The sequence below is a fragment of the Streptomyces sp. NRRL F-5727 genome, from assembly GCF_000719555.1.
In the GTDB taxonomy this organism is placed as follows: Bacteria; Actinomycetota; Actinomycetes; order Streptomycetales; family Streptomycetaceae; genus Streptomyces.
Map to the genome: position 1 here is coordinate 1 of NZ_JOGX01000048.1, position 49460 is coordinate 49460.

Here is a 49460-nt window from a genome sequence, read left to right on the forward strand (position 1 = left end):
CCCCACCACCACCGCTCCCACCACCACCGCTCCCACCACCCCGGCCCCGACCACCACCGCCCCCAGCCCGACCGGGACCGCGAGCCCGACCGCCGAGGACCCGGCCGGTGTCGTCGCCGGGCGGCTCACCTGGGGCGTCCTGGAGCGCTGGCGGGTGTACGTCGAGGAGCGCTGCGGCGGCGCCGTCACCCCGGCCGCCGGCGCGACGGCGTCCGGCTCCGCGTACGCCTTCCAGGTCGACGAGGCCGCACTCGACGCGGACGCCCGCACCCTCACCGCCTCCTTCACCGGCCGCGTCGACTTCGTCTGCGCCGCGCACGGCATCGACTGGCGGATCGGCGGCGTGAAGCTCGCCGCCGACGGCACCACGGGCACCCTCACCGCCGACGTCACCACCGCCTCCGGCACCAGGAAGGGCGTGCGCTTCGCCGCGCTCGACCTGACGGAGGCCGACTGGACCCCGAAGGACGAGGTCGTCACCCTCGCCGCGCTGCCCGCGAAGCTGACCGCCGACGGCGCCGCCCTCTTCGCCGCCCCCGGCGGTGCCTCGTACTACGACGCGGGCCTCGCCCTCGACCCCGTGACCGTCTCCCTCGCCCTCGACGAGGACGCCGCCCTCCCGTCCGCGACCGCCGGGCCGACCGCCGCCACCGGTACGGCCGGTACGACCGGCACGACCGGCACGACCGGTTCCGCGGGGACGGGCACCACGGGCGCGGGTACCGTCGGCGGTGCCGGCACGGTCGGCGGCGGCTCCGGCACCCTCGCCGCCACCGGCTCCTCGGCCCCCACCGGCCTCCTGGCCGGCGCCGCCGCGCTGATCGTCGCCGCCGGCGGTGCCGTCGTCGTCGCCACCCGCCGCCGCACGGGCACCGGCACCGGGAGCTGACCGCACGCACAGGGCCGCACCCCCGGAAACGGAGGTGCGGCCCTGTCGGCTGCCCCTGGATGGTTCAATTCCGCCATGAACACGACTGGCGAGACCGGCACCGAGATCGACGTCCTGCGGGTCTTCTGCGCGGGCGACGGCCGCCACGGCAACGCCCTCGGAGTCGTACGGGACGGGCGCACCCACCCCGACGAGTCCTCCCGGCAGGCGCTCGCGAAGGAACTCGGCTTCAGCGAGACCGTGTTCGTCGACGACCCCGAGCGCGGCGTCGTCGACATCTACACCCCCGGACTGCGGCTCCCCTTCGCCGGGCACCCGCTCGTCGGCACCGCCTGGCTGCTCGACCTGGAGGTGATCTGCCCGCCCGCCGGCGAGGTGTGGGTGCGCGGCGACGGCGAGTTCACCTGGATCGAGGCCCGCGCCGAGTGGGCGCCGCCGCGCACCCTGCGCCAGTACGCCTCCGCCGCCGAGGTCGACGCCCTCGACGTGCCGCCGCCGGGGGAGTGGATCTACGCCTGGGCGTGGGAGGAGGAGGCCGCCGGGCGGATCCGGGCGCGCGCCTTCCCCGGCCGGGGCGACGGCGTCGACGAGGACGAGGCCACCGGCGCGGCGGCCCTGCTGCTCACCGCGGAACTCGGACGGGCCCTGAACATCACGCAGGGCCGGGGGTCGCAGCTGCTCACCGCCCCCGGCCCTGACGGCATCGTGGAGTTGGGCGGACGGGTCCGCCTGGAAGGAACGCTCACGCGCTGAGCGGGAACTCGCCGCCCAGCTCGCGGAAGACGGCCGTGTTGAAGGCGAAGGCCCGCTTGCACTCGTCGACGATCCGCTGCTTCTCCAGGTCGTCCGCGTTCACCGCGTCGAGGAGCTCGCGGTAGGCCCGCTTGAACGCCGCCGGGTTGCCGATCGCGTCGAAGACGTAGAACCGGACGCCGTCGCCCTTGCGGTCGAAGCCCCAGGTCCGCTCCGCCTTGTCGCGGATGATCTGGCCGCCCGACAGGTCGCCCAGGTAGCGCGTGTAGTGGTGGGCGACGTACCCGGCGGGCCACTCGCGGGCGCACTCGGCGACCCGCGCCGCGTACGCCTCCGTCGCCGGCAGCGCCGTGGCGCCCGCGCGCCACTCCGGGCCGCGCAGATGGGTGAGGTCCGCCTCCAGGGCGGCCGTGCGGAACAGCTCGGGCTGTATGAACGGCCCGGCGACCGGGTCCTCGCGCAGCGCCTCGGCGCCCTCCTCCAGCGCGCGGTACACGAACCACAGCTGTTCGGTGTAGCGGGCGTAGGCGTCCACCCCGAGCCGTCCGCCGAGGAGGTCGCCCATGAAGGACGAGGTCTCCGCCTCCGTGTGCTGCTCGTGCGAGGCCGTGCGGATGAGGGTGGAGAAGGGCGTGTCCAAGGCGTGCCTCCGGGACCGATGGGGCGGGAACCAGTGACGATGGTGCCAACTTAGGCTTACCTAAGTCAACTGGTTCCCGACGACCTGTCGGTAAGAGGTGTACCCCCGTGGACGGCCGGGGGAACGTGAGGTCAGGGAAGCGTCAGGATGTCCGCCCCCGTCTCGGTGACCACCAGGGTGTGCTCGAACTGGGCCGTCCGCTTGCGGTCCTTCGTCACCACGGTCCAGCCGTCGTCCCACATGTCGTACTCGTGGGTGCCGAGGGTCAGCATCGGCTCGATCGTGAACGTCATGCCGGGCTGGATGACGGTGGTGTGGTGGGGCGAGTCGTAGTGCGGGACGATCAGGCCGGAGTGGAAGGACGAGTTGATGCCGTGCCCGGTGAAGTCGCGGACGACGCCGTAGCCGAAGCGCTTGGCGTACGACTCGATGACCCGGCCGATGATGTTGATCTGCCGGCCCGGCTTCACCGCCTTGATGGCGCGGTTCAGCGACTCCCGGGTGCGCTCCACGAGCAGCCGCGACTCCTCGTCGACGTCGCCGCAGAGGTAGGTGGCGTTGTTGTCGCCGTGGACACCGCCGATGTACGCCGTGACGTCCAGGTTCACGATGTCGCCGTCGCGCAGGACGGTCGAGTCCGGGATGCCGTGGCAGATGACCTCGTTGATCGAGGCGCACAGCGACTTCGGGAAGCCGCGGTAGCCCAGCGTGGACGGATAGGCGCCGTGGTCGCACATGAACTCGTGCGCGACCCGGTCGAGCTCGTCGGTGGTGACGCCCGGGGCGATGTGCTTGGCGGCCTCCTCCATCGCCTGAGCGGCGATGCGGCCGGCGATCCGCATCCGTTCGATCGTGTCGGAATCCTGCACCTCGGGCCCCGTGTACGGGGTGGGGGCGGGCTTCCCGACGTACTCGGGGCGGCGGATCGAGCCCGGGACGGAGCGGGTGGGGGAGAGCTCCCCCGGAACGAGAAGCGACTGGCCAGACATGCCAGCGAGTCTAACGACCGCGTCTGGGGCAGCATGGTCCCGAAGGAAGGAGCCGACGACCATGGCCCTGTTCAAGAAGCGCCCGACCGCCAAGCCGGGCGAGTGGTACTACTGCCTGGAACACAAGAAGGTCGAGGAAGGGCCCGAATGCCCCGCGAAGAACCGATTCGGCCCCTACGCCACCCGTGAGGAGGCGTCCCACGCCATGGAGACCGCGCGCGAGCGCAACCTGGAGTGGGAGACCGACCCCCGCTGGCACGACGCGCCCCGCCCGGACGAGAGCCGGGACTGACGGCGCGGGCGGGGCCGGGACCGGGGGGAGTCACCCGGTCCCGGCCGCCGCCGTCGCCTCCTGCTGGGCCTTGCGGCGCAGGGCGTCCTCGTCCGTGGCCGCGTCGTACCGCAGCAGTCTCGGCAGCGCCAGGCAGAGCAGGCCCACCGAGGCCACACAGGCGACGCCGCCCGCCCAGACGGCGGTACGGGTACCGGTCCAGCCGGCCATCACGCCGGCCCGCACCTGGCCGAGCTGCGGGCCCACGCTGTACGAGAGCACCTCGATGCCCGCCAGCCGGCCGCGCAGCTCCTCCGGGATCGTCTGGTTCCAGATCGTCGACCGCCCGAGCCCGCTCAGCATGTCGCCGGCGCCCGCGAACGCCAGGCACAGCAGCACCAGCCACACGTTCCCGAACCAGCCCGCGCCCGCGATCGCCAGCCCCCAGCCCGCCGCGCCGCCGGCCACCAGCAGCCCGTGCCGCCGCACCCTCGACGTCCAGCCGCTGGTCAGACCGAGCACGAGGGACCCGACGGACCCGGCCGCGTACATCAGCCCCAGGGACCAGGGGGCGTCCAGCTCGTCCGCGAGGAACGGGAAGACCGCGTTCGGGAAGGCGAAGACCATCGCCGCCAGGTCGATCGCGTACGTGCCCAGCAGCACCGGCCGCGACCAGGCGTACCGCGCGCCCTCCGCGATCGACCGCAGCGACGGCTTCTCCGCGTCGTGCGCGGGCGGCGCGGGGGAGAGGCGCCGGCACATCAGCACCGACACCGCGAACCCGGCCAGCGTCACCGCGTACGCCGTCGCGTGCCCCGCGTACGCCACCACCAGACCCGCCACCGCCGGCCCCGCGATCGCCCCCAGCTGCCAGCGCAGCGAGTTCAGCGCGGCCGCCGCGGTCTGCTGCTCGTGCGGCACGATCCGGGCCAGCAGCGAGTCGAGCGCCGGCCGCTGGAGCCCCGCGAGCGCGGACACGTCCGCGGCGACCACGTACAGCGGCCAGAGCAGCGGCTCACCGAGCAGCGAGTTCAGCAGCAACAGCAGGGCGAGCCCCCCGAGCCCGGCCTCCGTCCCGACGATCACCCGCCGCCGGTCCACCGCGTCCGCCAGCGCCCCGCCGTACAGCCCGAAGACCACCAGCGGCACCAGCTCCACCGCGCCCATCGCGCCCACGGCGAGCGGCGAGTCCGTCAGCTCCTTGATCTGCAGCGGCAGCGCCACCATCGCCATGGCACTGGCGAAGTAGGTCACGAGCCCCTGCCCCCAGAGCAGCCGGAAGTCCCGGGACGACCGCCAGGGCGAGGTGTCGGGAAGCACGGCCGCGAGCCGCGCACGCAAGGAGGAGGAAGCCACGAGCGCCCATGCTCCGCACGCCGCCACCCGGGAGCAACCGAATTCCCGGCGCGCCCGGCGCGTGGCGGGCTACCAGCGGGGCGGTGGCGGGGACGTCAGGTGGTCGGCCAGGAGGGCGAGGCGGTCCCGGAGCCGGCGGCCCCGCGGCGCCGGCAGCCGGTTCTCGCCCGCCGCCGCGCTGACCAGGTGCTGCACCGTGTCGAAGTCCACCGCCCCGGCCACCCCCTCCGCGACCGTCAGCGTCTCGTGCGCGAGCCCCCGCACCTCCGCGTCCCCGCCGTCCAGGGAGAGGACCGTCGCGCCCGCCCGCCGCGCGTCGTGCACCCGCTGCAGCAGCCCCGCCTCCGGCCGCTCCGGCGCGACGACCAGCAGCGTCGCGCCCCGGCCCGCCGCCTCCAGCCGGCCCAGGCCCACCGCCAGGTGCGCCGGGTCGCCTGGCCGCGCCCGGTGCCGCACCAGCGTCGGCACCAGCTCCGGCAGCCCCGACCAGGCCGCCTCGTCCACCAGGTGCGCCGCCAGGTGCCAGGGCTCGTACGCCTCCGTGCCGACGAGCAGCAGCCCGCCCCGCTGCGGCACCACCGACGCCCGCAGCGCCCCGGCGAACCGGCGGGCGGCCGCCGGCCACTCCGTCCCGGCGAGCACTTCCCGCAGCAACGCGACCCGTACGGCATCCATGGCGCCGCATCCTGCCCCAGCGGACGCCCGCGCGCGGCCGGTTGTCCCCGATCCACCCGAACGGGGCCCGAACCGGTGGGTAGGGTCGCCCCATGACTTCCTCGACCCCTCCCGCACCTCCCGGTCCTCCCGCCGCGCCCCGTCCCGCCAAGGACCCCTGGGACCTCCCCGACGTCTCCGGACTCGTCGTCGGCGTCCTCGGCGGCACCGGCGACCAGGGCCGCGGCCTCGCCTACCGCCTCGCCGCCGCCGGCCAGCAGGTGATCATCGGCTCCCGCGCCGCCGACCGCGCCGAGGCCGTCGCCGCGGAGATCGGCCACGGCGTCCAGGGCGCCGACAACGCCGACTGCGCCCGCCGCAGCGACGTCGTCATCGTCGCCGTGCCCTGGGAGGGCCACGCCAAGACCCTGGAGTCGCTCCGCGAGGAGCTCGCCGGCAAGCTCGTCGTCGACTGCGTCAACCCGCTCGGCTTCGACAAGAAGGGCGCCTACGCCCTCAAGCCCGAGGAGGGCTCCGCCGCCGAGCAGGCCGCCGCGCTGCTCCCCGACTCCCGGGTCGCCGCCGCCTTCCACCACCTCTCCGCCGTCCTCCTCAAGGACACCTCGATCGCCGAGATCGACACCGACGTGATGGTCCTCGGCGAGGAGCGCGCCGACGTCGAGATCGTCCAGGCGCTGGCCGGCCGCATCCCGGGCATGCGCGGCGTCTTCGCCGGCCGGCTCCGCAACGCCCACCAGGTCGAGTCGCTGGTCGCCAACCTGATCTCGGTGAACCGCCGCTACAAGGCCCACGCCGGCCTGCGCGTCACCGACGTCTGAGCCGACGTCCGAGCCGACGTCCGAGCCGGCGGCCGAGCCGGAGAACGGGCGCTTCGGGGCATGGGGGACACTGGTCGGGCAGCAACAGCCGTACCCGCCCGACAGGAGCCGACCCCCATGCCCCGTCTCGCCCTCTACGCCCTCGCGGTCTGCGCCCTGGCCGTCGCCGCGGCCGTGATCTCCTTCGTCAACGGCAGCTTCGTCGGCATCGTCTGGATCCTCCTCGCCGGCCTCTCCTCCAACATGGCCTGGTACTACGTCCGCCGCGCCAAGGCGGAGAAGGCGGCAGAGGCCGCCTAGACCGGGCAGGCCGCCGGGGTGCCCTCCCAGAAGCGGAAGAGCGCCGAGCCGCAGGCACGGTCGAGGCCGCCGACGCCCAGCGCCCGCATCAGGGCGTCGACCGTGTCGAAGAAGGCGGCGTTGACGGCCGGCACGAAGAGCAGGGCGATCACGACGAAGAAGCCGTACGGCGCGTACGGTGCGATCTGCCGCTTCACCCGGTACGACAGCCAGGGCTCCACGATCCCGTAGCCGTCCAGGCCCGGCACCGGCAGCAGGTTCAGCAGCGCCGCCGTCACCTGGAGGAACGCCAGGAAGGCCAGCGCGTACCGGAACGCGGCCGGCACCCCGTCGAGCGCGCCCAGCCAGAACGGGGCCGTGCACACCACCGCGAACAGCACGTTCGCCAGCGGCCCCGCCGCCGACACCAGGCTGTGCTTCCACCGGCCCCGGATCCGGCCCTGCTCGATGAAGACGGCCCCGCCCGGCAGACCGATCCCGCCCATGATCACGAAGAGCACCGGCAGGACCACGCTCAGGACCGCATGGGTGTACGCGAACGGGTTCAGGGTCAGATAGCCCTTGGCGCCCACCGTGACGTCCCCGCTGTGCAGGGCCGTGCGGGCGTGCGCGTACTCGTGCAGACAGAGCGAGACGATCCACGCCGAGGTGACGAAGAGGAAGACCGCCACCCCGGGCAGCGCGGCGAAGTCCGTCCACACCGCCCAGCCGGTCACGGCCATGACCGCGGACACGGCCAGGAAGACGGGACTGATCCGGCGCTCCTGGCGGCGGACGGCGGCCGAACTCATCACGGGCTCCCCCCGTACGGGACTGGGTGTGGAGCGAGAACGTACCGGTCCCGCCGCCGGTTCCCCCGCCGCCCGGCGCGCGCGGGCCCCTCACGGAGAATGGGCGTGTGCGCTACTGCCTCCTGGGACCGACCCGTGTGCTGACCGCCGACGGCGACGAGCTGCCCGTCGGCGGCCCCCGCGTCCGCGCCCTGCTCACCACGCTCGCCCTGCGGCCCGGCCGGGCGCTGCCCGTCTCCGTGCTCGTCGACGAGGTCTGGTTCGGCGACGAGCCGCCCGCCGACGCCGGCGGCGCGCTCCAGGCCCTGGTCGGGCGGCTGCGGAAGGCGCTCGGCCGGGACCGGATCCACTCCGTGGAGGGCGGCGGCTACCGGCTCGGCGCGGTCCGGGAGGACGTCGACCTGTTCCGGTTCGAGCGGCTGGCGGCCGAGGGGGCGGCGGCGCTGGCCGTCGGGGACGCCGGGCGGGCGGCCGGGCTCCTCGACGAGGCCCTGGGCCTGTGGGCCGGGCCCGCCCTCGCCGACCTGCCCGACCGGCACGCCGAGGCCGCCCGCTGGGAGGCCCTCCGGCTGGACGCCCGCCGCACCCGGCTCGCCGCGGCGCTCGCCCTCGGCCGGGCCGCCGACGCCCTGCCCGAACTCACCGCGCTCTGCGCCGGGCGGCCGCTGGACGAGCCGCTGCAGGCCCTGCGGATCCGGGCGCTGCGGGACACGGGCCGGGCCGCCGAGGCGCTGGCCGCGTACGAGGAGGTCCGCCGCACCCTCGCCGACGAGCTCGGTGCCGACCCCGGCCCCGAGCTGCGCGCCCTCCACGAACGGCTGCTCACCGCCGGCGCGCCGGCCCCCGCCCCCGCCCCCGCCCCCGGGCGCGAGGCGGCTCCCGCCCCCGTCGCCCCTGCTCCCGTCCCCGGCAACCTGCGGGCCCGGCTCACCTCCTTCGTCGGGCGCGAGGAGGAGATCGCCGCCCTGCGCCAGGACCTGGGCACCGCCCGGCTGGTGACCCTGCTCGGGCCCGGCGGCGCCGGCAAGACCCGGCTCTCCCAGGAGGCGGCCGAACGGGCCGCCGACGCCTGGCCCGACGGCGTCTGGGTCGCCGAACTCGCCCCCGTCCGCGACCCGGAGACCGTCCCCGAGGCCGTCCTCGCCGCCCTCGGCGCCCGCGAGACCGTGCTCCGCGGCGCCGGAGCCGAGGAACTGCGCACCGCGGGCGACCCCTTGTCTCGTCTGGTGGAGCACTGTGCGGGGCGGCGGATGCTGTTGCTTCTGGACAACTGTGAGCATGTGGTGGGGGCGGCGGCGCGGTTGGCGGAGTCGGTGCTGGCGCGGTGTCCGGGGGTGCGGGTGCTGGCGACGAGCCGGGAGCCGTTGGGGGTGCCGGGGGAGCGGTTGCGGCCGTTGGGGCCGTTGCCGGAGGGGACGGCGCTGCGGTTGCTGGGGGAGCGGGGTGCGGCGGTGCGGCCGGGGTTCGTGGTGGGGGAGGATCCGGTGGCGGCGCGGGAGGTGGTGCGGCGGCTGGACGGGTTGCCGTTGGCGATCGAGCTGGCGGCGGCGCGGTTGCGGGTGTTGTCGGTGGGGCAGATCGCGGCGCGGCTGGACGACCGGTTCCGGTTGCTGACGTCGGGGGCGCGGACGGTGTTGCCGCGGCAGCAGACGCTGCGGGCGGTGGTGGACTGGTCGTGGGAGTTGCTGGAGGGGCCGGAGCGGGCGGTGCTGCGGCGGCTGGCGGTGTTCACGGGCGGGTGTGATCTGGAGGCGGCGGAGGCGGTGTGCGCGGGTGCGGAGGGGGCGGAGGTCCTCGATGTGCTGGGTGCGCTGGTGGACAAGTCGCTGGTGGTGGCGGCGCCGGGGGAGTCGGGGATGCGGTTCCGGCTGCTCGAGACGGTGGCGGAGTACGCGGGGGAGCGGCTGGAGGAGGCGGGGGAGCGGGCGGCCGTCGAGCGGGCCCACCTCACGTACTACCGCGAACTCGCCCGCACCACCGACCCCGGACTCCGCGGATCGGGGCAGCTCGCCGCCATGGTCCGGTTCGACGCCGAGTACGGCAACATCCGCAGCGCGCTCGCCCGGGCCGTCGCCGCCCGCGACGAGGACGAGGCCCTCGTCCTCGTCCACTCCCTGCTCTGGTACTGGCAGCTGCGCGACCTGCGCTCCGACGCCCTCCAGGGGGTCCGGGCCGTCGCCGACCTGGGGCCCGACCCGTTCACCCCGCCGGCCGCGCCGCTCGTCCCCCTGCACGAGCCGTGCACGGCCGCCCCGCCGCCGCTCTCCGCGGAGCAGCGCTGGGAGGCCCGGCGCGGGGTGCGGCTCCTCGAGCTGATCAACATGGACCACGAGACCGCCCGCTGGATCAGCCCGGAGGGCCAGGAGCGGCTGCGCGAGATCACCGCCGTCTACCGGCCCGGGCTGCCCCAGACCTGCAGGCTGCCCGGCTCCTTCGCCGTCTTCGCCGTCCTCATCATGGGCGAGCCCGACCGGCTGCACGACCTCCTCGACGTCACCGTGGAGGCGTGCCGCCGGTACGGGTACGTCTGGGAGCTGGCCCACATCCTGAACCTGCGGGCCAACATGCGGGCCAACCGCGGCCAGTGGGCCGACCTCGCGATCGCGGACGCCGACGAGAGCCTGGCCCTCTTCGAACGGCTCGGGGACGCCTGGGGCGCCGCCGAGGCGCTCTCCGCCCGCGGCGAGGCCCACGAGCGGCAGCTCGCCTACGACGAGGCCGCCCGGGACTTCCTCGCCGCCATCGGCTACGCGGAGAAGATCGGGGCCCCGTCCCAGCAGGAGCTGCTGCGGGCCCGGTACGCCGACACCCTCATCGAGGCGGGCCGGACCGAGGAGGGCGAGGCGATCCTGCGGAAGATCCTGGACGACCACGCCACGGGCCACGAACCGCAGCTCGGCGCGCGCCTCTTCCTCGCGCTCGCGCTGGGCAGGACCGGCAGGACCGTCGAGGCCCGGGAGCTTCTGACGGGCCTCATGGAGGAGTTCAGCAGCGAGACCCTCGCCGTCTTCGAGGGGTTCACGCTCGGCAGCCTGGCGTGGATCGACGTCCTGGAGGAGCGGTACGCCGACGCCCTCGCGCGGGTCGCCCGGGCGTACGAGCGGTCGCTGGGCCCGCTGTCGATGATGGTGGTGCCGCAGATGCCCGGGGTGCACCTGGTCGTCGGGGCGTGGGCGCTGGCCGGGCTCGGCGGCGAGGCGGCCCGGACGGCGGCGCTGCTCCTCGGCGCGCGGGACGCCCTGGTGCCCGAAGGACACCGGGAGCCGGGTCTCGAGCGGGAGAACCTGGCGCGGGCGACGGAGCTGGCCCGCGCGGCGCTCGGCGCGGACGCCTTCGCGGCCGCGCACGCCGAGGGCGGCGGCCTCTCCGCTGAGGAGGCCGCCGCCCTGCTCGGTCGCGCCGCCGACGCGATCAGTGAGCGCGCCGAGTCCTGACCCCCCGTCACGGGGGCGCCGGATCAGGTCTTCTTGCGGAACTTGGCGACGGCGAGCGGTGCCGTGACGACGGTGATGAGCAGCGACCAGCCCAGCGTCATCCACACGGAGTCGGCGACCGGCCCGCCGTTGATCAGGTTCCGGGCGGCGTCGGCGAGGTTGGAGAGCGGGTTGTAGTCCGTGAAGGTCTCCAGCCAGCCGGGCATCGTCGTCGTCGGCGCGAAGATCGAGGAGCCGAACTGGAGCGGCATCAGGACGAGCATCGCCATGCCCTGGACGGCCTGCGCGGTCTTCACGGTGAGGCCGAGCAGGATGAAGATCCACATCAGCGAGGCGCCGAAGACCATCGACAGGCCGATGGCGGCGAACAGGTGGAGCACCGAGGTGTGGATCGTCAGGCCGAGCAGGAAGCTCATGCCGAGCAGGATCGCGGTGGCGATCAGCATCCGGCCGATCTCGACGACGATCTTGGCGATGAGGACCGAGGAGCGGGCGATCGGCATCGTCCGGAACCGGTCCATCACCCCCTTCTTGAAGTCGTCGTTGATGCCGACGCCGACGGCCATGGCGATGTTCATGCCCATCATCGCCATCAGGCCGGGCGCCACGTAGTTCACGTAGGCGTCGTTGTTGCCCTTGCCGGCGATGGCGCCGCCGAAGACGTACACGAAGAGCAGGATGAAGATGATCGGCATGAGCACGGCGTCGAACATCGACTCCGGGTCCTGCTTGATCTGGAGCGCGTTGCGCCGGGCCAGCGCGCCGATGTGGCGCAGGTTGGCGCGCAGGCCGATCCGGCCGTCGGCGTCGGTGCGGGCCGGCCGGGCCGCGCCGGGCGACGGGGTGCCGGAGGTGCCGGCGGACGTCTTGGTGACCGTGGTCGTGCTCATGCGGCGACCTCCTCGCTGATCGTGTCGGACGGGTCGGACCCGGTGGTCTTCTGGCCGGTGATGGCCAGGAACACCTCGTCCAGGCTGGGCAGATGGGTGCCGATGTGGGCGATGCCGAAGCCGCGCGCGCCGAGCAGCGAGACGACGGCGGTCAGCTGCTGGTCGGTGAGGATCGGCACGTACAGCGCGCCCTCGTCGGGCACCACGGTCGCGCCGGCGACGCCGTCGAGACCGGTCTCGCGGAGCGCGGCCGCCATCGCGGGCAGCTGGTCCGGGTCGACCGGGCGGACCTTGAGCGTCCGGCCGCCGACCCTCGCCTTGAGCTCGTCGACCTCGCCCCGGGCGATGACCTTGCCCCGGTCGACGACGGTCAGCTCGCTCGCGAGCTGCTCCGCCTCCTCCATGTACTGGGTGGTGAGGAGGACGGTGACGCCTTCGGAGACCATCCGCTTCACCTCGTCCCACACCTCGTTGCGGGTGCGGGGGTCGAGGCCGGTGGTCGGCTCGTCCAGGTAGAGCACGGCCGGCTGCCCGATCATCGAGGCGGCGAGGTCGAGGCGCCGCCGCATGCCGCCGGAGTAGTTCATCGCCGGGCGCTTGGCGGCCTCGGTGAGGGAGAAGCGCTCCAGCATCTCGTCGGCGCGGCGGCGGGCGTCCGTGCGGGACAGGTCGAGCAGCCGGCCGATCATGTACAGGTTCTCGAAGCCGGAGAGCTTCTCGTCGACCGAGGCGTACTGGCCGGTGAGGCCGATGGTGCGGCGCAGCTGGCGGGGCTGGCGCACCACGTCGTAGCCGGCGACGGTGGCGGTCCCGGCGTCCGGGACGAGGAGGGTGGACAGGCAGCGGACGAGGGTGGTCTTCCCGGCGCCGTTCGGGCCGAGGACGCCGAGCACGGTCCCCTCCCGCACGTCGAGGTCGACCCCGTCGAGGGCCCTGGTCTCGCCGAAGTGCTTCACGAGGCCCCGGACCTCGACGGCGTTGGTCTGTGATCGCGTCATGTCCCCCATGGAACAGGGCGTCACTGACAGCGCGCCGACAAACGGCCGACAGCCCGCCGACGGGCTGTCGGCGGGCTGTCGGTGGTGCGGGGGCCTTGCGGCGGGACGCCTAGTGGAAGGTGTGCTCCTCGGCGGGGAAGGCCCCGCCGGCCACGTCCTCGGCGAAGGCGCGGGCGGCGTCGCCGAGCGTCTCGCGGAGGTTGGCGTACTGCTTGCTGAAGCGCGGCACCTTGCCGCCGGTCAGCCCGGCCATGTCGGTCCAGACGAGGACCTGGGCGTCGGTGTCGGGGCCGGCGCCGATGCCGATGACCGGGATGTGCAGCGAGCGGGTGACCTCGGCGGCCAGCTCGGCCGGGACCAGCTCCAGGACGAGCGCGAAGGCGCCCGCGTCCTGGGCGGCCTTGGCGTCGCGCAGCAGCCGGTGCGCGCCCTCGTCGGAGCGGCCCTGCACCCGGTAGCCCATGGCGTTCACGGACTGCGGGGTGAGGCCGAGGTGGGACATGACGGGGATGCCCGCCTGGACCAGCAGCTCGGTCTGCGGCAGCGAGCGCTCGCCGCCCTCCAGCTTGACCGCCTGCACGCCGGCCTCCTTGACGAGGCGGGTCGCGCTGCGCAGGGCCTGGACGGGCCCTTCCTGGTACGAGCCGAAGGGGAGGTCGCCGACGACGAGGGCGCGCTTCGTGCCCCGGACGACGGCGGCGGACAGCAGGGTCATCTCGTCCATCGTGACGGGCACGGTGGTGTCGTAGCCGAGGTGGCAGTTGCCCATGGAGTCGCCGACGAGGATCACCGGGATGCCGGCCTCGTCGAAGACGGAGGCGGTCATGGCGTCGTAGGCGGTGAGCATGGGCCACTTCTCGCCGCGGACCTTGGTGGCGGCGATGTCGTGGACGGTGAGACGGCGCGAGCCCTTGCCCCCGTACAGCGTCTTCGTGCTGTCGGCGGGCTGTTTCGAGGCAGCCTGAAGCGTCATGGTGAACGGCTCCTTGTGTCATCTCGAGGCGCCCTGACGGCGTCCCCGGACCACGTCCATGGTGGCACTTCGCCGGGCGGGCGGGGAAGTGGGGCGGCGTGGCGCTCTTCACATGCGAACGTCTGTTCGGGTCGCATGCCTGCGAGGCCGTTCAAGGGGCGGCAAAGTCCCGGTCACGTTTTTCAATACGAGACGGACCCGTTTCGAAATTGCCTTAGAGTGGTGTGCATGCCAGAGCCGTCCGCCCCCTCCGCCCCCGCCCCGGCGCAGCCGCGCGTCCCCGAGGCCGTCCACCGCCGCCGCTGGGCCGTCCTCGGCGTGCTGATGCTGAGCCTGCTGATCGTCGTCCTCGACAACTCGATCCTGAACGTGGCGGTCAAGACGATCGCGTCCCCGGCCCCCACCGGGCTCGGCGCCACCCAGAGCGAGCTGGAGTGGGCCATCAACTCCTACACGCTCGTCTTCGCCGGCCTCCTCTTCGCCTCCGGCCTCCTCGGCGACCGGCTCGGCCGCAAGCGGTCCCTCCTCTTCGGCCTCACCGTCTTCGGGCTCGGCTCCGCCCTGGCCGCCTTCTCCGGCTCCCCGGGCGAGCTGGTCGCCTACCGGGCCGTGATGGGCCTCGGCGCCGCCTTCGTCATGCCCGCCACGCTCGCCGTCCTCATGAACGTCTTCGAGCGCGACGAGCAGCCCAAGGCCATCGGCATCTGGGCCGGCAGCGTCGGCCTCGCCATCGCGGTCGGCCCGATCACCGGCGGCGTGCTCCTGGAGCACTTCTGGTGGGGCTCGATCTTCCTCGTCAACGTGCCGGTGGTGCTCCTCGCCCTCGGCCTGATGGCCTGGCTCGTCCCCGAGTCGAAGGACCCCGCGCCCGGCCGGATCGACCTGGTCGGCGTGGGCCTCTCCGTCCTCGGCCTCGTCCTCCTCGTGTACGGGATCATCCGCGGCGGCGAGCGGGCCTCCTTCACCGAGGCGGGCGTCCTCGTCCCGGTCCTCGCCGGCCTCGCCGTCCTCACCGCCTTCGTCCTGTACGAGAAGCGCACCGACCACCCGGCCCTGGACGTCTCGTACTTCCGCAAGCCGGTCTTCTCCGCCGCCGTCGCCGCCATCGCCCTGGTCTTCTTCGCCCTGATGGGCGTGACCTTCTTCTCGGCCTTCTACCTCCAGAGCGTCCGCGGCTACAGCGCCCTCGACTCCGGCCTGCTCCTGCTGCCGCTCGCCCTCGCCCAGATGGTCTTCGCGCCCCGGGCCCGGCTCGCCGTCGAACGCTTCGGCGCGCGGGCGGTCTGCGCGACCGGCATGACCGCCGTCGCCCTCGGTCTCGGCGCCTTCGCCCTCTTCGACGCGGACACCCCGGTGTGGGTGATGGCCCTGGTCTTCCTGGTGCAGGGCGCGGGCATGGCGCACATCATGCCGCCGGTCACCGTCGCGATCATGCAGACGCTGCCCCGGGAGAAGGCGGGCTCCGGCTCCGCGATCAACAACACCTTCCGCCAGGTCGGCGGCGCGCTCGGGGTGGCCGTCCTCGGCTCCGTCCTCTCCTCGGTCTACCGCGGCGAGATCGAGGGCCACCTCGGCGCGCTGCCGCCCGCCGTGCGCACCACGGCCGGGGAGTCCCTGGAGGCGACGCTCGCGGTGGCCGAGAAGCTGGGCGCCCGGGACCTCGTCGCCCCCGCCCACCAGGCGTTCCTCGACGCCATGCACGTCACCGCCTACGCCTCCGCGGCGATCGCCGCCGTGGGCGCGGTGGTGGTCGCCGCCTTCCTCCCCGGCCGCACCCGACCCGCGACCGTCCCACCCCGGCCCACCGCCCCGGAACCCCGGGAACCGGCGGAGGCGACCCACGGCTGACCCCGCGGCCGGGCGCCCCGCGGGGCCGGGCGTCCGACCGCCGTCGGGCGAGAATGGGGGAGGCAGCTTTCCCATGACGACGAGAGGCGACACGCGTGTCCCTGGCGGACGGCCGGAATCCCGGCGAGCCGACCGAGCCCGGCGCCCCGGGCGCCGACGAGGCCCCGGAGCGCGAGCCCGGACGCGACGAGGCGGCGGACCGCCCGTCCGTGGCCCCGGGGGCGGCGGACTGCCCCGGCGGGAGTCCCCGGCGGGGGCGGCCGCGGAGCGAGGCGGTGGAGGGGGCGGTCTTCGACGCCGTCATCGGGCTGCTGGAGGGCGGGGTGCCGCTCGGGGACATCTCCATCGAGCGGATCGCCCGTACCGCCGGCGTCGGCAAGGCCACGATCTACCGCCGCTGGGCCGGCAAGGAGGACCTCCTCGTCGAGCTGATCCGCTCCGTCGAGCCCCCGGACCCCGAGCTGCCCGGGATCTCGGTCCGCGACGACCTCGTGACGCTCCTGGAGTTCATGCGGCGGCGCGGCCTCGCCAAGCGGACCTCCGCGCTGCTGCGGAACATGTTCAGTCAGATGCAGAGCCACCCCCGGCTCTGGGACCACTACCACCGCACCGCCATCGAACCCCGCCGCCGCCTCGGCATCGAGGTCCTGGAGCGCGGCGTCGCCACCGGCGAGGTGCGGGCCGACCTCGACCTGGAGCTGGTCAACGACCTCTTCGTCGGCCCGCTGCTGCTCCGTACCGTCCTGCGGCCCGACGCCGACCTCTCGCCGGACTTCCCGGCCCGCGTGGCCGACACCATCCTCGACGGGGTCCGGCCGAGAAACTGACCACACCGGGATCCGCACGAATGTGCGCGTTCTGTCACAGCCCACCCGTACCGGCCCGCAAGCGGAACCCCGTCACACGCCCGGGTCGTCCTTGGGGGAGTGCGCGGGGCCCGGCATCGCCTAGGGTCGGGACCGGGTCTCGGAGCACGGACGGCACGACGGCACGGCAAGGCGAGCGAGGGCAGCGATGGCGCGGGTGGACATGACGGGGACGGAGCACGGCGGAGCGGGAGGCGGGCGTTCCGGATCCTCCGACCGGTTCCGCGCCGCGCTCGGCCGCCTCCGCCGCGACCCCGGCATCTGGCGGCGCGGCATCCTGCTGGCCGTCTTCGCCGTCGCCCTCACCCTGCTGATGGCCCTGCACGCGCAGATCCCCAACCGGGTCGGCAACCTCGGCAGCCTCACCGAGACCTTCCTGCCCTGGCTCGGCCTCTTCGTCCCGGTCCTGCTCCTCCTCGCGCTGCTGCGCCGCTCCGCCACCGCGCTGATCGCCCTGCTGCTCCCGGCGGTCGTCTGGCTCAACCTCTTCGGCGGGCTGGTGGCCGACAAGTCGTCGGCCGGCGGCGACCTCACCGTCGCCACCCACAACGTCAACGCCGACAACCCCGACCCCGAGGGAACCGCCCGTCAGCTCGCCGACTCCGGCGCCGACGTGCTCGCCCTGGAGGAGCTGAAGGCCGACATGGTGCCGGTCTACGAGCGGGAGCTCGCGGACCGGTACCCGTACCACTCCGTCCAGGGCACCGTCGGCCTGTGGAGCCGGCTCCCGCTGCGCGACCCGCGCCCGGTCGACATCCACATGGGCTGGACCCGCGCCATGCAGGCCACCGTCGTCGCCCCCCAGGGCGAACTGCGGGTGTACGTCGCCCACCTGCCCTCCGTGCGGGTCAACCTCGACGCCGGATTCACCGCCAACCAGCGCGACCTCAGCGCCGACGCCCTCGGCGAGGCCATCGCGAGCGACCGGGCCCAGCGGATCGTCCTCCTCGGCGACCTCAACGGCACCATGAACGACCGCGCCCTCAACGCCGTCACCGCGCAGCTGCGCTCCACCCAGGGCGCGGCCGGCGACGGCTTCGGCTTCTCCTGGCCGGCCTCCTTCCCGATGGCCCGGATCGACCAGATCCTGGTCCGCGGCGTCGAGCCGGTCTCGTCGTGGGCGCTGCCGGAGACGAAGAGCGATCACCTGCCGCTCGCCGCCCGCATCACGCTCTGACCTGCGAAAGACAGGCGAAACCTTCTCTTCATCCCCCCGAAGCCGGGAAGACCCCCGACGCGTGCGAGAATTTGTTTCGTAAGAAAACAATCCCCTCGGATCCGGAAGGGTCTCCCACCCATGCCCGTGGCCCTGCTCGCCCTGGCCATCTCCGCTTTCGGCATCGGCACGACCGAGTTCGTCATGATGGGCCTGCTGCCCAACGTCGCCGGCGACCTCGGCACAACCGTGCCCACCGCGGGCCACCTCGTCTCCGCCTACGCCCTCGGCGTCGTCGTCGGCGCCCCGCTGCTCACCGCCCTCGGCTCCCGCGTCCCCCGCAAGCGGATGCTGCTCCTGCTGATGGCCCTGTTCACCGTCGGCAACCTCGCCTCCGCCCTCGCACCCGGCTACGGATGGCTGCTCGCCGGCCGGGTCCTCGCCGGCCTCCCGCACGGCGCCTTCTTCGGCGTCGGCGCGGTCGTCGCCGCCCGGCTCGTCCGCCCCGACCGGCAGGCCCGCGCCGTCGCCACCATGTTCCTCGGCCTCACCGTCGCCAACATCCTCGGCGTACCGGCCGCCACCCTCCTCGGCCAGCACCTCGGCTGGCGGGCCACCTTCCTGGTCGTCGCCGTCATCGGCCTGGCCTCGCTCGCCGCCCTCGCCCGGCTGGTCCCCGAGCTCCCCGTCGACGAACGCCAGGGCCTCGGCCGCGAGCTGCGCGCGCTGGGCCGCCCGCAGGTGCTGCTCGGCCTGCTCACCGCCGTCTTCGGCTTCGCCGGCGTCTTCGCCGTCTACTCCTACCTGGCCTCCATGACCACCGAGGTGATGGGCTTCGGCGAGTCCACCGTCACGATCGTCCTCGCCCTCTTCGGGATCGGCATGACGGCCGGCGCGCTCGCCGCCGGACCGCTCACCGACCGCGCCCCGCGCCCCACCCTCTACGGCTCGCTCGCCGCGCTCGCCGTCACCCTGGTCGCCTTCCGCTTCACCGTCCACGTGCCCTGGCTCGCCCTGGTCACCGTGGTGGTGCTCGGCGCGGTCGGCTTCATGACCACCACCCCGCTCCAGATGCTCGTCATGGAGAAGGCGAAGGACGCCCCCACCCTCGCCTCCGCCTCCAACCACTCGGCCTTCAACCTCGCCAACGCGGGCGGAGCCTGGGCCGGCGGCGCCGCCATCGCCGCCGGCTGGGGCTGGACCTCCCCGGCCCTGGTCGGCGCGGGCCTCGCCGCCGCGGGCCTGGCGATCGCCGCCGTCGCCGGCCTCCTCGACCGCCGGGAGGACCGCACGGGGAACGCGAAGGGGGCCTCGCACGTCGTCGCGCGAAGCCCCCTCGCCGGAGAGGCCCCGGTCAGGACTCCGGTGTCTCCCGCCAGCGGTTCGTGATCGGCAGCCGCCGGTCCTTGCCGAAGCCCTTCGCCGAGATCTTGGTGCCCGGCGGGTACTGGCGCCGCTTGTACTCCGCCGCGTCCACCATCCGGAGCGTCCGGGCCACCAGCTCCGCGTCGAAGCCGGCCGCCACGATCGCGTCCCGGCCCTCGTCCCCGTCCACGTACAGGGCGAGGATCCGGTCGAGCACGTCGTAGTCCGGCAGCGAGTCGGTGTCCACCTGGCCCGGGCGCAGCTCGGCGCTGGGTGGCTTCACGATCGAGTTCTCCGGGATCGGCGGGGTCTGCCCGCGCTCCTCGGCGGCCCGGTTGCGCCAGCGGGCCAGCCGGAAGACGTCCGACTTGTAGACGTCCTTGATCGGACCGTAGGCGCCGACGGAGTCGCCGTAGAGGGTCGAGTAGCCCACCGCCAGCTCGGACTTGTTGCCGGGGGCGAGGACCAGGTGGCCCTCCTGGTTGGAGATCGCCATCAGGGTGGTGCCGCGCAGCCGCGACTGGAGGTTCTCCTCGGCGAGCCCGGTGAGCTGGAGGGAGGCCATGTACGCGTCGAACATCGGCGCGATCGGGACCGTGCGGAAGTGCAGGCCGGTCCTGCGGGCCAGCTCGGCGGCGTCGCCCTTCGAGTGCTCGGAGGAGTACTTCGACGGCATCGACACCCCGTGCACCCGGTCCGCGCCGAGCGCGTCGCAGGCGATCGCGGCGACCAGGGCCGAGTCGATGCCGCCGGAGAGGCCGATCACCACCGAGCCGAAACCGTTCTTCGCGACATAGGCGCGCAGCCCGATGACGAGCGCCGAGTAGACCTCCTCGTCGTCGTCGAGCCGCTGCGCGTAACCGCCCGTCAGCTCCGCCTCGTACTCCGGGACGACCTCCCCGGCCTCCCCGGCGAGCACCGCCCGGTCGATCCGCAGCCCGTCGTCCACCACCGTGCCCGGCGCCGGGGCGTCCGGGTCGGCGGCCGGCAGGTCCAGGTCGAGGATGACGCTGCCCTCGGTGAACTGCGGGGCCCGCGCGATCACCTCGCCCGCCGCGTCCACCACGATCGAGTCCCCGTCGAAGACCAGCTCGTCCTGCCCGCCGGTCGACGCCAGGTAGGCGGTCGTGCAGCCGGCCTCCTGGGCCCGCTTGCGGACCAGCTCCAGCCGGGTGTCGTCCTTGTTCCGCTCGTACGGCGAGGCGTTCACCGACAGCAGCAGCCCGGCCCGGGCGGAGCGGGCCGCCGGCACCCGGCCGCCCTCCTGCCACAGGTCCTCGCAGATGGCGAGGGCCACGTCGACGCCGCGCACCCGCAGCACCGGCAGGGTGTCGCCCTGCACGAAGTAGCGGAACTCGTCGAAGACGCCGTAGTTCGGCAGGTGGTGCTTGGCGAAGCGGAGCACGGCCCGGCCCCGGTGTAGTACCGCCGCCGCGTTCTCCGGCGAGCCGGCCGGGCGGCCGAGCCGGGGCACCGCCCGCTCGGTGCGGTCGAGGTAGCCGACGACCACCGGCACCTCGCCGAAGCCCTCGTCGGCGAGCCGCTCGGCGAGCGCGGTCAGCGCCGCCCGGGAGGCTTCGACGAAGGACGGCCGCAGGGCCAGGTCCTCGACGGGATAGCCGGTCAGCGCCATCTCGGGGAACGCGACGAGGTGCGCGCCCTGTCCGACGGCGTGCCGGGTCCAGTGGACGATCGCCTCGGAGTTCCCGGCGATGTCCCCGACGGTCGAGTCGATCTGATTCAGCGCGAGGCGTAGTCGATGCACGTCCCCCACTCTAATCGTCAAACCGACGCTATGTCCCGGGAACCGCGCCCGGCCGCGACCGGAGAACCGTTTCACCCCGACATGCGAAGGACGTCCATCGCCATGATCATGGGCCCATGACGACCACTGACGATCCGGCGGACCCGACCCGGCCCGCCACCACCGAGGACGCGGCGGTCCTCCCGGACGACGGCACCAGGCGGCAGGGGGTCCGGGGGCGTCCCCCGGGAAGTCGGCTTCGTCGCCTCCGTCCTCGCCCTCGTCATCGGCTTCGTCCCGCCCGACCGGTTCGACGGCGAACCCCTCTGGCGCCACCTGCTGATCGTCGGCGGCGGCCTGTTCGTCCTCGGCTCCTCATCCCGGTCCTGCTCCTCAGGTACCGCAAGCCCGACTGGGTCCACCCCGACCACCGGGAACCTTCCGGCACTCCCTGACGTCTGACCCCGTATGCCCGGAAAGGTCACGCGCGCGTCCGCCGTCCTGCTGTTCCTGGGGGCGCTCGCGTACACCGCATGGGTCCTCGAAGCCGTCGTACGGACCGGTCTCGACCCGGTCCGTGCGTACGTCTCCGAACTCGCCGCCACCGACCAGCCCTTCGGCGGCCTCTTCCGCGCCGCCGACCTCGCCGCCGGCCTCCTCGTCCTCACCGGCGCCGCCCTCGGCCTCCGCGCCGCCCGCGTCCGCGCGGTGCCCGAACCCGGCGTCCCCCGCTGGGCCCGCACCGACCCCCGACCCGCCGGACGCCGCCCCTGGCTCCTCGTGGGCTGGTCCGCCCTCGCCCTCTTCGGCGCCGCCACCGCCCTCGACTCCCGCCTCCCGCTGAGCTGCGCCGCCACCGCCGACCCCGGCTGCGCCGCCCGCGAGGCCGCCGGCCTCCTCCCCGCCACCCACACGGCCCACGCCGTCAGCTCCGGCCTCGCCATGACCGGCGCCCTCGTCGCCATGACCGCCCTCACCGTCGCCGCCCGCCGGTACGGGCTCTGGCCGCCGCTGGCCCGCACCGGACCCGCCCTGCTCGCCCTCGCACTCGCCGCCACCGTCTGGACCCTCGCCGCCGTCGCCGCCTTCGAGTCCGGCCACGGCGGAGGGGCGCTCGGCGCCGCCCAGCGCCTCCAGGTGCTGCTCGTCGCCGTCTGGACCGGCGTCCTCGCCGTCTCCGTCGCAAGGGAAGCCGCAAGGGAAGCCACCGGGGAAGCCGCAAGGGAAGCCGCCGGGGAAAGGGGCTGAGCATGCCGTTCGTACGGATCGCGGGCCTCGCCCACCACGTGGCCGTCGACGGAGACGGCCCGGTCTGCGTGCTCTCCGCCGGACTCGGCCTCGGCTGGTTCGACTGGGACCCGGTCGTCCCGCTGCTCGCCCCGCACCGCACCGTCGTCCGCTTCGACCGCCCCGGCCACGGCCTCTCCCAGGGCACCACCACCCCGCCCACCCTGGCGGGCGAGGCCGGCCGGATCGCCGCCCTCCTCGACGCCCTGCGGCTGCCCGGGCCCGTCACCGTCGTCGGCCACTCGATCGCCGGCCTCCACGCCGAGGGCTTCGCCCGCCTCCACCCCGACCGCACGGCCGCCCTCGTCCTCGTCGACTCCTCCGTCGAGGAACACCCCCGCCCCGGCCGCCTCGGCTGGACCGTCCCCGCCGGGACCGCCCTCACCGCCCTCGGCCTGCCCGCCGCCCTCGGCCCCACCCTCCGCCGCCTCGCCGCCCACCCCGATCCGGCCCCGCCCGCCGAGGTCCGCCGCGTCTACCGCACCTCACGCGTCTGGCGCGGCGCCCTGCGCGAGAACGCCCGCTACGGCACCGTCGCCGCCGAACTCGACGCCCTCCGCCGCGCCCGCCCGCTGCCCCCCGGCCTCCCCGTCACCGTCCTCGCCGCCCCCGACGGCTCCGCCCGCTGGGAACGGCGCCAGCGCGCACTGGCCCGACGGCTCGGCGCCCGCTACGAGGCGGCCGAGCCGTCGGGCCATCTGGTCATGCGGGACGCCCCGGGCACGCTCGCCCGGGTCGTCCTGGAGACGGGTCAGGAACCGGCGTAGACGCTCGCGCAGAACGCCTTCAGCTGCTCGTCCGACAGCTGCTGGGCCAGATCGGCCTCGCTGATCATGCCGACCAGCCGCTTGTTCTCGATCACCGGAAGCCGCCGGATCTGGTGGCTCTGCATCTCCTCCAGGACCTCGCCCACGTCGGCGCCCGCGTCGATCCACCGCGGCGTGCCCTGCGCGAGCGATCCACAGGTCACCTTCGCCGGGTCGTGGCCCATCGCCACACAGCGGACCACGATGTCACGGTCGGTCACGATGCCGCACAGCCGTTCGTTCTCGTCGGCGACGGGGAGCGCCCCCACGTTCAGGTCGCGCATCAGCTGCGCCGCGCGGTCGAGCGTCTCGTGTTCCGGGATCCACCGGGCTCCCGCGTGCATGATGTCCTTCGCCGTGGTCATGGGGTGCGTACCTTTCGTCGAGCGTCGTTGCGCGTACGTCCCCGAGCGCCTTCATTCTGCGGGCACGCGTCGGCCCCCGCGACCGCAGCGGGTCACGGGGGCCGGGGGCGTGCCGGGCTCAGGCGGTCGCGCCGCGCTTGCGGAGCATGTCCGCCATCAGCGCGATCTCCGACTCCTGGGCGTCGACCATGCCCTGCGCGAGGTCCCGCTCGATGTCCACCGAGCACTTCTGCACACAGCCCTGCGCCATGTGCACCCCGCCCTTGTGGTGGGCGGTCATCAGGCGCAGGTAGAGGACCTCGGCCTCCTTGCCGGACGCCTCGCGCAGCGCGTCCAGCTGGGTCCTGGTCGCCATGCCGGGCATCAGCGCGCCGTCCCGGGAGGCGGCGTCGCCGGTGACCGGCATGCCCATCCAGGTCATCGGCGCCGTGCCGGACTCCACCTTCGGCAGGCCCCACACGTCGAGCCAGCCCAGCATCATCCCGCGCTGGTTGGCCTGGGTGTTGGCGATGTCGTACGCGAGCCGGCGCACCGACTCGTCCTCCGTCCGGTCCCGGACGATGAAGGACATCTCGACGGCCTGCTGGTGATGGACCGCCATGTCGCGGGCGAAGCCGGCGTCCGCCGAGGCGGAGTCCGGGGTCCGGGGCGCCTCCTCGCGCTCGGCCGAGGCGACCGTGACCGCTCCCGCGGCGAACAGCACCGAGAGGGCGACCGCCGTGACCGCCGCGTACCGGGTGCGGCGGGCGGTCACTGGCCCATCCCCGCGCCGCCCACGCCGTCGGCGCCGACGCCGCCGGTGCAGGCCGCGCCCGGCTCGGGCGTCTGCGCGCCCTGCACGTACTTGGTGAAGAAGGCGTCGACGCGCGGGTCGCTCGCGCTGTCCACGGTGACCTGCTTGCCCCAGGCGGAGAGCATGATCGCGCCGGACTGGTCGTCGACCGGGCTCATCAGCGTGTAGGGGGTGTCGGAGACCTTGTCCTTCAGCGCCTTCACGTCGGCCTCGGCGGCCTTCTTGGTGTACGTCACCCAGACGGCGCCGTGCTCCAGCGAGTGGACGGCGTTGACCTCGGGGACGGCCTTGTCGTAGACGTCGCCGTCGCAGTTCAGCCAGACCGGGTGGTGGTCGCCGCCGACCGGCGGCTTCATGTCGTACGTGACGGCCGTCTCGACGTGGTTGCGGCCGAGCTTCTTCGCGTCCCAGGTCTTCTCGCCGGCGATGGGGGCCTTGGCGGCGGCCTCCCTGGCGTCCTCCTCGTCGGCCTTCTTCATCAGCACGAAGGTGCCGAAGCCGACGAGGCTCAGCACGACGACGGCGGAGACGCCGATGGTGAGGAAGCGGTTGCGGCGCTCACGGGCCTGCTCGGCCCGGCGCATCTCCTCTATTCGGGCGCGGCGGTCGGCGTGGGCGGAACGGTTGGCGGCCATGGTGATGTCGTCCTTCTCGGAAAGGGAGAACAGGGGGGTGTCGTTCGATGGGGAGGCCGGGACCGGCCTAGGTCCGGAGAACCTGAAGGACGTGCAGGTCCGGGGCGCGTGGCCGGACCCCGGGACCCCCCGCCGCACCGTCGCCGGCGAGCGCGTCCACGCGCGGCAGCCGGTCCTCCGTGTGCAGCGGCGGATCGAGGGGCGGGGCGCTGAGCACCGCGGGGGAGAGCGAAGGGAAGAGGGAGCAGTCGCCCCGGTCGTACGGGCAGACGTACGCGGCCCGGCCGGGCCCCGGGACGGGGGTGGCGGCGGGGCCGGGGGACGCCGCGGCGGGCGCCGTGGCGGCCCGCTCGTGCCCCGGATGGCCGCCCGGCCCGCCCGGGCCGCTCCCCAGACAGACGAAGAGCGCGGCGAGGAGCGTCGCCACGGCACTCGCCAGTGCCATGGGACGCGCGTGCCGGTACGGGCGTTCGAGCCGCAGGGCTCCCATGGGCGCAGATCGTAGTGGGCGAGAGGGGTCCGTGGGCCGAACGGGGTACGACTTCCGGAGGTCCCCGGTTACCTGTGTCACACCCGGACAGGCAGTATGGGTGTGCAACGTGCGCGAAACCATGTGGTGGGATGCTCAGGTGCCCCCCGATGTACCCGAGGCGGTGGGAGCAGGCGGCCTGACCAGCGAGGATGGGTGTGGAAATGGACAAGCAGCAGGAATTCGTGCTCCGTACGCTCGAAGAGCGCGACATCCGCTTCGTGCGCCTCTGGTTCACCGACGTGCTCGGCTTCCTGAAGTCGGTCGCCGTCGCCCCCGCCGAGCTTGAGCAGGCGTTCGACGAGGGCATCGGCTTCGACGGCTCGGCGATCGAGGGGTTCGCGCGGGTCTACGAGTCCGACATGATCGCCAAGCCGGACCCGGGCACCTTCCAGATCCTGCCCTGGCGGGCCGAGGCGCCCGGCACGGCCCGGATGTTCTGCGACATCCTCATGCCGGACGGCTCCCCCTCCTTCGCCGACCCGCGCTTCGTCCTCAAGCGGGCCCTCGCCAAGGCGTCCGACCTCGGCTTCACCTTCTACACCCACCCCGAGATCGAGTTCTTCCTGCTGAAGGACAAGCCGCTCGACGGCTCCCGGCCCACCCCGGCCGACAACTCCGGCTACTTCGACCACACCCCGCAGAACGTGGGCATGGACTTCCGCCGCCAGGCCATCACCATGCTGGAGTCGATGGGCATCTCGGTCGAGTTCTCCCACCACGAGGGCGCCCCGGGCCAGCAGGAGATCGACCTCCGGTACGCGGACGCGCTCTCCACCGCCGACAACATCATGACCTTCCGCCTGGTCATGAAGCAGGTGGCGCTGGAGCAGGGCGTGCAGGCGACCTTCATGCCGAAGCCGTTCTCGGACTACCCGGGCTCGGGCATGCACACCCACCTCTCCCTCTTCGAGGGCGACCGGAACGCGTTCTACGAGTCGGGCGCCGAGTACCAGCTCTCCAAGGTGGGCCGCTCCTTCATCGCGGGCCTCCTCAGGCACGCGGGCGAGATCTCCGCCGTCACGAACCAGTGGGTCAACTCGTACAAGCGCATCTGGGGCGGCTCCTCCCGCACCGCCGGCTCGGGCGGCGAGGCCCCCTCGTACATCTGCTGGGGCCACAACAACCGCTCCGCGCTCATCCGGGTCCCCATGTACAAGCCCGGCAAGACCGGCTCCTCCCGCGTCGAGGTCCGCTCCATCGACTCCGGCGCCAACCCCTACCTGACCTACGCGGTCCTGCTCGCGGCCGGCCTCAAGGGCATCGAGGAGGGCTACGAGCTCCCCGCCGGCGCCGACGACGACGTCTGGGCGCTCTCCGACTCCGAGCGCCGCGCGATGGGCATCGAGCCCCTGCCGCAGAACCTCGGCGAGGCCATCGCCCTCATGGAGAAGTCCGAACTGGTCGCGGAGACCCTCGGCGAGCACGTCTTCGACTTCTTCCTGAGGAACAAGAAGCAGGAGTGGGAGGAGTACCGCTCCGAGGTCACCGCCTTCGAGCTGCGGAAGAACCTGCCGGTCCTCTGACCGCCGGTGCGCGCCGGAATCCCCTTGCCCCCGGGCGGGGGGATTCCCCAGACTGCCCCGCGTGAAGATCGAACCCGTCGCCACCGGGCGGCTGCTCCTGCATCCCCTGACCGTCCCCGAGGGGGAGCGGATCGCCGCCCGGGAGCCCCTGCCGGAGGACCGGTGGGCCGAGGGGTATCCGGGGGTGGGCGACCTCGCCTCCGTGAACGCGCTGCTGCGGCGGTGTGCCGAGGACGGGGACCCGGGGGCGTACCGGACGTATCAGATACGGCTGCGGGAGGGCGGGCTCGTCGTCGGCGGGATCGGCTTCCACGGGCCGCCCGGGCCGGACGGGGCCGTGATCGTGGGGTACGGGATCGTGCCGGGGGAGCGGGGGAAGGGGTACGCCTCCGAGGCGCTCGCGGCGGTGATCGGCATCGCCCGGGAGGCGGGGGCCGCCGTGCTGCGGGGCGACGCCGATCCCGCCAACGTCCTCTCCCACCGGGTGATGGAGCGGGCCGGGATGCGGCGCGTGGGGGAGGGGGACGGTCTGGTGCGGTTCCTGGTGGAGCTGGGGCGGTAGCGCCCCGCCCCTCAGCGTTCCGACAGTTCCGAGGGCGCTTCCTGGACCACCCAGCCGTTGCCGTCCGGGTCCTCGAAGGAGAGGAAGGAGTTCCAGGTGTCGCCCTTGCCCTCCTCCCAGCCGTTCGGGCCGACGTGCATCACCGGGGAGACGTCGACGCCCGTCTCGACGAGCGCGGCCCGGGCCGCCTCGATGTCGGTGACGCACAGCTGGAGGCCGTGCAGGCTGCCCGGGGCCGTCGTCTTCGTGCCGGGCATCGGCGGCATGCCGGAGAGCAGGGCGACGGAGCAGCGGGAGCCCGGCGGGGTCAGCTGGATGATCCGCATCCCGGGGGCGACCTCGTCGTCCAGGTCGACGGCGAAGCCGCACCGCTCGGCGTAGAACTCCTTGGCCCGGTCCAGGTCGGTGACGGGGACGGGGACGACTTCCAGTGTCCAGTTCATGGGACCACCGTCCCGCACCCCACCGCCCCGCGCCGCGTCGACACCCGTCGACCTGACGGAAAATCATCTTCCCTCCGCCCAAATGACCTGATCTTGCCGTTCGGAGAACGAGATAGATCGGCATCGACCGTTCCGGCGTCACGCAACCTCCCTATAGTGACCACGCGTTGGCCGCATCGGCCGTGCCGACCCCGGGTACGCCACAGGAGACAGGACTGATGACGCGCACCTCCACCGCCGGATCCGCACCCGATCCGGCCCGCCCGTCCGGGTGCCCCGCCGCCGTCCCGCTCTCCGGACCCGGCTTCCAGATCGACCCCCAGGCCGTCTACCGGGCCATGCGGCGCGACCACGGCTCGGTCGTCCCGGTCGAACTCCCGGGCGGCTTCCCCGCCTGGCTGGTCGTCGGCTACCGCGAGCTCCACCAGGTCACCAGCGACCCCGAGCTGTTCCCCCGGGACGTCTCCCTGTGGAACCAGTGGCCGCACGTCCCCGCCGACTGGCCGCTGCTCCCGATGGTCGGACAGCCGGTGCCCTCCATCTACTTCACGGCCGGCGAGGAACACCGGCGCCACGTCCGGATGGTGGTGCCGGCCCTGGAGGCCGTCGACCCCTTCGAGATCCGCGGCCACTGCGAGCAGCTGGCGGACCGGCTGATCGACGAGTTCTGCGGCCGTGGCACCGCCGACCTGGTCGCCGCCTTCTGCGAGCCCTTCCCGGTCCTCGTCCTCGCCCGGCTCGTCGGCTTCCCCGACGACGAAGGCGCCGACATCGCCCGGGTGCTGAAGGACCTCGCCGACGGCGGCCCGGAGGCGCAGGCCGCGCACCAGAAGTTCGGCGAGCACATGGCCCGGCTGGTCGCCGCCAAGCGCGCCGAGCCCGGTGACGACGTCACCAGCCGGATGCTGGCGCACCCCGAGGAGTTCACCGACGAGGAGTACATGCTCGACCTGATGGCCATCACGGCCGCGGGTCACCTCACCACCGCGGACTGGATCGGCAACTCCGTCCGGCTGATGCTCACCGAGGACGAGTTCGCCGACTCCATGGCCCGCGGCCGCCGCAGCGTCCCCGACGCCATGACCGAGGTGCTCTGGGAGGAGGGCCCCACCCAGATCCTGGCCGGCCGCTGGCCCGTCCGGGACACCCGCCTCGGCGACCGCCTGGTCAAGGCCGGCGACCTGCTGCTGCTCGGCCTCGGCGCCGCCAACACCGACCCGCTGATCCGCCAGGGCGCCCCCGGCGACGACCCCTCCCGGCGCGGCGGCAGCGGCGCCCACCTGGCCTTCAGCCACGGCGAGTACCGCTGCCCGTTCCCCGCCCAGGAGATCGCCGAGATCATCGCCAGGACCGGCATCGAGGTCCTGCTCGACCGGCTGCCCGACCTCGAACTCGCCGTCCCCGAGGAGGAACTGGTCCGCCGCCCGTCCGCCTTCCTGCGCGGCACCACCGCCCTGCCCGTCCGGTTCACCCCCGTCCCCACGACAGGAGACCTCTCGTGACCTGCCCGCACGCCGCCGCCCAGGCCGCAGCCGCCGGTGCCCCCGTCGTCATCGACCCGATGGTCCAGGACCTCGACGGCGAGACCGACCGGATCCGCGCGGCGGGACCGCTGGCCCGCATCGAGCTGCTCGGCGTGCCCGCCTGGGCCGTCACCCGCCACGCCGACGCCCGGCGCCTCCTGGTCGACACCCGGCTGGTCAAGGACCTGAACGCGTGGAGCCTGTGGACGAACGGGACCGTCACCCACGCCTGGCCGCTCATCGGCATGATCGACGCCGGCCGGTCCATGTTCACCGTCGACGGCGACGAGCACCGCCGGCTGCGCGCCAAGACCTCCCAGGCGCTCACCCCGCGCCGCCTGGAGGCGATCCGCCCCGACATCGAGAAGTTCACCGCCGAACTCCTCGACGCCCTGGAGGAGGCCGGCCGGGACGGCGCCGTCGTCGACCTCAAGGCCCTCTTCGCGCAGCCGCTGCCCATGCGGGTCGTCGGCATGCTGATGGGCGTCGACCCGCAGGCGAACGCGATGCTCACCCGGCAGTACAAGAAGTTCTTCTCGATGCTCACCCCGCAGGAGGAGCGGCTCGCCCTCCTCGCCGAGCTCGACGTCTTCTACACGGACCTCGTCCGCGCCAAGACCGCCGTGCCCACCGACGACCTGACCTCCGCGCTGATCCTCGCCGACGAGGGCGGGGAGCCGCTCACCGAGGAGGAGGTCGTCGGCAACCTCAAGGCGATGGTCGCCGCCGGCCACGAGACCACCATCGGCCTCGTCCTCAACGCCGTGCGCGCCCTCCTCGCCCACCCCGACCAGCTCCGCATGGTGCTCGCCGGCGAGGTCTCCTGGGACGCGGTGATCGAGGAGACCCTGCGCTTCGACACCCCCACCACCCACCTGCTGATGCGCTTCGCCACCGAGGACGTCCAGGTCGGCGACGCGGTGATCCCGAAGGGCGACGGCGTGGTCATCTCGTACCGGGTGATCGGCCGCGACCCCGAGCAGCACGGCCCGGACGCCGACACCTTCGACATCACCCGCCCCGCGCCCATCCGGCACATGACCTTCGGCCACGGCCCGCACATCTGCCCCGGCGCGGCGCTCTCCCGCGTCGAGGCGGGCATCGCCCTCCCCGCCCTCTTCGCCCGCTTCCCGAACCTGCGGCTCGCCGTCCCGGACGAGGAGCTCCGCAAGCTCCCCGTGATGACCCAGAACGACCTGGAGTCCTTCCCGGTCCTCCTCGACGCCTAGGGCCTGTCTGAGCCCCGCGGGGGTCAGGCGCGCGGGCTGGGCGCCGGGCCGGTCGTCCAGTGCAGCCGGCCGTCCTGGCCGAGCGCGGCCACCCCGCCCGGGCCCGCCGCCGGGGCGCCGGCCAGCGGGAAGTCGGAGAGGCGCCAGGTGCCGCCGCCCGGGACCGGGGCCACCGCGAGCCGGCCCGTACGGGACCGGACCGCGACCAGTCCGTCCGCCGCGCTGACCGGGCCGAAGCCCGCGATGCCGCCGGACGGCGGGGCGACCGGGGCCAGCCGGGCGGTGCCCGTGAAGTCCGTCGCCCGCGGCTCGCCGGTGGCGGGCACCCGGGACCACAGCCGGATGCCGTCGCCGGTCGGCGCCGGGCCCGCGCTCAGCGCGAGCGTCGTCGCCGGCAGGCCCGTCGGCAGCGGCCCGGCCACCGGGCCGCCGTCCGACGCGCCGGTCCACATCAGGACCGAGCGCGGGGTGCCCGCGAAGACGTACGTGCGTCCCCGGGCGTCGGTCGCCGCCACCGGGTCGCCGTGCAGGTCCGCCCCGCCCAGGGCCCGCCACGGACCCCAGGCGCCGCCCGGCGTCCGCTCCCGCCCCACCAGCCGGTGGTCGCCGTCGCGCAGGAAGAGCGAGACCCGCCCCGTGCCGTCCACGGTCACCGCGGGCGCGCTGATGTCCGGCGTCCGGTCGGCCTCGTCCCGCTTCCCGGGCGTGCCCAGCGACCGCCACGCCCCGAACGGGCCGCCCGGCGCGGTCTGCTCCACCGTGACGACCTCGCGCCGGTAGCCGGCCGGGCCCTCGAAGGAGGTCCGGGTCGAGAAGACCGCGATCCGCCCGTCCGGCAGCCGCACCGAACCGACCCCGCCGTCCAGACCGCCGCCCGGCAGCAGCTCCGGTCCCTTCCAGGCGCCGCCGGGCGCCCGGTGCCAGGTCGCGAGCCGCCCGTCCTGGACGCCGAAGGCCAGCAGACCGCCGTCCGCGGCCGGCTGCAGCCACCCGGTCGACGAGCCGCGCGCGTACCGCACGGTCCCCGTCCAGCCGCGCCCGCTCGGCCGGCCCGACGCCTTCAGGTCGCCGCACCCCGCCGGGCTGCCGCAGTCCTCCCCGTCCAGCCAGGCGTACGTCTTCAGGCTGCGCAGCTTCTCCTCGGCGGTCCGGCTGTCCAGCGCCCGGGGCAGGTCCGTGTTGGGGTAGCCCATGTAGCTCTGCACGCCGACCCGCGGGTGCCCGGGCCGCTCCGCGTACCGGGCCAGCGCCGCCTGCACGAACCGCGCCCCGTAGGCGTGGTCCTGGTGGTCCCGCAGCCGGCCGGTGTGCTCGTCGGTGCCCGGCGTCGGGTCCAGGGTGCGCACGAAGGTCGGCCGGAAGCGGTCGAGCAGCCCTGTCAGCGTCGCGACGACCTGCTCCTTGGAGTACGCGAAGTCCGCGGCGACCGGCGTCCCCGAGGAGAGCTGCGAGCCGAGCGCCGGGATCCGGCCGTGCCAGAGGCCCCGCAGGCTCACCGGGCGGTCTCCGGAGGTCGAGCCCGCCTCGCGCAGCTGGAGCCAGACCAGCCGCACCTCGGGCCGGGCGCGCAGGGTGTCCAGCTCGGCCGCGCCGCCGCCGGCCGTGGGGATCACGGTCCGGTCCCAGGCGCTCGTGCGGTCGCCGGTGGCCATCTCGGCGTATGCGGCGCGGATGCCGTTCTGCCGGGCCTCGGCGAAGGCCGGCTTGTCCGGCGCGGTCACGGCGGCGGCCCGCCCGGCACGGGCGTTGACACCGTTCGACTCGCCCGCCGTCAGGTACACGGTGGTCAGCGGGGCCCGGTCGGCCAGCGACTGCGCGGTGTCCGGGTTCATGAAGTACAGGTCGTCGTCCGGGTGGGAGACGAACTGCACCACGGACAGCGGCGCGGCGGTACGGGCCTCCCGGGCGGTGCCCCGGACCGGGTCGCCGACGGGCTTCCGCACCGGCGCGGCGGCCGGGGTCCGCGCCTCCGGCGGGACGGTGGCGGCGTGGGCCGGCGCCTGCTCGCCGGAGGTCGCCGTCAGCACGCCCGCGAGGGTGCCGCCGGTCAGCACGGCGACCGTGGCCGCGGTCACGACGGACCGGCGGTGACGGAAGGGGCGTATGAGGCGGGAGGGGCGGCGGACGGGCATGGCGGGGGAGTGCTTTCTACCTGGGCGACGGGGGCGCGTCGGGACGGGCGACGGCGGTTCGCGACGGCGGCGGCGACGGGACGAACGACTCACATGGGTACAGGGCCGGAGCAGCCGACAGGTTCCGAAAACGGCCCGATGTGCCCGACGTCACGTGTGATCCGTACCGGATCCGGGCAGACGAGCAGCGTTTTCAGCCACCCCCCGAACCCGCCGACTGCCCCTGCCGGCGCCACCCCCCGAACCCGCCGACCGTCCCCGCCGGGGCCACCCGCCGCAGCCCGTCGGGCACGCCCCGTCCGCCCGGTGCGGATAGGCTCGATCCGTTGGGCGTGCGGGGCTGGAGGGAGCGGCGGAGATGACGGTGCCGGGGCGCAGGAGCAGTACGTTCACACGGCTGCTGCGGCACGGGTTCACCGATCCGTCCGGGGCCGAGCGGCTGCTCGACCTGCCCGAGCTCGCCGCGCTCCGCGGCGACCCGGTCCTCCTCGACGCGCTGGGCGCCACCGCCGACCCCGACCTCGCCCTGCGCGGCCTGGTGCGGCTGGTCGAGGCCCAGCCCGAGACCGAGCGGTCCACGCTCACCACCACCCTGCTCTCCGCCAAGCCGTTCCGGGACCGGCTGCTCGGCGTCCTCGGCGCCTCCGAGGCGCTCGCCGACCACCTCGCCCGGCACCCGGGGGACTGGGAGACCCTGGTCACCTACGAGGCGGCCGACCTGCACCCCGGGGTCACCGAGTTCGAGCGCGGCCTCGCCGAGGCGACCGACCCGGTGTCGCTCCGGGTCGCCTACCGCCGCTGCCTCCTCGGGATAGCGGCCCGGGACGTCTGCGGCACCACCGACGTCGCCCAGACCGCCGCCGAGCTGGCCGACCTGGCCACCGCCACCCTGCGGGCCGCCCTCGCCATCGCCCGGGCGGCCGAACCCGCCGACGCCGCCCAGTGCCGGCTCGCCGTGATCGCCATGGGCAAGTGCGGCGGCCACGAGCTCAACTACGTCTCCGACGTGGACGTGATCTTCGTCGGGGAGCCGGTGGAGGGCGCCGACGAGGCCAAGGCGCTCCAGGCCGCCACCCGGCTCGCCTCCCACCTCATGCGGATCTGCTCCGAGACCACCGTCGAGGGCACCATCTGGCCCGTCGACGCCAACCTGCGCCCCGAGGGCCGCAACGGCCCGCTCGTCCGCACCCTCTCCTCGCACCTCGCCTACTACCAGCGCTGGGCGAAGACCTGGGAGTTCCAGGCGCTCCTCAAGGCGCGGCCGGTGGCCGGCGACCCCGAGCTGGGCAGCGCCTACGTCGACGCCGTCTCCCCGATGGTCTGGCAGGCCGCCGAGCGCGAGAACTTCGTCACCGACGTGCAGGCCATGCGCCGCCGGGTCGTCGACAACATCCCCGTCGCCCAGGTCGACCGCGAGCTGAAGCTCGGCCCCGGCGGCCTGCGGGACGTCGAGTTCGCCGTCCAGCTCCTCCAGCTGGTGCACGGCCGCAGCGACGCCACCCTGCACAGCGGCTCCACCCTGGACGCGCTCGCCGCCCTCGCCGCCGGCGGCTACGTCGGCCGCGCCGACGCGGCCCAGCTCGACGAGGCGTACCGCTTCCTGCGCGCGATGGAGCACCGCATCCAGCTGTACCGGCTGCGCCGCACCCACCTCGTCCCCGAGGGCGACGAGGACCTGCGCCGCCTCGGCCGCTCGCTCGGCCTGCGCACCGACCCCGTCGCCGAGCTGAACAAGGAGTGGCGGCGACACGCCTCCGTCGTCCGCCGGCTGCACGAGAAGATCTTCTACCGGCCGCTGCTCGACGCCGTCGCCCAGCTCGCCCCCGGCGAGATCCGGCTCAGCCCCAAGGCGGCCGGCCAGCGCCTCGAAGCCCTCGGGTACGCCGACCCCGCCGCCGCCCTGCGCCACCTGGAGGCGCTGGCCTCCGGCGTCAGCCGCAAGGCCGCCATCCAGCGGACCCTGCTCCCGGTGCTGCTCGGCTGGTTCGCCGACTCCGCCGACCCGGACGCCGGCCTCCTCGGCTTCCGGAAGGTCTCCGACGCCCTCGGCAAGACCCCCTGGTACCTGCGGCTGCTGCGCGACGAGGGCGCGGCCGCCGAGAACCTCGCCCGGGTCCTCTCGGCCGGCCGGCTCGCCCCCGACCTGCTGCTCCGCGCCCCCGAGGCGGTCGCCATACTCGGCGACCCCGAGGGGCTGAAGCCGCGCGGCCGGGACCACCTGGAGCAGGAGGTCCTCGCCGCCGTGGGCCGCGCGGACGACGCCGAGCAGGGCGTCGCCGCCGCCCGCGGGGTGCGCCGCCGCGAGCTGTTCCGCACCGCCGCCGCCGACCTCATCGACGCGTACGGCACCGAGGACAGCCCCCGCACCTCCGACCCGGGCGCCCTCGTCGACCGGGTCGGCCAGGCCGTCACCGACCTCAACGCCGCCACCCTCGCCGGCGCCCTGCGGGCCGCCGTCCGCGCCGAGTGGGGCGACGAGCTCCCCACCCGCTTCGCGGTCATCGGCATGGGCCGCTTCGGCGGCCACGAACTCGGCTACGGCTCCGACGCCGACGTCCTCTTCGTGCACGAGCCGCGCCCCGGTGTCGACGACCAGGAGGCCGCCAAGGCCGCCAACCGGGTCGTCACCGAGATGCGCCGGCTCCTCCAGCTCCCCACCACCGACCCGCCGCTGCTGATCGACGCGGACCTGCGCCCCGAGGGCAGGAGCGGCCCCATGGTCCGCACCCTCGCCTCCTATCAGGCGTACTACCGCCGCTGGTCGCTCGTCTGGGAGTCACAGGCCCTGCTCCGCGCCGCCCCCATGGCCGGCGACCCCGAGCTGGGGCAGCGGTTCATCGAGCTGGTCGACCCGCTCCGCTACCCCGCCGAGGGACTCGGCGAGGACGCGGTCCGCGAGATCCGCCGCCTCAAGGCCCGCATGGAGTCCGAGCGGCTGCCGCGCGGCGCCGACCCCACCCTCCACGCCAAGCTCGGCCGCGGCGGCCTCAGCGACGTCGAATGGACCGTCCAGCTGCTCCAGATGCGGCACGGCTGGGCCGAACCGGGCCTGCGCACCACCCCCACCCGGGCCGCGCTCTCCGCCGCCCACGCCGCCGGCCTGATCGCGACGGAGGAGGCGCAGACCCTCGACGAGGCATGGGTCCTGGCCACCCGGGTGCGCAACGCGGTCATGCTCGTCCGCGGCCGCCCGGGCGACACCTTCCCCTCCGAGCCGCGCGAACTGGCCGCCGTCGGCCGCTACTTGGGCTACGGCCCGGGCCATGTCGGCGAGATGGTCGACGACTACCGCCGGATCACCCGGCGGGCCCGCGCGGTCGTCGACGAACTCTTCTACGGCGCCTGACAGTTGGGCCGGTCCGGCGGCCGGGGCTGCCGGCTCCCGGCCGGCCCGATACGATCGCGGCATGGCCCTGCTCATGAGTGACGTGGACCGGTTCGAGAAGGCGCGGCCCCGCCTGGAGGCCATCGCCTACCGGCTGCTCGGCTCCTCGGCCGAGGCCGAGGACGCCGTCCAGGAGACCTACCTCCGCTGGCAGGCCGCCGACACCGGGCGCATCGAGGTGCCCGAGGCGTGGCTGACGAAGGTCCTCACCAACTACTGCCTCAACCAGCTCACCTCGGCCCGCGCCCGCCGCGAGACCTATGTGGGCCAGTGGCTGCCCGAACCGCTGCTCGCCGGCGACCCCATGCTCGGCCCCGCCGACACCGCCGAACAGCGCGAGTCCGTCTCGTACGCCGTCCTCGTCCTCCTGGAGCGCCTGGCGCCGGCCGAGCGCGCGGTGTACGTGCTGCGCGAGGCGTTCGGCTATCCGCACCGGGAGATCGCCGAGATCCTCGACATCAGCGAGGCGGCCAGCCAGCAGATCCTCCACCGCGCCAAGAAGCACGTCGCCGCGGGCCGGGCCCGCACCGAGATCGACGGGGCCGCCGCCCGCAGGATCGTCGAGGAGTTCCTGGCCGCCGCCACCAGCGGCCGTACCGAACCCCTCATCCAGCTGCTCACCCAGGATGCCGTCGCCGCCGGCGACGGCGGTGGCAAGGTCCCCGCCCGGGCGAGCGCCTTCGAGGGCGCGAAGGCGGTCGCGACCTTCCTGCGCGGCCTGTTCAAGCCGGCCCCGGCCAAGCGGGCCCTGGTCGGCGGCGTCCCGGACCTCTACGCCGGCACCGCCAACGGCGAGCCCGCGATCATCGTGGTCGTGGAGGGCCGGGTCGTCGGGATCTCCTGCCTGGAGGTCACCCCGGACGGCATCGTCGCCGTCCGCAGCCAGGTGAACCCGGACAAGCTGCACCGGGCCACCGAGCGCTGGGCCGCCGAGGAGCGCGGGACCCCGCTGTACAGCCTCTGACACTCCTCTCGGGGGGTGTGACGCAGGTCACATCAGGATCCTGTCAGGGAACGCGGGGCCGTCCGGTTCAAGGTGCGAAGCCACGCCGGAGAGAAACGGCGCGGACCCCGCGCAGACAGGAGCACGGTCATGCAGCACCGCATCGTCGTCCTCGGAGCCGGCTACACCGGAGCCGTCGCCGCCGGCCGCCTCGCCAGGCGGCTGCACCGCGACGACGTGAGCATCACCCTCGTCAACCCCGAGCCCGACTTCGTCGAGCGCGTCCGCCTGCACCAGCTCGCGGCCGGCCAGGACCTCACCCCCCGCCCCTTCGGCGAGCTGTTCGCCGGCACCGGCGTCGAGCTGCGGCTCGCCCGGGTCGCCGCCGTCGACGCCGACCGCAAGGCGGTCACCCTGGACACCGGCGCGGGACACGAGGAGCTCGCGTACGACTCCCTGGTCTACGCCCTCGGCAGCGGCTGGAACCACGGGGACGTCCCCGGTGTCGCCGACCACGCCCACGAGCTGGCGAGCCGCCCCGGCGCCCTCCGGCTCCGCGCCCGGCTGGCCGAGCTGGCGGCGGGCGGGACCGTGGTGGTGGTCGGCGGCGGGCTGACCGGCCTGGAGGCCGTGACCGAGATCGCCGAGAGCCGCCCCGACCTCGACGTGGCCCTGGTCGCGCGGGGCGCCCTCGGCGACTGGCTCTCCGAGAAGGGCCGCGCCCACCTGCGGAAGGTCACGGCCGGGCTGGGCATCACCGTCCACGAGCACCAGGCGGTCGCCGAGGTGGCCGCCGACCGGCTGACCACCGCCGACGGCACGGTCGTCCCGGCCGACGTCACCGTCTGGACCACCGGCTTCGCCGTCCACCCCCTCGCCGAGGGCACCGGCCTGGAGCTGGCCGCCGACGGCCGGATCGTCGTCGACGCCACCATGCGCTCGGTCTCCCACCCCGACGTCTACGCGATCGGCGACGCGGCGACGGCCGTCGGCCCGGGCGGCAAGCCGCTCCGGATGTCCTGCGCCTCCGGCGTCCCCATGGCCTGGCAGGCCGCCGACGCCCTCGCCGCCCGGCTCGCCGGCGTCACGGTGCCCGAGGTCTCCATCCGCTACTTCCAGCAGTGCGTCTCGCTGGGCCGCGGGGAGGGCCTGATCCAGTTCGTCACCGCGGACGACGGGACCAAGGAGAAGGCCCTCACCGGCCGCCTCGCCGCCCGCTACAAGGAGATCATCTGCAAGGGCGCCGCCTGGGGCGTCGCCCACCCGACCCTCGGCCTGCCCACCCGCCGCCGGCGTGTGGTCCGGCAGGAGACCGCGGCCCCGGTCCGCGAAGAGGCCGTCGCCTGAACGGATCGGCGGAAGCCGTCCCTCCATGAATCACGGGCCCGTAGGGTCGGGCCCGGACGACGATGTCCGGACGGATGGACGGATGGACGGAGTGCAGGGGATGAGGATCGCAGTACTGGGCACGGGCGAGGTCGGCCGGAGACTCGCCACCGCCTTCGCCGGGCTCGGCCACCAGGTCGGGCTCGGCTCCCGCACGGCCGACAACGCCGAGGCCGTGAAGTGGGCCGAGGAGCATCCCGGCGCGGCCCACGGCACCTTCGCCGACGTCACCGAGGACGCCGAGGTGGTCGTCAACGCCACCGGCGGACTCGTCTCGCTCGCCGCCCTGACGGCGGCCGGCGCCGACGGGCTGCGCGGCAAGGTGGTGGTCGACGTCTCCAACCCGCTCGACTTCTCCGAGGGCTTCCCGCCGAAGGTCGTGACCTTCGACGGCCTCAGCCTCGCCGAGCGGATCCAGGCCGAGTTCCCCGGGGCCCGTGTCGTGAAGACGCTCAACACCATGACCAACACGGTGATGGTCGAGCCCGGCCGGGTCCCCGGCGACCACGTGGTCTTCGTCGGCGGCGACGACGAGGCCGCCAAGGCCGTCGTCACCGGACTGCTGGGCGGGCTCGGCTGGCCGGCCGCCCGGATCGTCGACCTCGGCGACCTGACCAGCGCCCGCGCCACCGAGCAGCTGATGCCGCTCTGGCTGCGCCTCTACGGTGCGCTGGGCACCGGCGACTTCAACTTCGCCGTCTGCGTCAGCGGCCGGAGCTGACCCGCTCCTCGCGGTCGGCCGTCCCGGGCGCGTCCGTCGCCTTCCCGGGCGCGTCCGTCCCCTTCGCGGGGGCGGACGCCGCCGGTTCGGCCACCGTCAGCGGCTCGACCTGCTTCGACAGGCGGTGCGGCCAGGTGCCGTACCAGCAGTAGGCGACGAGGAAGCCGAAGCCGAGGCAGATCATGCCGCCCACGGCGTCCAGCCAGAAGTGGTTGGCGGTCGCGACGATCACGACCAGGGTGGCCGCCGGGTAGAGCAGCCCGAGGATCCTGGCCCACGGCGCCCTGGCCAGGAAGAAGATGGTCAGCCCGCACCAGAGCGACCAGCCGATGTGCATCGACGGCATCGCCGCGTACTGGTTCGACATGTGCTTGAGGTCGCCCGAGGCCATCGAGCCCCAGGTGTGGTGCACCAGCACGGTGTCGATGAAGTCCTTGCTCTCCATCAGCCGGGGCGGCGCGAGCGGGTACAGGTAGTAGCCGACCAGGGCCACGGCGGTGGTGGCGAAGAGGACCGTGCGGAACGCGGCGTAACGGCCCGGCTGCCATCGGTACAGCCACACGAGCACACCGATGGTGACGATGAAGTGCAGCGTCGCGTAGTAGTAGTTCATCGTCACGATGAGCCATGTCACCGAGTTCACGGCGTGGTTGACCGCGTGCTCGAAGGCGAGGCCGAGGGACTCCTCGGTCCGCCAGATCCAGTCCGCGTTCCGCAGCGCCTCGGCCTTCTGCTCCGGCACCGCGTTGCGGATCAGCGAGTACACCCAGTAGCTGACGGCGATCAGCAGCAGTTCGAACCAGATGCGGGGCCGCCGGGGGCTGCGCGCACGCAGCCACGCCCACCGGCCGTCGGCCACGATGGGTGACGACGGGGTCGTCCGGTCGTCCAAACTCTTCACGGTCGTTTCACCCATAGGCAGAGAGTTTGCCAGATCCACGCCCCCCGACCGATCATCCCTCGGTCGGGTGTACGGCGCACCCTCTCCGTCTGAAGGACGAGATACCCGGGTACTACGGAGCGGACGGCGCCGAGGCCGTGGAGCCGCGGACCACCAGCTCCGGCATGAAGACGAACTCCGAGTGCGGGGCCGGGGTGCCGCCGACCTCCTCCAGGAGGGCGCGGACCGCCGCCTGCCCCATCGCCTGCACGGGCTGCCGGATGGTGGTGAGCGGCGGATCGGTGAAGGCTATGAGGGGCGAGTCGTCGAAGCCGACGACGGAGACGTCCCTGGGCACGTCGAGGCCCTGCTGCCGGGCCGCCCGGATCGCGCCGAGCGCCATCATGTCCGAGGCGCAGACGATCGCCGTGCAGCCCCGGGAGATCAGGGCGGACGCCGCCGCCTGGCCGCCCTCCAGGGTGTAGAGGGAGTGCTGGATCAGCTCCTCGGACTCCTCCGGGGTGAGACCGAGGCGGTCCCGCATCCCCTTCTGGAAGCCCTCGATCTTGCGGAGCACCGGCACGAACCGCTTCGGTCCGACGGCCAGCCCGATCCGGGTGTGGCCGAGGGCGGCGAGGTGGGTGACCGCCAGCTGCATCGCGGCCCGGTCGTCGGGGGAGACGAAGGGCGCCTGCACCTTGGGGGAGAAGCCGTTGATGAGGACGTAGGGGACGCCCTTGCCGCGCAGCTGGTCGTAGCGGGAGGTGTCCGCCGTGGTGTCGGCGTGCAGACCGGAGACGAAGATGATGCCGGAGACCCCGCGCTCCACCAGCATGTCGGTGAGCTCGTCCTCGGTGGACCCGCCGGGGGTCTGGGTGGCGAGCACCGGGGTGTAGCCCTGGCGGGTCAGGGCCTGCCCGATGACCTGCGCGAGCGCCGGGAAGATGGGGTTGTCCAGTTCGGGGGTGATCAGCCCGACCAGGCCGGCGCTGCGCTGGCGCAGCCGTACCGGTCGCTCGTAGCCGAGCACGTCGAGGGCGGCAAGGACGGATTCACGGGTGGCCGTGGCCACACCGGGCTTGCCGTTGAGCACGCGGCTGACTGTGGCTTCACTGACCCCCGCCTGGGCTGCGATGTCGGCGAGCCGCGCGGTCATGACAGTGGACTGTACCGGTCACAGCGCGTATTGCCCACCGGTCCGGCGGTGGCCACCGGATGCAAGGCCGCTCGCAAGGTCTTGCAGTTCTTGCGGTGCGATACGCGGGGTGGTTGAGGCGGAACAGACCGTTCCGATCCTGGCGGAAGGTTCCCTCACGCGGCAGATATCGGACGAAGGGGCGGAAGGAGCCCCTCCGGGCCGCTGTCAAGCGGCCCGACGGCAACCTTCGGGACACGTGGATGTAACGATCCCCGTTCCTTGCAGAAATTTCACGCAAGGTCTTTCGGCTCGTTTTCATCCCTGTTACGTTCCTGGCAACCCGGAGCGCCGCGAGGGAGCGGTCGCAATGAGGAAGGTTCCAGCCCCTCGTCTCCCCGGGATCATGTTGAAGGAGTTCACATGCGGCGTGGCATAGCGGCCACCGCGCTGGTCGCGGCCCTGGGCGTCACCCTGGCGGCGTGCGGCGGGAGCGACAGCGGTTCCACCGGCGGCTCGAAGAGCTCGGGCGAGCTCTCCGGCACCGTGACCTGGTGGGACACCTCCACGGTCGGCTCCGAGGACAAGGTCTTCAAGAAGCTCGCCGAGGGTTTCACCAAGAAGCACCCGAAGGTCACGGTCAAGTACGTGAACGTGCCCTTCGGTGAGGCGCAGAACAAGTTCAAGAACGCCGCGCAGTCCGGCTCCGGTGCCCCCGACGTGATCCGCTCCGAGGTCGCCTGGACCCCCGAGTTCGCCGACCTCGGCTACCTCGCCCCGCTGGACGGCACCCCCGCGCTGAAGAACCAGGACGACTTCCTGGCCCAGGCCGCCGCCTCCACCAAGTACAACGGCAAGACCTACGCCGTCCCGCAGGTCATCGACTCCATGGGGCTCTTCTACAACAAGAAGATCTTCAAGGAGGCGGGCGTCGAGGCTCCGAAGAACATCGCCGAGCTGAAGACCGTCGCCGCCAAGATCAAGGAGAAGACCGGCAAGACCGGCCTGTACCTCCGCGGCGACGACGCGTACTGGTTCCTCTCGTTCCTGTACGGCGAGGGCGGCAACATGGTCGACGCCGAGAACAAGACGATCACCATCGACAACGAGGCCGGCGTCAAGGCGTTCAAGACGGTCAAGGACCTCGTCGACTCGAAGGCCGCGATCACCGACGCGACCAACGGCTGGGACAACATGCAGGCCGCCTTCAAGGACGGCAAGGTCGCGATGATGATCAACGGCCCGTGGGCGCTGGCCGACACGTACGCCGGCAAGGAGTTCGCCGACAAGGCGAACCTCGGCATCGCCCCGGTCCCGGCCGGTTCCGCCGGCCAGGGCGCCCCGCAGGGCGGCCACAACCTCGCCGTCTACGCCGGCTCCAAGAACCTGGACGCCTCCTACGCCTTCGCCGAGTACATGTCCTCGGCCGAGTCCCAGGCCCAGGTCACCAAGGAGCTGAGCCTCCTCCCGACCCGCCAGTCCGTCTACCTGCAGTCGGAGGTCGCGGGCAACGAGAAGGTCGGCTTCTTCAAGCCGGCCGTCGAGAAGGCCGTCGAGCGCCCCTGGATCCCGGAGGGCGGCAGCCTCTTCGCGCCGCTGGTCACCGAGTACACCAAGGTCCTGACCGGCCAGACCACCCCGGAGAAGGGTGCGAAGACGGTCGGCGACGGCTACCGCAAGCTCCTGAAGGACTGGAAGTAAGAGGAAGGCTGACCGGCTGATGGCTGTGGACACTCCCAGCCAGTCGGTGGCGAAGGCCGCGGGCGACCACGTCGCCCGCGGCCGGAGCCGCGGGACTGGACCGAAGCGGCGGGCACCGAAGCGCTCCCTCGCCACCCACTGGTACGCCTGGGCGATGGTCGCGCCCGTGGTGATCGTGATCGCCGTGATCATCGGTTACCCCCTGGGTCGCGGCATCTACCTGTCGCTGACCGACGCCAACGAGCGCAACGTCGCGCGCAGCATCGGCGTCAACGAGATCCCGGCCACCTACGAGTTCGTCGGCCTCGACAACTACGTCGACGCGATCACCGGCAGCCAGTTCCTCGCCACCCTGGGCTGGACGGTCGTCTGGACCGTCTCCTGCGTGGCGATCACGTTCGCCCTCGGTCTGGCCCTGGCGAACATCCTCAACCGGAAGATCGCCGGCCGCTCCTTCTACCGGATGATGCTGATCCTGCCCTGGGCGGTCCCCGGCTTCGTCTCGGTCTTCGCCTGGCGCTTCCTCTACGACGAGCGTCGCGGCATGCTCAACCAGATCCTCTCCGGCGTCGGCCTCGACGCCGTCCCGTGGCTGAACGACCCGCTGATCGCCAAGGTCTCCGTCATCGCGGTCAACGTCTGGCTCGGCGTCCCGTTCATGATGGTGGCCCTCCTCGGCGGGCTCCAGTCCATCCCCGGCGAGCTCTACGAGGCCGCCGAGATGGACGGCGCCAACGCCTGGCAGCGCTTCCGGCACATCACCATGCCGGGGCTGCGGTCCGTCTCCACGACGGTGGTCCTCCTCTCCACCATCTGGACCTTCAACATGTTCCCGGTGATCTTCCTGCTCACCCGGGGCGGACCGGGCGAGGCGACGCAGATCCTCGTCACCCAGGCGTACAAGTTCTCCTTCGAGATCAGCCCGCGCGACTTCGCCCAGTCGTCCACCTGGGGCGTCCTGATCCTGGTGATCCTGATGATCTTCGCCGCGTTCTACCGGCGTGTCCTCCGCAAGCAGGGAGAAGTCTGGTGACCGCCACGACCCCCACCGCCCGGACCATGAACGCCCCGGTCCGCGGCCGCCGCTCGCCGCTCTCCTCCGCGGCGCTGCACCTCACCCTGATCGTCGCCTCCGTGATCGCCGTCTTCCCGGTGCTCTGGGTCCTGCTGACCTCGCTCAAGCCGGCGAAGTACGCGAGCACCACGGACTTCTTCAAGGAGACGACGTTCGAGAACTACACGAACCTGCTGCGGGACACCCCGTTCCTCACCTGGTTCGGCAACTCGCTCCTCGTCGCCGCGCTCACCACCGTCGTCGGCGTCTTCATCTCCGCCACCACCGGCTACGCGGTCAGCCGCTTCCGCTTCCCCGGCAAGCGCGGAATCATGTGGACCCTGCTCGTCACCCAGATGTTCCCGGTCGCCGTCCTCATCGTGCCGATCTACAACATCATGTCGTCGATGGGCCTGCTCAACGAGCCGGCCGGCCTGGTCATCACCTACCTGACCATCGCCGTCCCGTTCTGCGCCTGGATGATGAAGGGCTTCTTCGACGGCATCCCGCGCGAGATCGACGAGTCGGGATACGTCGACGGGCTCACCCCCTTCGGCACCTTCTGGCGGCTGATCCTGCCGCTCGCCAAGCCGGGCATCGCCGTGACCGCCTTCTACTCCTTCATCACCGCCTGGGGCGAGGTCGCCTACGCCTCCGCCTTCATGGTCGGCGACGAGAACCTGACGCTCGCCGGCGGTCTGCAGAAGTTCGTCAACCAGTACGGGGCCCAGTGGGGCCCGATGACGGCGGCCTCCGTCCTCATCGCCATCCCCGCGGCCCTGGTGTTCCTCTTCGCCCAGCGCCACCTCGTCACCGGCATGTCCGCCGGTGCCGTCAAGGGCTGACGGCCCTGAGCACCGAACCCGTACGCCCCTCCTTACCTCCCAGGGAAGACATGACCCAGCATCTCGCCGCCCCCGCCGCCGCCTCCACCACCGGCACCGACACGGGCTGGTGGAGAGAAGCGGTGATCTACCAGGTCTACCCGCGCAGCTTCGCCGACGGCAACGGCGACGGCATGGGCGACCTGGTGGGCATCCGCAGCCGGCTCCCGTACCTCAAGGAGCTCGGCGTCGACGCCGTCTGGCTCTCCCCCTTCTACGCCTCCCCGCAGGCCGACGCCGGGTACGACGTCGCCGACTACCGGGCCATCGACCCGATGTTCGGCTCGCTGCTCGACGCCGACGCCCTGATCCGCGAGGCCCACGACCTGGGCCTGCGCATCATCGTCGACCTGGTCCCGAACCACTCCTCCGACCAGCACGAGTGGTTCCAGCGCGCCCTGCGCGAGGGCCCCGGCTCCCCGCTCCGCGAGCGCTACCACTTCCGTCCCGGCAAGGGCGAGAACGGCGAACTCCCGCCCAACGACTGGGAGTCCATCTTCGGCGGCCCCGCCTGGACCCGGGTGGAGGACGGCGAGTGGTACCTGCACCTCTTCGCGCCCGAGCAGCCCGACTTCAACTGGGAACACCCCGCCGTCCGCGACGAGTTCCGCTCGATCCTGCGCTTCTGGCTCGACATGGGCGTCGACGGCTTCCGCGTCGACGTCGCCCACGGCCTGGTCAAGGCCGCCGGCCTGCCCGACATCGGCGCCCACGACCAGCTGAAGCTGCTCGGCAACGACGTCATGCCCTTCTTCGACCAGGACGGCGTGCACGAGATCTACCGCTCCTGGCGCCAGATCCTCGCCGAGTACGACGGCGAGCGCGTCCTCGTCGCCGAGGCGTGGACCCCGACCGTCGACCGCACCGCCAACTACGTGCGCGCCGACGAGATGCACCAGGCGTTCAACTTCCAGTACCTGGGCACCCACTGGGACGCGGCGGAACTGCGCACCGTGATCGACGCCTCGCTGGAGGCGATGCGCACCGTCGGCGCCCCCACCACCTGGGTGCTCTCCAACCACGACGTCACCCGGCACGCCACCCGCTTCGCCAACCCGGCGGGCCTCGGCACCCAGCTGCGCACCCCCGGCGACCGCGAACTCGGTCTGCGCCGGGCCCGCGCCGCGACCCTGCTGATGCTGGCGCTGCCCGGCTCCGCGTACGTCTACCAGGGCGAGGAGCTCGGCCTCCCGGACGTCACCGACCTGCCCGACGAGGTCCGCCAGGACCCGTCCTTCTGGCGGGCCAGCGGCCAGGACGGCTACCGCGACGGCTGCCGGGTGCCGATCCCGTGGACCGTCGAGGGCTCCTCGTACGGCTTCGGCGACGGCGGCTCCTGGCTGCCGCAGCCGGCCGCCTGGGGCGGGCTGAGCGTCGAGGCGCAGACCGGCGACCCCGGTTCCACCCTGGAGCTGTACCGCAGCGCGCTCGCCGTACGGCGCGAGCGCCCCGAACTCGGTGCGGGCGAGGCCGTGGAGTGGCTGGAGGCACCCGAGGGTGTGCTCTCCTTCCGCCGCGACGGCTTCGTCTGCACCGCCAACACCACCGGCCGGGCCATCACCGTCCCGCTGCCCGGCCGGTATCTGCTCGGCAACGACGAGGTCCGCGTCGTCTCCGCCGATGGCGAGGACACCGCGGAGATCCCCGCCGACACCACCGTCTGGTGGGCGGTGTGACGATCCCCCCGCCGCGGGGCACCGGCAACGGCGCCCCGCGGCTCGCGGACATCGCGGCCCAGTCCGGAGTCAGCGAGGCCACCGTCAGCCGCGTCCTCAACGGCAAGGCGGGGGTGGCCGGCGCGACCCGGCACAAGGTGCTCGCCGCGCTCGACGTGCTCGGCTACGAGCGCCCGGTGCGGCTCCGGCGCCGCAGCGCGGGTCTGGTCGGGCTCGTGGTGCCCGAGCTGACCAACCCGATCTTCCCGGCCTTCGCGCAGGTCGTCGAACAGGTCCTGGCCGGGCACGGCTACACGCCCGTGCTCTGCACCCAGATGCCCGGCGGCGCCACCGAGGACGAGCTGGTCGACCAGCTGGTCGAGCGCGGGGTGGCCGGCATCGTCTTCCTCTCCGGGCTGCACGCGGACGCCTCCGCCGACCCGGCGCGGTACGCCCGGCTGACCGAGCGGGGGGTGCCGTACGTCCTCATCAACGGCTACCACGAGCGGATCGACGCCACCTTCGTCTCCCCGGACGACCGGGCCGCGGCCCGGATGGCCGTGCGGCACCTGGCCGAGCTCGGGCACGAGCGGATCGGCCTCGCCACCGGCCCCACCCGGTACGTGCCCTCGCGCCGCAAGGCGGAGGGCTTCGCCGCCGAGCTGTACGAGATGCTGGGCATCGAGCGGGCGGACGCCGAACGCTTCGTGCGGCCCACCCTGTTCGGCGTCGAGGGCGGGCACGCGGCCGCCGAGATCCTGCTCGACCAGGGCTGTACGGGCATCGTCTGCGGCTCCGACCTGATGGCGCTCGGCGTCGTCCGGGCGGCCCGCGCCCGCGGCCTCGACGTGCCCGGGGACGTCTCCGTCGTCGGCTTCGACGACTCCCCGCTGATCGCCTTCACCGACCCGCCGCTGACCACCGTGCGCCAGCCCGTGCAGGCCATGGCGACGGCGGCCGTCGGCGCGCTCCTGGAGGAGATCGAGGGCAGCCCCGTGCAGCGCACGGAGTTCGTCTTCCAGCCGGAGCTCGTCGTGCGCGGGTCCACCGCGCAGCCGCCGCAACGCCTTGCGTAATCCCTTGCGAAGGGCGTGCCGGAAGTCTTGACCGCACGCCTGTACGCCCCTACGGTCGCGGCTGAAAACAGTTGCTGAGAGTTTCGGCAACTTCTTGCGAACAGCTCTCGCACGCGACAGGGACGTCGTACAGGAGGAAGCATGGCAAGAAAGACCGTGGCCGCTGCACTCGCCCTCGTGGCGGGAGCCGCTGCGGCCGTCACGGTGAACGCCCCGGCCCAGGCCACCCCGCCGGGGACGAAGGACGTCACCGCGGTGATGTTCGAGTGGAACTTCGCCTCGGTGGCCCGGGAGTGCACCGACCGCCTGGGCCCGGCCGGCTACGGCTACGTGCAGGTCTCCCCGCCCCAGGAGCACCTCCAGGGCGGCCAGTGGTGGACCTCGTACCAGCCCGTCAGCTACAAGATCGCCGGCCGGCTCGGGGACCGCACCGCCTTCAAGAACATGATCGACACCTGCCACGCGGCCGGTGTGAAGGTGGTCGCGGACTCCGTCATCAACCACATGGCGAACGGCTCCGGCACCGGAACGGGCGGGACCCCGTTCTCCAAGTACGACTACCCGGGCCTCTACTCCGGCTCCGACATGGACGACTGCCGGTCCGCGATCTCCAACTACCAGGACCGGGCGAACGTCCAGAACTGCGAACTGGTCCAGCTCCCCGACCTCGACACCGGCGAGGAGTACGTCCGCGGGAAGATAGCCGGCTACCTCAACGACCTCCTGTCGCTGGGCGTCGACGGCTTCCGCGTCGACGCCGCCAAGCACATGCCGGCCGCCGACCTCGCCGCCGTCAAGGCCAAGCTGACCAACCCGAACGCCTACTGGAAGCTGGAGGCCATCCACGGCGCCGGCGAGGCCGTCTCCCCGAGCGAGTACCTCGGCAGCGGCGACGTCCAGGAGTTCCGCTACGCCCGCGACCTCAAGCGGGTCCTCCAGAACGAGAAGCTCGCCTACCTGAAGAACTTCGGCGAGGCGTGGGGCTACATGCCCTCCGGCCAGTCCGGCGTCTTCGTCGACAACCACGACACCGAGCGCGGCGGCGACACCCTCAGCTACAAGGACGGCGCGAACTACACCCTCGCCTCCGTCTTCATGCTCGCCTGGCCCTACGGCTCCCCGGACGTCCACTCCGGCTACGAGTGGACCGACAAGGACGCCGGCCCGCCGAACGGCGGCCGGGTGAACGCCTGCTACGCCGACGGCTGGAAGTGCCAGCACGCCTGGCGCGAGATCTCCTCCATGGTCGCCTTCCGCAACACCGCCCGCGGCGAGGCCGTCTCGAACTGGTGGGACAACGGCAACAACGCCATCGCGTTCGGCCGCGGCTCCAAGGCGTACGTGGCGATCAACCACGAGTCCTCCGCCCTCTCCCGCACCTTCCAGACCTCCCTCCCGGCCGGCACCTACTGCGACGTGCAGTCGAACACCGCCGTGACGGTCAACGCCTCCGGCCAGTTCACCGCCACCCTCGGCGCCAACACCGCCCTCGCCCTGCACACCGGGGCCATGAGCTGCGGCGGCGGCACCACCCCCACCACCGCGCCGACCACGCCCCCCGCCACCAGCGGCGCCTCCTTCAACGTCACCGCCACCACGGTGACCGGCCAGAACATCTACGTCGTCGGCAACCGCGCCGAGCTCGGCAACTGGGCCCCCGCCGCCGCCCTCAAGCTCGACCCGGCCACCTACCCCGTGTGGAAGCTGGCCGTGAACCTGCCCGCCGGAACGGCCTTCGAGTACAAGTACATCCGCAAGGACGCGGCCGGGAACGTCACCTGGGAGTCCGGCGCCAACCGCACCGCGACCGTCCCCGCCTCCGGCCAGGTCGTCCTGAACGACACCTTCCGCAGCTGAGCCGAGCTGCCTGAGCCGAGCCGAGCCTCCTCCCTCCGCAGGGCCGCCCCGACCGGGGCGGCCCCCTCTTCCCGTACCTCCAGGGAGCACCCCGTGATACCCAAGAGAACGGCCGTGGCGCTCGCCGCCGCCCTGTGCGCGGCCCTCGTGCCCGCCCTCCCCGCCACCAGCGGCGCCTCCTTCAACGTCACCGCCAC

Annotated in this window: 43 protein-coding genes; 26 read left to right on the forward strand and 17 right to left on the reverse strand. The window is 73.3% G+C overall.

Translation table 11 applies throughout. The annotated features are described in order from the left end of the window. Together IF73_RS0127015 and IF73_RS0127020 are read left to right on the forward strand one after the other, a co-directional pair. On the forward strand, window positions 1-889 hold an 889-nt coding region (locus IF73_RS0127015), incomplete at its 5' end, for an HtaA domain-containing protein (RefSeq protein ID WP_031012592.1). 75 nt (window positions 890-964) lie between these two features. Continuing rightward, window positions 965-1642, forward strand: coding sequence for a PhzF family phenazine biosynthesis protein (locus tag IF73_RS0127020; RefSeq protein WP_031012593.1), 678 nt, complete (start codon window positions 965-967; stop codon window positions 1640-1642). Here IF73_RS0127020 and IF73_RS0127025 read toward each other — a convergent pair. Both IF73_RS0127025 and map read right to left on the reverse strand, forming a co-directional pair. Next, on the reverse strand, window positions 1632-2282 hold the full coding sequence (locus tag IF73_RS0127025; RefSeq protein WP_031012594.1) for a heme oxygenase (biliverdin-producing): 651 nt from the start codon (window positions 2280-2282) through the stop codon (window positions 1632-1634). The two genes, IF73_RS0127020 and IF73_RS0127025, sit on opposite strands and share 11 nt — an antisense overlap. 131 nt (window positions 2283-2413) lie before the next feature. Continuing rightward, complete coding sequence (gene map, locus IF73_RS0127030; RefSeq protein WP_031012597.1) at window positions 2414-3271, reverse strand: type I methionyl aminopeptidase; 858 nt, start codon at window positions 3269-3271, stop codon at window positions 2414-2416. Between the two features lie 61 nt (window positions 3272-3332). Between map and IF73_RS0127035 the strand changes: the two genes are divergently transcribed. Then, window positions 3333-3563: a hypothetical protein gene (locus IF73_RS0127035; RefSeq protein WP_031012599.1), complete on the forward strand. Its 231-nt coding sequence runs from the start codon at window positions 3333-3335 to the stop codon at window positions 3561-3563. A gap of 30 nt (window positions 3564-3593) precedes the next feature. Here the strand turns inward: IF73_RS0127035 and IF73_RS0127040 are convergent, their stop codons facing one another. Further along, window positions 3594-4898, reverse strand: coding sequence for an MFS transporter (locus IF73_RS0127040; RefSeq protein WP_420706587.1), 1305 nt, complete (start codon window positions 4896-4898; stop codon window positions 3594-3596). A 69-nt stretch (window positions 4899-4967) separates the two neighbouring features. After that, window positions 4968-5573, reverse strand: coding sequence for a hypothetical protein (locus IF73_RS0127045; RefSeq protein ID WP_031012603.1), 606 nt, complete (start codon window positions 5571-5573; stop codon window positions 4968-4970). A 92-nt stretch (window positions 5574-5665) separates the two neighbouring features. On the opposite strand from IF73_RS0127045, the gene npdG reads away from it, so the two are divergent. Next, on the forward strand, window positions 5666-6391 hold the full coding sequence (npdG, locus tag IF73_RS0127050) for an NADPH-dependent F420 reductase (protein WP_031012604.1): 726 nt from the start codon (window positions 5666-5668) through the stop codon (window positions 6389-6391). Window positions 6392-6451: 60 nt separating this feature from the next. Further along, a complete protein-coding gene (locus IF73_RS0127055; RefSeq protein WP_199806723.1) occupies window positions 6452-6691 on the forward strand; it encodes a hypothetical protein in 240 nt (79 codons plus the stop codon). Here IF73_RS0127055 and IF73_RS0127060 read toward each other — a convergent pair. After that, window positions 6688-7482, reverse strand: a complete 795-nt coding sequence (locus IF73_RS0127060) for a site-2 protease family protein (protein WP_031012609.1) — start codon at window positions 7480-7482, stop codon at window positions 6688-6690. The two genes, IF73_RS0127055 and IF73_RS0127060, sit on opposite strands and share 4 nt — an antisense overlap. 107 nt (window positions 7483-7589) lie before the next feature. Here IF73_RS0127060 and IF73_RS0127065 point away from each other — a divergent pair, with 107 nt between their 5' ends. Beyond that, complete coding sequence (locus IF73_RS0127065; RefSeq protein ID WP_031012610.1) at window positions 7590-10916, forward strand: BTAD domain-containing putative transcriptional regulator; 3327 nt, start codon at window positions 7590-7592, stop codon at window positions 10914-10916. Window positions 10917-10939: 23 nt separating this feature from the next. Here the strand turns inward: IF73_RS0127065 and IF73_RS0127070 are convergent, their stop codons facing one another. The 3 genes from IF73_RS0127070 to panB form a co-directional block, all read right to left on the reverse strand. Beyond that, window positions 10940-11806 (reverse strand): ABC transporter permease, encoded by an 867-nt coding sequence (locus tag IF73_RS0127070; RefSeq protein ID WP_031012612.1) that lies wholly within the window; start codon window positions 11804-11806, stop codon window positions 10940-10942. Continuing rightward, window positions 11803-12813: an ATP-binding cassette domain-containing protein gene (locus IF73_RS0127075; protein ID WP_031012615.1), complete on the reverse strand. Its 1011-nt coding sequence runs from the start codon at window positions 12811-12813 to the stop codon at window positions 11803-11805. The genes IF73_RS0127070 and IF73_RS0127075 overlap by 4 nt, the downstream gene beginning before the upstream one ends. Window positions 12814-12913: 100 nt before the next feature. Further along, on the reverse strand, window positions 12914-13777 hold the full coding sequence (gene panB / locus IF73_RS0127080) for a 3-methyl-2-oxobutanoate hydroxymethyltransferase (protein WP_031012617.1): 864 nt from the start codon (window positions 13775-13777) through the stop codon (window positions 12914-12916). Between the two features lie 228 nt (window positions 13778-14005). Here panB and IF73_RS0127085 point away from each other — a divergent pair, with 228 nt between their 5' ends. From IF73_RS0127085 to IF73_RS0127100, 4 genes are all read left to right on the forward strand, one after another. Further along, window positions 14006-15625 (forward strand): MFS transporter, encoded by a 1620-nt coding sequence (locus IF73_RS0127085; RefSeq protein ID WP_037880598.1) that lies wholly within the window; start codon window positions 14006-14008, stop codon window positions 15623-15625. Between the two features lie 95 nt (window positions 15626-15720). Next, window positions 15721-16452, forward strand: coding sequence for a TetR/AcrR family transcriptional regulator C-terminal ligand-binding domain-containing protein (locus IF73_RS0127090; protein WP_078868280.1), 732 nt, complete (start codon window positions 15721-15723; stop codon window positions 16450-16452). Window positions 16453-16639: 187 nt separating this feature from the next. Further along, window positions 16640-17668 carry an endonuclease/exonuclease/phosphatase family protein gene (locus tag IF73_RS0127095; protein WP_031012622.1) on the forward strand — a complete coding sequence of 343 codons (1029 nt, stop codon included), beginning with the start codon at window positions 16640-16642 and terminating at the stop codon, window positions 17666-17668. Window positions 17669-17788: 120 nt separating this feature from the next. Then, window positions 17789-19036, forward strand: a complete 1248-nt coding sequence (locus IF73_RS0127100; RefSeq protein WP_031012623.1) for an MFS transporter — start codon at window positions 17789-17791, stop codon at window positions 19034-19036. On the opposite strand, the gene IF73_RS0127105 is transcribed toward IF73_RS0127100, so the two are convergent. After that, window positions 19002-20777, reverse strand: a complete 1776-nt coding sequence (locus tag IF73_RS0127105; RefSeq protein WP_031012625.1) for an NAD+ synthase — start codon at window positions 20775-20777, stop codon at window positions 19002-19004. The genes IF73_RS0127100 and IF73_RS0127105 overlap by 35 nt on opposite strands. Window positions 20778-21224: 447 nt before the next feature. Here IF73_RS0127105 and IF73_RS0127115 point away from each other — a divergent pair, with 447 nt between their 5' ends. Continuing rightward, window positions 21225-22004 (forward strand): DUF998 domain-containing protein, encoded by a 780-nt coding sequence (locus IF73_RS0127115; protein ID WP_051717356.1) that lies wholly within the window; start codon window positions 21225-21227, stop codon window positions 22002-22004. A gap of 2 nt (window positions 22005-22006) precedes the next feature. Beyond that, window positions 22007-22810, forward strand: a complete 804-nt coding sequence (locus IF73_RS0127120) for an alpha/beta fold hydrolase (RefSeq protein ID WP_031012630.1) — start codon at window positions 22007-22009, stop codon at window positions 22808-22810. Here the strand turns inward: IF73_RS0127120 and IF73_RS0127125 are convergent. The 4 genes from IF73_RS0127125 to IF73_RS0127140 form a co-directional block, all read right to left on the reverse strand. After that, complete coding sequence (locus IF73_RS0127125) at window positions 22795-23214, reverse strand: CBS domain-containing protein (protein WP_031012632.1); 420 nt, start codon at window positions 23212-23214, stop codon at window positions 22795-22797. The genes IF73_RS0127120 and IF73_RS0127125 overlap by 16 nt on opposite strands. Before the next feature lie 118 nt (window positions 23215-23332). Beyond that, window positions 23333-23968 (reverse strand): DUF305 domain-containing protein, encoded by a 636-nt coding sequence (locus IF73_RS0127130; RefSeq protein ID WP_031012634.1) that lies wholly within the window; start codon window positions 23966-23968, stop codon window positions 23333-23335. Then, window positions 23965-24642 (reverse strand): DUF3105 domain-containing protein, encoded by a 678-nt coding sequence (locus tag IF73_RS0127135; protein ID WP_031012636.1) that lies wholly within the window; start codon window positions 24640-24642, stop codon window positions 23965-23967. The genes IF73_RS0127130 and IF73_RS0127135 overlap by 4 nt, the downstream gene beginning before the upstream one ends. A 67-nt stretch (window positions 24643-24709) precedes the next feature. Next, window positions 24710-25132 (reverse strand): hypothetical protein, encoded by a 423-nt coding sequence (locus IF73_RS0127140; protein WP_031012638.1) that lies wholly within the window; start codon window positions 25130-25132, stop codon window positions 24710-24712. Window positions 25133-25335: 203 nt separating this feature from the next. Between IF73_RS0127140 and IF73_RS0127145 the strand changes: the two genes are divergently transcribed. Continuing rightward, on the forward strand, window positions 25336-26697 hold the full coding sequence (locus IF73_RS0127145; RefSeq protein ID WP_031012640.1) for a glutamine synthetase family protein: 1362 nt from the start codon (window positions 25336-25338) through the stop codon (window positions 26695-26697). A 61-nt stretch (window positions 26698-26758) separates the two neighbouring features. Continuing rightward, window positions 26759-27259, forward strand: coding sequence for a GNAT family N-acetyltransferase (locus IF73_RS0127150; RefSeq protein ID WP_031012642.1), 501 nt, complete (start codon window positions 26759-26761; stop codon window positions 27257-27259). An 11-nt stretch (window positions 27260-27270) separates the two neighbouring features. Here the strand turns inward: IF73_RS0127150 and IF73_RS0127155 are convergent, their stop codons facing one another. Beyond that, window positions 27271-27702, reverse strand: coding sequence for a VOC family protein (locus IF73_RS0127155; RefSeq protein WP_031012644.1), 432 nt, complete (start codon window positions 27700-27702; stop codon window positions 27271-27273). Between the two features lie 218 nt (window positions 27703-27920). On the opposite strand from IF73_RS0127155, the gene IF73_RS0127160 reads away from it, so the two are divergent. Next, a complete protein-coding gene (locus tag IF73_RS0127160) occupies window positions 27921-29204 on the forward strand; it encodes a cytochrome P450 (RefSeq protein ID WP_031012646.1) in 1284 nt (427 codons plus the stop codon). Then, window positions 29201-30454, forward strand: a complete 1254-nt coding sequence (locus tag IF73_RS0127165) for a cytochrome P450 family protein (RefSeq protein WP_031012647.1) — start codon at window positions 29201-29203, stop codon at window positions 30452-30454. Before IF73_RS0127160 ends, IF73_RS0127165 begins: the two co-directional genes overlap by 4 nt. A 23-nt stretch (window positions 30455-30477) precedes the next feature. Here IF73_RS0127165 and IF73_RS0127170 read toward each other — a convergent pair whose 3' ends face one another. Further along, window positions 30478-32529, reverse strand: coding sequence for a PIG-L family deacetylase (locus IF73_RS0127170; protein ID WP_324616107.1), 2052 nt, complete (start codon window positions 32527-32529; stop codon window positions 30478-30480). 415 nt (window positions 32530-32944) lie between these two features. Here IF73_RS0127170 and IF73_RS0127175 point away from each other — a divergent pair, with 415 nt between their 5' ends. The 4 genes from IF73_RS0127175 (at window position 32945) to IF73_RS0127190 (ending at window position 39021) form a co-directional block, all read left to right on the forward strand. Next, window positions 32945-35932 (forward strand): bifunctional [glutamine synthetase] adenylyltransferase/[glutamine synthetase]-adenylyl-L-tyrosine phosphorylase, encoded by a 2988-nt coding sequence (locus IF73_RS0127175; RefSeq protein WP_031012650.1) that lies wholly within the window; start codon window positions 32945-32947, stop codon window positions 35930-35932. Between the two features lie 61 nt (window positions 35933-35993). Beyond that, window positions 35994-36935 carry an RNA polymerase sigma factor SigJ gene (sigJ, locus tag IF73_RS0127180; protein ID WP_031012652.1) on the forward strand — a complete coding sequence of 314 codons (942 nt, stop codon included), beginning with the start codon at window positions 35994-35996 and terminating at the stop codon, window positions 36933-36935. 129 nt (window positions 36936-37064) lie between these two features. Further along, entirely contained in the window at window positions 37065-38261 is a 1197-nt protein-coding gene (locus IF73_RS0127185; protein WP_031012654.1) for an NAD(P)/FAD-dependent oxidoreductase, read from the forward strand. A 100-nt stretch (window positions 38262-38361) separates the two neighbouring features. Continuing rightward, window positions 38362-39021, forward strand: a complete 660-nt coding sequence (locus IF73_RS0127190) for an NADPH-dependent F420 reductase (RefSeq protein WP_031012656.1) — start codon at window positions 38362-38364, stop codon at window positions 39019-39021. On the opposite strand, the gene IF73_RS38045 is transcribed toward IF73_RS0127190, so the two are convergent. After that, window positions 39005-39937: a phosphatase PAP2 family protein gene (locus IF73_RS38045; RefSeq protein WP_078868281.1), complete on the reverse strand. Its 933-nt coding sequence runs from the start codon at window positions 39935-39937 to the stop codon at window positions 39005-39007. The genes IF73_RS0127190 and IF73_RS38045 overlap by 17 nt on opposite strands. Window positions 39938-40034: 97 nt before the next feature. Beyond that, a complete protein-coding gene (locus IF73_RS0127200; protein ID WP_031012660.1) occupies window positions 40035-41057 on the reverse strand; it encodes a LacI family DNA-binding transcriptional regulator in 1023 nt (340 codons plus the stop codon). Window positions 41058-41459: 402 nt separating this feature from the next. Between IF73_RS0127200 and IF73_RS0127205 the strand changes: the two genes are divergently transcribed. The 6 genes from IF73_RS0127205 (at window position 41460) to IF73_RS0127230 (ending at window position 49263) form a co-directional block, all read left to right on the forward strand. After that, window positions 41460-42737, forward strand: a complete 1278-nt coding sequence (locus IF73_RS0127205; protein WP_031012662.1) for an extracellular solute-binding protein — start codon at window positions 41460-41462, stop codon at window positions 42735-42737. A gap of 19 nt (window positions 42738-42756) precedes the next feature. Further along, window positions 42757-43770, forward strand: a complete 1014-nt coding sequence (locus IF73_RS0127210) for a carbohydrate ABC transporter permease (RefSeq protein WP_031012665.1) — start codon at window positions 42757-42759, stop codon at window positions 43768-43770. A gap of 26 nt (window positions 43771-43796) precedes the next feature. Further along, window positions 43797-44636 carry a sugar ABC transporter permease gene (locus IF73_RS0127215; protein WP_031012667.1) on the forward strand — a complete coding sequence of 280 codons (840 nt, stop codon included), beginning with the start codon at window positions 43797-43799 and terminating at the stop codon, window positions 44634-44636. 50 nt (window positions 44637-44686) lie between these two features. Further along, a complete protein-coding gene (locus tag IF73_RS0127220; protein WP_031012669.1) occupies window positions 44687-46351 on the forward strand; it encodes a glycoside hydrolase family 13 protein in 1665 nt (554 codons plus the stop codon). After that, window positions 46339-47406, forward strand: coding sequence for a LacI family DNA-binding transcriptional regulator (locus IF73_RS0127225; RefSeq protein WP_078868282.1), 1068 nt, complete (start codon window positions 46339-46341; stop codon window positions 47404-47406). Before IF73_RS0127220 ends, IF73_RS0127225 begins: the two co-directional genes overlap by 13 nt. A 141-nt stretch (window positions 47407-47547) precedes the next feature. Next, on the forward strand, window positions 47548-49263 hold the full coding sequence (locus tag IF73_RS0127230; RefSeq protein ID WP_031012671.1) for a carbohydrate-binding module family 20 domain-containing protein: 1716 nt from the start codon (window positions 47548-47550) through the stop codon (window positions 49261-49263). Window positions 49264-49460: the final 197 nt, after the last annotated feature.

Bases quoted from the DNA above. Each gene is read 5' to 3' on its own strand.
- IF73_RS0127120 (WP_031012630.1), top strand. From the start codon at position 22,007: ATGCCGTTCGTACGGATCGCGGGCCTCGCCCACCACGTGGCCGTCGAC.
- IF73_RS0127155 (WP_031012644.1), bottom strand. From the start codon at position 27,702: ATGAACTGGACACTGGAAGTCGTCCCCGTCCCCGTCACCGACCTGGAC.
- IF73_RS0127070 (WP_031012612.1), bottom strand. From the start codon at position 11,806: ATGAGCACGACCACGGTCACCAAGACGTCCGCCGGCACCTCCGGCACC.
- IF73_RS0127075 (WP_031012615.1), bottom strand. From the start codon at position 12,813: ATGGGGGACATGACGCGATCACAGACCAACGCCGTCGAGGTCCGGGGC.
- IF73_RS0127035 (WP_031012599.1), top strand. From the start codon at position 3,333: ATGGCCCTGTTCAAGAAGCGCCCGACCGCCAAGCCGGGCGAGTGGTAC.
- panB (WP_031012617.1), bottom strand. From the start codon at position 13,777: ATGACGCTTCAGGCTGCCTCGAAACAGCCCGCCGACAGCACGAAGACG.
- IF73_RS0127095 (WP_031012622.1), top strand. From the start codon at position 16,640: ATGGCGCGGGTGGACATGACGGGGACGGAGCACGGCGGAGCGGGAGGC.
- IF73_RS0127230 (WP_031012671.1), top strand. From the start codon at position 47,548: ATGGCAAGAAAGACCGTGGCCGCTGCACTCGCCCTCGTGGCGGGAGCC.
- IF73_RS0127210 (WP_031012665.1), top strand. From the start codon at position 42,757: ATGGCTGTGGACACTCCCAGCCAGTCGGTGGCGAAGGCCGCGGGCGAC.
- IF73_RS0127115 (WP_051717356.1), top strand. From the start codon at position 21,225: ATGCCCGGAAAGGTCACGCGCGCGTCCGCCGTCCTGCTGTTCCTGGGG.
- IF73_RS0127060 (WP_031012609.1), bottom strand. From the start codon at position 7,482: ATGAGTTCGGCCGCCGTCCGCCGCCAGGAGCGCCGGATCAGTCCCGTC.
- IF73_RS0127185 (WP_031012654.1), top strand. From the start codon at position 37,065: ATGCAGCACCGCATCGTCGTCCTCGGAGCCGGCTACACCGGAGCCGTC.
- IF73_RS0127160 (WP_031012646.1), top strand. From the start codon at position 27,921: ATGACGCGCACCTCCACCGCCGGATCCGCACCCGATCCGGCCCGCCCG.
- IF73_RS0127200 (WP_031012660.1), bottom strand. From the start codon at position 41,057: ATGACCGCGCGGCTCGCCGACATCGCAGCCCAGGCGGGGGTCAGTGAA.
- map (WP_031012597.1), bottom strand. From the start codon at position 3,271: ATGTCTGGCCAGTCGCTTCTCGTTCCGGGGGAGCTCTCCCCCACCCGC.
- IF73_RS0127140 (WP_031012638.1), bottom strand. From the start codon at position 25,132: ATGGGAGCCCTGCGGCTCGAACGCCCGTACCGGCACGCGCGTCCCATG.
- IF73_RS0127125 (WP_031012632.1), bottom strand. From the start codon at position 23,214: ATGACCACGGCGAAGGACATCATGCACGCGGGAGCCCGGTGGATCCCG.
- IF73_RS0127215 (WP_031012667.1), top strand. From the start codon at position 43,797: ATGAACGCCCCGGTCCGCGGCCGCCGCTCGCCGCTCTCCTCCGCGGCG.
- IF73_RS38045 (WP_078868281.1), bottom strand. From the start codon at position 39,937: ATGGGTGAAACGACCGTGAAGAGTTTGGACGACCGGACGACCCCGTCG.
- IF73_RS0127190 (WP_031012656.1), top strand. From the start codon at position 38,362: ATGAGGATCGCAGTACTGGGCACGGGCGAGGTCGGCCGGAGACTCGCC.
- IF73_RS0127045 (WP_031012603.1), bottom strand. From the start codon at position 5,573: ATGGATGCCGTACGGGTCGCGTTGCTGCGGGAAGTGCTCGCCGGGACG.
- IF73_RS0127055 (WP_199806723.1), top strand. From the start codon at position 6,452: ATGGGGGACACTGGTCGGGCAGCAACAGCCGTACCCGCCCGACAGGAG.
- IF73_RS0127085 (WP_037880598.1), top strand. From the start codon at position 14,006: ATGCCAGAGCCGTCCGCCCCCTCCGCCCCCGCCCCGGCGCAGCCGCGC.
- IF73_RS0127220 (WP_031012669.1), top strand. From the start codon at position 44,687: ATGACCCAGCATCTCGCCGCCCCCGCCGCCGCCTCCACCACCGGCACC.
- IF73_RS0127175 (WP_031012650.1), top strand. From the start codon at position 32,945: ATGACGGTGCCGGGGCGCAGGAGCAGTACGTTCACACGGCTGCTGCGG.
- npdG (WP_031012604.1), top strand. From the start codon at position 5,666: ATGACTTCCTCGACCCCTCCCGCACCTCCCGGTCCTCCCGCCGCGCCC.
- IF73_RS0127145 (WP_031012640.1), top strand. From the start codon at position 25,336: ATGGACAAGCAGCAGGAATTCGTGCTCCGTACGCTCGAAGAGCGCGAC.
- IF73_RS0127100 (WP_031012623.1), top strand. From the start codon at position 17,789: ATGCCCGTGGCCCTGCTCGCCCTGGCCATCTCCGCTTTCGGCATCGGC.
- sigJ (WP_031012652.1), top strand. From the start codon at position 35,994: ATGGCCCTGCTCATGAGTGACGTGGACCGGTTCGAGAAGGCGCGGCCC.
- IF73_RS0127205 (WP_031012662.1), top strand. From the start codon at position 41,460: ATGCGGCGTGGCATAGCGGCCACCGCGCTGGTCGCGGCCCTGGGCGTC.
- IF73_RS0127135 (WP_031012636.1), bottom strand. From the start codon at position 24,642: ATGGCCGCCAACCGTTCCGCCCACGCCGACCGCCGCGCCCGAATAGAG.
- IF73_RS0127020 (WP_031012593.1), top strand. From the start codon at position 965: ATGAACACGACTGGCGAGACCGGCACCGAGATCGACGTCCTGCGGGTC.